This window comes from Rhizobium sp. SRI_017 (assembly GCF_057586295.1).
In genome coordinates, this window is the sequence record NZ_JBYCZP010000008.1 from 1 (window position 1) to 56021 (window position 56021).

Consider the following 56021-nt stretch of genomic DNA (forward strand, 5'->3'; position numbering starts at 1 on the left):
GCTGAAGATGGAGTCGATGAATTTGTGGCGAACTTCGAGCGTGATGGTACAGCGGTATTCAAACCGGCCTCAGCACTTGAAAATCCTGGCAGCAAAACGGCTATCACGCCGCGGAATAAGCGAGCTTCATGACCAACCTTCGGTACGTGGTCCAAAACGAAGGCACCCTCGGCATTGTGCTGAAAGCGGCCCCCAGTGGCTTGAGCCGCTCGCCAGAACAAGGACGGGTTTTCTTGATGCTCTGCGGGGGTGATGCTCGCAATGTGAAACGCACCTGCACGAAAGGAAGACTGTGAAGGATTCGCCTTGGCACGGTGTGTTCGTCGGCCTTCCTACCGGGCGCAGCTACGCGATCAGTTCCCTGGTCGCACCTCGCCATGCCGACCGGAATTGAATGTCACAACCGTGCCAGTCATCCTAACCGAGTTGAGTTGTTAGCTGTCGCTTGTGGGGGGGAGCCTTTCGACTGGTTCACAAACTTCTCGAAATCATTTCCCGACATGGGCTTGCCAAACCGGTAACCTTGGGCGGCAAGGCATCCATACTCGCGCAGTGCTGCCTCTTGCTCCGCGGTTTCTATACCTTCGGCAACTGTTAGAAGTCCGAGCTCGCCACTCATAGTGATCAGTGCCTTAGTGATCGCCGCGTCTTGCGGATGTGTAAAGATATCCCGGATGAAGCCCCGGTCGATCTTCAAAGTTGTAAGGGGGTATCGCTGAAGCGAACTGAGCGAAGCATACCCGGTCCCAAAGTCGTCAAATGCAATGCCGACGCCCATAGCGCGTAAGGCGCTAAGGGCTTCGAGCGATTTGTCGTTGTCATGCAGCGCCACACTCTCGGTGACTTCGAGTTCCAGATCGCTTGGGTCAATGCCGTGTTTTTCCATCCCGTCAGCGACCTTGCGGCATAAGTTCGGCGAACGCATCTGAGCCGGAAACAAGTTCACGCCCATTCTCAATCGATGCCCTACAGCATTGATTTGCGACAATTGGCGGCATGCTTCATCGAGCGTCCACCAACCAATATCCAGGGTGAGCGAGCTTTGATCCAATGCCGGCAGAAATGCCCCCGGAAGCAGCAAGCCCCGTTCAGGATGTTGCCATCTGATTAGAGCCTCGCAGCCGAATACCTCGCCTGTCGCAAGGTAGACTTGTGGCTGGTAGTACATGACCAGTTCCCCATGTCCGAGAGCTCTCCGGAGCTCATCTCGTAAGGATCTGCGTGCCACGCTTTCACTGCGCATAGAAGGTTCGAACATTCTGACGCTTCGCTTACCCGCGGCTCTTGCGCGATATAGCGCAAAATCAGCGCTAGCGACCAATTCCTCATCGTCATTGCCATGTGCGGGAGAAATGGCGTAGCCGATGCTCGCATCAAGCTCCAGAACATGTCCGCCTATGTCGAATGGCGCTGAAAACCCGTCCATGATCGCAGACACCTCTTGAGAAGCTACGATTGGATCGCCCAGGTTCGGGATGAGAATGGCGAATTCCTCGCCCCCGAAGCGCGCGACTTCGGCGCCAGCTTTGAGCATATAGGGAAGCCTGACGCCGACCGCCTGGAGTAGTGAGTCGCCTACTCCGTGGCCGTGTGTGTCGTTGACATCCTTGACCCCATCGAGGCCCATCAGGATTAAAGTGGCCGGCCGTTCCGAGGCGAGTTCAGCCTTCAATAGCTCGGTGAAGCGATGGCGGTTGTGCAGGCCGGTAAGTGTGTCCTGGCTCGCCAAGCGCAAAAGCTTGTTATCCCGCTCCCGGCGTTCGGAGATATCTTTAATTACCGCTCCAGCGTACATCCGGTCTTTGTCACGCCAAATGGAAAGCGTAATCTCGATTGGAAATTCAGTCCCGTCTTTACGGATCGCTGAGACTTCCACCGTCTTTCCGCCGAGATTTGGCTTTTCACCTGCGGCGACCCTCGTAAGTCCACTCGAATGAGCGCCTCGCATCCGTTCCGGAATGATGATGGTAATTGGCTTGCCGAGCATCTCGTCCTTGACATAGCCAAATAGCTTCAGGGCGGAACCGTTTACGAATTCTATATTGCCTTCGCCGCTGATCGAAATCAGTGCGAGATGGGTAGCGCGGGCGAAATTCGATGCGATCTCGTCGTCCGCCGATACAAGAGACATGAATCCCTCAAGTGGCTTCTGTGGATCCCCGGTTGTTTCGTCCGCCGACGCCCACCGCCCCCTTCCAGCGGCTTTAGCCCGGTAACACGCCTCGTCGGCCAGCGACATAAGCTTGGAAGCGCTCGGCTCGTCTCCCGTTATGCACTTCATACCGACGCTGACGCCAACGCGGAACACCTTATGCCCCGACTGGAACCCATATTTGCCAATGTCCTTCGTAATTGTGTCGCAAAAATCTTTAGCCGCGCGGCCATGGATATCGGCAAGTAGAATGCCAAATTCGTCTCCCCCAAGGCGCGCCACGACATTCGCATCGCCGCAGGACTTGACGAGACTTTCCGATATCCCCTGGAGAACCTTGTCCCCCGCCGAATGACCTGCGCCGTCATTGACAAGCTTGAAATGATCAAGATCCAGCATGCAAAGCGTGTGTTTGCGGCCCTCAAGGCGCGCCGTCGACACTGCCCGCTCGATCGCAGCCTCGAATATGATCCTGTTCGGCAGCCCTGTCAGAGGGTCATGCGTTGCAGCATGGTGGAGGCGGGCCTTATACTCATGCTCATCAGTGGTGTCGCGGATGACCGCTACGAAACCAGAGAGCGTCCCTCTTATCATCACAGGTGAGATCGAACAGTGGCCCCGCCTGCGCGACCCATTTCGCCGCACAACCTCTGCTTCCTCCAAAAATGTGGAACCATTCTCCAGCGCAGTGGCGTAGGTCACCGGGGAGTGAGCTATGGAAGTATCGACTGTGGATCGCAGATCCAAGACTTCGGACAAATGCCGCCCGACAGCATCTTCGGTTGACCAACCGGTAAGTTCACACGCTGAGCTGTTGAAACTAGTGATCAGTCCCTTAGAATCCAGGCAGACAATCCCCTCGCCGATCGATCTCAGGGTAACGAGGAGACGCTCCTTCTCTTCGGCCAGTGCGAGTTCGGCCTCTTTTAATGCGGAAATGTCTGTGTCCGTACCAAGTATCCTCGCGACCCGACCATCGGGCAGCCATGCAATCGGGCGGCCGCGGCTCAATATCCATATCCATTGTCCATTGCGATGCCGCTCCCGATATTCAAACGAATTAATCTGGAGTTCGCCCGCGTCCTGCCGCGCGGTGGTTTCATCTATGCGTTTCCTGTCCTCGGGATGAAGGCGGTCGATCCACGGACCGGCGATTTCGTCAACCTCATCGTCAGGCAAATAGCCCCGGAGCGTTTTCCAGGTTGCGGAGTAACGTACGGTGCCGGAAGCGAGGTCGTGGTCCCAAACCCCTTGCCCGGCTCCATGCAAGGCCGATTCCAGCCTTTCCACCTCTTCGCGCAGAGCGTCGACCTCCAGATGGGCTGCCTTCTCGCCATTCATTCTGATGTCTCCCAGCATAATATTCGCGCGCGCTAAAGCATGCCCGAAAGGGGTGAACTGAAGGTTACTTGCAACTGCTGGATTCAGCTCCGGAGATAGACATCGGGTAAGTGTTCGACGATCTCAAGTCGCGCAGGGACCAGTTCTAAGAGTGTTTCATCATTTGGCTTTGCCCGGTCGCTTCGGCGGCCGGGCTTTTTTCATTCTACCCGTAGGACGGATTTGAACGGTAAGGTGAAAAGCTTCCCGCCAAGTTCGTCATGAACCTCGAATTCGTTGCCGTCGACAATCTCGCCCTTCCTAACTTTCTCCGCAAGGATTTCTCGTGCGGCCTCTTGAGCCTCATCAAGCGCGGCCCTTGCGTTAGGCATTTCAACACCTTCCAAGTCGCGGACGAGATCCTCGTGATTTCGAATGTGGAAATAAAATCTTGGCATGAGATGCTCCTGCTGTTGACTTCTGGGTAACAGCCCCAACCCCATAAAGTTGCTCGTCGTCGGGCGGCGTCATGCTAGATCACATGGTCAGAGGAACCTTCAAGGTCGCGAGGCATTCTACAGGCTGTTCAGCCTTTAAATTCGACCCGGTCGCTGCGGCGGCCGGGCTTTTCTTCGTACGATAGCGTGCACAAGGCGAAACTAGCGGAGAGGAGGTCAGCAGCAGGTTGTCAGGAAAATGCGGCTAGTCCGCCAAAAACGCATCAGTTTGATCGAGGTCTTTTCATGTTGCTTGACGAGATTGCACGCGAAGACGACGATGTGCTGCATCTTGAGGATGTTTTGCGGGCAGCTGAAGTCGCACTGGAAACTGACGCCCATGGGAAGAGAGCGGCAAGGTCTACGGCTATCGAAAGCTGCACGACGATCTTCTCGACCAAGGCGAGATGTGCTGCCCGAACCGGGTCGCACGCCTGACACGCGTTGCTGGGATAAAGGCGCAGATTGGCTACAAACGCCGTCCCGGCATCTACGGCGGCAGGCCTTCCGTTGTCGTAGATAATTCGCTCGACCGGCAGTTCGACGCCGCGGCTCCAGACACGGCCTGAGTCACGGACATCACCTACATCCGAACCTGTGAGGGCTTCGCCTATCTCGCCGTCGTCATCGATCTTTATTCCCGTCGTGTCATCGGCTGGGCGATGCGAAACTCGGGGCTATTCAACAATTCTCATAAGGTTTGCCGTCGACGCCGGTCTCGCCCGCCATGATCTGACCCATTGATACTTCTTTTCCCAAGCCATCAGTGCAGGTGCTCGCCGCCGACTTCGCTATCACGATGTCCGTCTCGACATTCGCTTCAAAGCGCAGGACGTAGTTTTGGGCGAGGCTGATCACCGCGGCGCAGACTTCCTCCTGATGCCATCCGAGATCGCGGGCGCGATCCATGAGCGCGACGAGATGGGATTCCAGTCATTCTCGAGATCCAGGATACGATCGGGGTGATTTGCGGCGAGGCGAGGGGACTTCATTTCTTGATGAGCCATCGCCTGGCGTAGACTTCGACAGCTTTGCGGGCTTCCTCGATAGTTTCGTATTTGCCGGAAACGGTAACACAACGCTCGCCGTACGTGACATCAACTCGTTTGGTCATCACGTCGTACTGGACTTTCACGCTTTGGCTTGTTTCCATGGGCGTCTCTTTGTGCGAACAGAAGGGCAGGATGTGTTGTTAGCGATCCTTGACCGAAACGTCTGAATCTCGCAAGCAACTAATGTTTGTCGGCACCCATTGCGCTGGAGACTTTCTTGAAACATCAGGCCGACAAGACACCTGCATGAAGGTCTGGGAGTTGGGATGCGAATTATAGGCGGCGCGTTGTCTGTGATTATTGCCCTTGCCGGCTTTGCCGCACCGGTCGCGCAATCTACTTCCGGCACGTTCACTAACGGTCAAACGCTATTCGAAGAATGTCTCGTCTACGCAAAATTCAGCAATTCTGATATGCGACCGACATTGATACAGGCTGATTAGATTGCCAGTTGCCGTAGGGCAGTTACGATGGCCGCTGACACTGTCAGTGTGCTCGCCACAGTGGATGACATGCAGCCTCGCTTCTGTCTGCCAACTAACATCGTGATGGGCACGGCAGTCGACGTTGCAGTCAAGTGGATGGAAGACAATCCGGCGAAGCTCACCTTCCTGCAGCAGTTGTCATCACCTTAGCATTTCAAGAAGCATATCCGTGCAGTCAGTAGGAGGCCTTACGCTGCAAAATTCTTCCCACTCTCCCAAGATCTTTTGATTTTCGTCAAATTAGAGATGCTGCATGATGCCGACAACCTTGAGGAGCACTGCATGACAGCTAGTCGACAGCTCTATTACAATTTGCTCAAGAAAGACGCGCTGCTGATCATTGACGGCGTAGCATACACGCTCGACGGTCCCTTCCCGTCGCGCGAGGCGGCCGAGGCAGCGGCGAAATCGCTTATCGACGCGCTCGAGCAAGATTGCGACTTCGTCGGGCGTGCCCCTTGCTGATCACCGGTCTGGAAACTCGTCACGATTCTGGTTGAGGTTGACGCACGGCGGTAGGTTGCTGGGCGGCGGTCCTTCCTTGATCGGCCCGCGTCAATGTCGGCGTGTAAACATCTCTCGCGCCGCGTCCTCGCATTGGGCTAACAAGGCCGCCTCGCTCAGGCCGGCCATGCTGTACTGGCGGAGCACAAGTCTGGCGCACGCCTTCTCGTTTTCGTCGGTGCGATCAAACCATTCTAATTGAGCGAGTGATTTGAAAACCGAATTCACGACATTATAGTCACCGGGTGCAAGTGCATTGCGCATGGCGACCTCCTTCGGATGACCGAGAATAATTCCGCGCAGGACGTCCGGCAAGAGCGATCCGCGCGCCCTAGCGCACGTCGTCGCGAATTTGCGGGAGCCTTTCTCGAACGCTCCGGCCTATGATCACGCATCAATCACCGGCACACGATAGCTGACCCACCCGGAGAGGGCTGTTCGTCCGCAATGGCGCAAGAGCTCACCGGATTACAACACGAAGACCTCAAGTTCCATCAGTTAACGCTAAATTATCCACGAGATGCGAGCGTAGTTTAGACCCTCTGCGGTCAGCCAGGAACTCTATTGGAGACCCGCATGAAACGCCCCACCATTAAACAGGCGCTGATTATCAAGCTGTCGATCATCACCGCGTTTATCGCCGCCTTGTCCTATGAGGGGCTCAGCACAATCTCGACGCTCAGCGCCAACACTGAACAGATCGGGACGTTCTGGATGCAGCGGATGGTGACGGCGCGAGAGATCAAGGGCAATTTCCTAGGTCTAAGCTTGGTCTACTCCCAATACCTTCTCGAGGATACTGCGGAGGAGAGAACCATAGGGCAGCAAAAGATCGAAGCGGCAAGGGCCGCATTGGATAAGGTGGTCAGCGAATACGAGAATGGCGTTCGCACCGAGCGTGGAAGGGAGTTGATCAATAGGATAAAGCCGGAGCTGGCCAAATATCGCGAGCTGGCGGGTCAGATGATTGTCCTGCAGAATGCGGGCAAGGCATCCGACGCGCATACTTTCTACAAACAGGAGATGGAGCCTCAAGCTGAACGGGTGAACAAAGGGGTGGTTGAACTGGTCACTTTCATTCTCGACCAGGCTGAAGGCTTTGTTGCCGCAAGCGCTGCCTCGGCGAGCTCGGCTTTCGTGATGACGGCCGTCAGCGCAGGCCTTGCAGCGATCATCGCCATTGCTGGTATTTTCTTTGCGGTGTTTGGTATCGCCAATCCAATCAAAAGTATTGCCTCCGCCATGAAGCGCTTGTCGGACGGACATCTGAATAGCGATATTCCCTATTCTGGTCGCGCCGACGAAGTCGGTGACATGGCGGCCGCCGTTGAAGTCTTCCGGCAGAATGCTCTCAACGTTGTTCGGCTTGAGAAAGACGCTGCCGCATCCCGCCTCGAAACCGAAGCCGCCCGTGCAACCGCTCAACAGAAGGCCGAGCGCGAGGCCGAACAATTGCGCTTCGCCACGACGACATTGGGTGAAGGCCTCCGGCGGCTTGCGGCAGGTGACATTTCCTTCCAGCTGTCCGAGCAATTCGCGGCTGAGTATGAAGCGCTGCGCGAGGACTTCAATGCGTCGCTCCGGCAATTGGGAACGACGATTGGCTCTGTGCTGCAAACGGTGCACAGCATCGACAACGGAACCGGCGAGATCGCGTCCGCGGCCCAAGATCTCTCCAAGCGCACCGAGCAGCAAGCAGCGTCTCTCGAAGAAACTGCGGCGGCTCTGGAAGAGATCACCGCGAATGTTGCGACGGCGACGAAACGCACCGACGAGGCACGCAATGTGGCGAAAGAGGCCAATGCCAGCGCCCAGCGGTCGGCGACGGTCGTGTCAGAAGCGGAGCAGGCCATGCGACGCATCGAGGATAGCTCGCAGCAGATTTCGAACATCATCGGGGTCATCGACGAAATTGCCTTTCAGACGAACCTCCTGGCGCTGAATGCCGGCGTCGAGGCTGCCCGTGCGGGCGAGGCAGGCAAAGGTTTTGCGGTGGTTGCCCAGGAAGTCCGTGAGCTCGCCCAGCGTGCCGCGCAGGCGGCCAAGGAGATTAAAGGGCTGATCCAAAAGTCGTCGACGGAAGTGGAGAATGGGGTGAAACTGGTTCTTGAAACCGGTCTTTCGCTCAAGTCGATTGGCGAACATGTCGCGCAAATCAATCAGGGTATGGATGTAATCGCCACTTCGGCGCGCGAGCAGTCAACAGGGCTCGCCGAAATCAACACGGCCGTCAATTTGATGGATCAGGCGACCCAGCAGAACGCCGCAATGGTCGAGCAATCGACCGCGGCGGCGGCATCACTGTCTTCTGAAGCTGGCCGATTGAGAGAACTGGTGAATCAGTTTCAACTCGAAGCGACGAGCCGATCTGTGCAGAATCGTACCGAAGGGCGAGCCCCCGGAAGTGGCAGGCCGATTGATTTGGCGACCACACGTCGTGCCGGATAGAACATCATTAGTTCTCCGCGGAACAATTCGGCGACGACAAATGCCTGCCGCGCACCTGCCTGGGACAGTTGGTCTGTGAAGTGCGGAATCAAGGACCACGTTCTGGTAGGCACGGGTCGCTTCGAGCAGCGTCGCGCGCAACTCGTCCGCTAGACGGCATCAGCGGCCTTCAGTCCGCCGAACTATGTCCGGGATGCCGTCGGCCGGGCCCCGTCACGAACATTGCTGCGGGTAAAAAACGGGCTTTCGAATTCATCGTGACGGATGACGGGAAATGGGCTGTCGTTCAGCAGGGTATGAACGGAGACAATAAGCTAGCGCGCCGCTATCACTGGCTGTCCGAGGGGCTGACAAGCTTTCTTGATTCACCCCGTGCCGCCATCGAGGGAAAGGGCCAGGGCGAGATCATCAATCTCGCCGACCATCGTGCCGACCGGTCGCGCAAGGGACAGCTCGAGCTTCTCGCATCGTTGGGGCCAGACAAGATCGTTCGCGAGCTTGGCGCCCTTGAAGCGGAGATGATGCCGGCGAAGGTCACAGGTCACGACATGCAGCCCATGTTGCCGCATCTGATCATGCCTGCACATCATGATGTTCGCGAGACTGACGTGAACATTCGCCGCTTGCATGGAAACCTCGCTGCCGCCGCGGACCGTGGACCTGTCGATTTCGAAAGCTTGTTGCTCACGCCCGGCGTCGGAGCGAGAACCGTCAAGGCGTTGGCTATGGTGGCAGAAGTTGTGCATGGCGCGCCCTGTCGCTTCTCTGATCCAGCGCGGTTTTCGCTGGCGCATGGGGGCAAGGATCGTCATCCGTTTCCGGTGCCGCTGAAGGTGTATGACGAAACAATCAGTGTGATGAAGTCGGCGGTTAGAAATGGCCGCCTCGGTCGTGACGAAGAACTTCAGGCGCTAAGGCGGCTCGACGACCACTCCAGGCAGCTTGAACGGTATGCCACGGGACCTGATCTGAAGGAAATCGTTGCTGGGGAATTCGCCCGGTCGCCGCTTCTGGGCGGGCGAAGCGTATTCGGTTGGGAAGGTGCGCCTGCGGAGCCGGAGCCCGATTGGCAAAATATAAAGAAGAACCGGTGAACCGGCCGAATTTAGCTTTGCTGATTCCAAATTGCATCTCGCGTTTCAAGCATCGCTGTTGACTCATACATCCGGCTTTGCTTGATTATCTCCCTCGGGAGTGACGCTATGACTTATGATTGGGATGGCCGACGTACGCGGCGACTACAGGCGATAAGACTGGCGACTGCGATGGCTGTCGGCATGGTAATCCCACTCGCGGTCACGGCGTTTTCCTATGTCAGATGAGTCGTTGGTCTTTGAGATCCAGTATCATGGCAAGGGCTTGCTAATGCAGGCCGAAAGCTATTCGGGAACGCTGGCGAATGCTGAGGGCAAGGCACTCTTGGGCTTGATCAGACATCTTTATGCAGGAGTTGAGGAAGCAAGAATTTTCACTGCTGACGGTGGTCTGTCGAGTAGGATAGATGTGCCAACACGACGCCCTGAGCCTGACATTCTGGCGGCAGAGTAGTTGAGTTTCGGGAATTTGGCCGCTATGGCAGTCGATCAAACCAGAGTGCGTAGGGGCTGTTAGCCACCATGTGTCTGTTGAGGTCAGGTGTTCCATCATCCCACCAGACAGGGCCGCGCTCACCGAGTGCCGTCTTCGCTTCATCGACCCTTCGCCGGGCGTGGGCCGTTGCCAACCGATCGCCTTTCGCCTCCTTCACAGCCCGGCGGGCATTCATAAGTTCGTCGACAAGGCGTTGGCGCTCAGCTTCATCCAAGGCTGGGTTACTCGCTCTCCAAAGCCGCCCGCGGACGATAATGTAGCGACCGTCTGGCGTTCTTGGTGCGGCGATATCACGACCAGCCATTTTGCCTTCTCCGTTCGACCGCCCGTGCCGCTTTCCTCGCCTCGACAAGTTCCGGCTTCGTCGGCTGCCACCACCCCCGTGCCCTCTCTGCAGGTCGGGGCTCGGCGCGCGCGGGCCATGTCTTAACGAGTTCTTCCAGTGTCGCGGGCCGCCAGCTTGCCCAGATCAACTCACGGTCTGCTGCGACCTCGGCATAGAACTCAGCTGCGGTATCGCCGCTGACGAGTTCGCCATGGCTGCCGGTCATCGCGACGATTCCATAGGTCGGCGTCGAGACCGGGCGATCCAATGGCGGCAGGTCATTTTGAGGTACGGGATATCTGAATTTCCGGCGCTCGGCCGATCGCTTCTGGGACGCCAGAAAAGCTTCCGTACCTTTCGCCTCGGCGCGTCGGCGCTGGCGTGCTTCCGGTTCGTTCCGGCGGGCGGCGGCTTCGATGGTTGGCCAGCGTCGTCTGAGGTCGTCATACGATCGAAACGGTACGACCCACATGCGATCGGCGGCATCCCACCGTGCAAAGGGCACCTGTCGCAGCTCATCGACCACTGTCCTCGAATAAGGCGTGCGCACGACCAGATTGAGTCCGGCTTCGAGATAGGCGCTTTCGATTGGCTCGAACTGATATGCATCCCGCCCTTTGGCATCTGCGTGAATGTCGGCTTTGGCTTCTTCCAAGGCGTGCCAGCGGGCGATGCGGTGCTCTGCTGTCTTGCCTGGAACGAACCACGCCTTGCGCTGATCGTCCCAACGGGCACGAGGGAAGCTTTCGCGGAACCGTTGGACGGCTATGCGATCATGATCGAGTGCAATCGTTGCACCCTCGACTTCGTGATCCCTTTCGACTTTCATCGAGCCGGCGCCTGTACCTCATTCTTTGGGCTGAGCCAGCACCACAAGGTTCTCGTCGGGGTCTCTGATGCGGACAATGCTTGTGTAATTCGCTTCCTCAATCTCTCCGGTGAGTATGCCGGCGTCTAGAAGCCGCGCAGCTTCGCCAGCGAGATCATCGACGATGAGCGTCATCGTCCCGCTACCCGCGTTGTCGGCATTTTCATAAAGTTGGAAGCCGGACAATTGCGCATGATGCCACTCGGCGAGACCCGTCATGGGCCGCGCATCCGGCGAGCGATCGAACAAGTTCTCGTACCAGGGGAAGCTGGCATTGGGTTCGGAACAACAGAGATTGGCATAAATCTTGGTCATGGGCATGAGGCAGATCCTCTCCATATCGGGTGGGTCGTTTACGCGATCAGGCTCCGGAGCCGAGGGCGGTTGGGACGCCACGCATGTTTGTGTTGGACTCGGGTTGCGTCAGAACACTTCAACGCGTCTGATCGCCGAAAGATGCATGCCGAGCTTGCTGGTGCCGAGGCGCTCCCCGCTTAGTTCGGTTTGCTCACGATAAGCGCCTTCGCTGTTCCCGCGCCAGGCCAAGGAACCGGGAGGCCCACATAGAGGTTGAGGGGTCCGCAAGGATTTTCCGCGGTTCAACACCTATTGATCACTCGCGCAGTCGTGTGCAGCAGTGCGATGGCTTACCAAAAATCGCTTCGATGGTCTTGCAAGCAGGAGGAGTGAATGCGTCTGACGTGCTTAGTCGCCACGGTCATATTAGCAGTCGGCCACACGGGATATGCAATGGACAGCCTATCGAAGTACGAATGGAAGAACCGGGTCGTTGTCCTTTTCGGCGATCCTCAGGACGACAGGCTCGTCAGGCAGGTCGACATTCTGACCTCACGGCCTGACGAAATAAGCGATCGAGACATGGTCATTCTTCACGTCGATGGCGACGATGTTCGCTCGATATTTGGTGATGCAGCCCTCGTCAACGCGCGCCAGCTTCGCGAAGAGGCGGACATCAATGGCGACGAGTTCAAGGCCCTTCTGGTCGGCAAGGACGGTGGGATAAAACTTGCATCCGCCGAGGTCATCACGGACGAAAAGTGGTTCAGCTTAATAGACCAGATGCCAATGCGACGCTCGGAGCGCGGAGCGGATAAATGATCCGCTCGCGTCGGTCCATCGCTTTCCACTCAGAGGAAGCTCGCTAGGAGACAGCAATGAAGGCGCAGAAATTCGCAATCGCCGACGCAGAATTCGACGGTCGCCCGGTCAGGATGGCGAGGTGTTCACCGCAAAAATGGTCGATGAGCGACATGGAGGCCCCGTGACAATCGGCTACGGCCGATATGGCGCCAACCAAAGCTTAACCGCGACTATGGCGGTCGACGACACTATGATCGTTATCCAGGGTAGCCTGACGGTCAAGTCGGCGAACGGTTTGGTCACTGCCGGGCCCGGGGAGATCGTCTACATGCCGAAGGGTGAAAGAGTGACAATCCTGTCTCATGCGGAGGGAACGGTCACCGCATATGTGACATATCCCCATTGGCGTACGGCACGCGAATAACTGCGCGCATGCGGCTCTCGTAGCGATCCTGAAATCCGCGACACGGCGCGTTTTGCGAAGGCGCATTCCGACCGGTCGTTCTGCGCCCTTTATTTGATTTCGGCGAACGCCCTCTCAGTCCATGCGCGCTCTAACGTGCCTGATCGGGATCGTCCGACGAGTGGGGCAGCCGACCGTGGACATAAGACTGATATTTCGCGACGTTCAGGATCGCAGTGATCGCCTCTTCCTCGGAATAGCCGGCGTCGGCTGCCTTAGCGAGCAACTCGGTGATGTCGATGTCCATGTGCTCTTCGAGTTCGAGCGCTCTGTCAGGGTTACTTTCGGATTTGCGTGCGAGTTTCATTCGGATTCTCCTTCGTGAATCAACGCGTTGGAGATTCACGCGGTTCCACGAAACGAAAAGAGGCCGCGGTGGAGATCGCGGCCTAATCCGAGGGGATATCTCAACGCAGGGAACGCTGAGACAATCGCTGATTAAAAGCCCGATGTAACAGGCCAGCGACGAATAGCGGAGATGGAGGCGGATACGTCTAAGCGGTTTGCGGCTGAACGACGTCAATTTTCGAGAACCGAGTGCGAGCCACGCTAAGGCTTTCGACAAATATCAATTCTTCGTCGGCAATCCCGCGCTGGAAAAAGCCGATGACAATACGGGCAAGATCCCGTTCATTCTGATCGTTGCGGTCAAACCATTCCTCGCGGAGGATCGTCTTATAAACCCTCTGCAACATTTCCATCTCTTCCGGCTGCCAAGCCGGATTCGCACTTATCAAGGCTTTTTACTCCCCTGGTTAGAAGCCTATGTGGTGCGCGGTTGATTTTAGACATCTATCATTTTTGGTCCATCAGAAATTATCTCGAAACCTATTTCGCTCTGTGAGCGATTCTTGTGCTTGTGTCCGTCAGGAGGAAACATGAAGCTGTCCCAGCCGAGCCATTTTAGAGACGCCTATTTGATCCATGATCCAGTCCGGAAGGACGCCCTTGTCGTCGATTACGATCAACTGGTCACCCTGACAGGACCCTTTAACGACTACAACGATGCGCACAATGCGATGACAAAGATGTTTGAACGAAGGACGTCGCTACGTCACCACCGCCCTTGAGTTGCCTCCTCGTGCCCGCAACACGGATGCCCTGATTGCGGTATCGCGGCCTCGATCGCGGCGTGCCTCCTCAGGATCTCGTTGTTCGGGTTGGTTCCTGGTACCTCTCTCCTTCGGTGAAGATGCAATGTGCAACGACTATGAGCAACACATCCGCTATGCGGAATACCGCAAGATTATGGAGGATCTCGCGCTGGATATTCCTTCACACCAGGACGAGGCTGACCTGCCGCAGGCCGACGATATTAAAATCGGCGACCTTGGGCCGATTGTTCGGGCAATCGGCAACGGGGTTGAGCTGATCCAATTGAGGTTTGGCTTTCCTCCAAAAGGCCGAGGCGGACCAGTCTTCAACTTCCGCTCGGAAGGCCGGGATTTTGCAGATAGCAAACGGTGTTTGGTCCTCGCGAGCGCGTTCTTCGAATTCACGGGCAAGAAGTATCCCAAGGCGAAGCATCGCTTCACGCTCGCTGATCATCCGATGATGGCGATCGCGGGGTTGTGGCGGGAGACCGAGGGCAACCAACCGCCGGCCTTCACAATGTTGACTACCGCACCGGGACCAGATGTCGCGCCGATCCACGGCCGCCAAATTGTTGTTCTGAAACCGGAGAGGTGGGCGGACTGGATCTATCTCAGCAAAACAGAAGAAGAGCTGACTCGTCCCTCTTCCGGGCGGTAGCCTCCACGTCGAACAGGTCCGGCCCGGCAGTGACTGAATGATCTACTTTACTAGCGACACACATTTCGGCGACACAAGGGTTCTGCGTATTGACCGGCGCCCCTTTCCCAACATGATCGAGCACGATGCTGCGGTGATCGCGAACTGGAACCGCAGGATTGGCCCGGAAGACGAGGTTTGGCATCTGGGCGATTTCGCTGCAAGGAAGCCCGACTTCGCCGAGCGACTTCTGTCACAGTTCAATGGCAGGAAGCATCTCGTCATTGGTAACAACGACCCGATCGAAACAACGAGTGCGAATAGTTGGGCTAGCGTTCAGCATGACGCCGAATTACGGCTGGATGGGCACCACCTTATCCTTTGCCACTATCCGTTTCGAACCTGGAATCAGATGGGCAAGAGGTCGATCAATCTGCATGGACATTCCCACGGCCGTTTGAAGCCAATGCCACGTCAGTTCGATGTCGGCGTCGACCCTCGCGGCCTGCTGCCGACAACATTGGCTGAGTTGCTACCCAAATCGAAGTCACAGTTCGCCCAAGGCGATGCGCCAGCCGCATAGCTGCCTTGCGCCGTTATTGCTGGGAAGTCAGCTCGGAGTCGCTATAAGCCGCTTGCCGAAGTGTTGCCGTTCCAATGGCATCCTTTGATCAGACGACTCACTCCTCCCGAGTGTCGTCTGGCAAACAGCGACATTACCCCTCCCGGTCGCTGTGTTTTCCCAACAAGCCTGCCGCACCTCCTCCCGCGGCAGGCTTCGGGACGGCACCTTTCAGAGACCGAGATCAAGCTGCGTCTTGTCTGTACTTTCACTTGCGTTATTCAGCGACGACAACGTCACGCCGAGCAGGCGAACGGAGCGTCTGAACGGATAGACCGAGGCTAGTAAGCTTTCTGCGATCTCAACGACTTCGGCGACGCTTGAAAGCACGCCCACTGTGGTCCTGCTTCGCGTTGCCTGGGTGAAGTCGGAATACTTAATCTTCACAGTGACGGTCTTGCCGCTGATGTCGTTCCTGTCGCAATAGCTCCAGACCTTCTCTGCAAGATGATTCAGTTCTGCAACGGCGAGCTGGAGATCGGCAATATCCTCGACAAACGTATCCTCCGCTCCGACGGATTTTCGAATTCGGTCAGGCCTGACCCGGCGCTCATCGATCCCACGCGCGATGCCGTAGAAATAGGGACCGGATTTGCCGAAGTGCTCCTGCAGGAATGCGAGCGATTTTGACTTCAGATCGAGGCCAGTCTCAATGCCGTACTTCCGCATGCGCTCGGCGGTGGCAGGACCGACGCCGTGGAACTTCTTGACTGGAAGGGCTTCCACGAATGCTGGCCCATTCTTCGGCGTGATCACCGCCTGGCCGTTCGGCTTGTTGAGATCGCTCGCCATCTTGGCCAGAAACTTGTTGTAGGAGATCCCCGCCGACGCATTGAGGCCGGTGACCTGCTTGATCCTGGCGCGGATTTCCTGGGCAATCTCGGTGGCGACGGCCATCCCTTTCAGGTTTTCCGTGACATCAAGATAGGCCTCATCGAGGGACAGGGGCTCGATCAGTGGCGTGTATTCGGCGAAGATCTCGCGGATCTGCTGGGACACGACTTTGTAAACGTCGAAGCGCGGTGCGACAAATATCAGGTCCGGACATTTCCGTCTTGCCGTCACCGACGGCATCGCCGAATGAACACCGAACGTTCGCGCCTCATAACTGGCGGCGGCGACCACGCCGCGAGCGGCCGAGCCACCGACGGCGACGGGCTTGCCCCGAAGCTCGGGATTGTCCCGCTGCTCGACGGAGGCATAGAACGCATCCATATCGACATGGATGATCTTGCGCTGCGGCGCTCGGTCCTCATCAGCCTCAATGCTCTGCCGTGTACGCGCCAAAGACATTGCGATCACGCCACTGCTAAGTCGTCGGCGATCGGGACGATCTTGAGCTTGTCATCGGGAAGCGGACGCTGCAGGCCCTTGGCTTCTTCCCACGGTGCCGTAAGCCAGGTTTCGACCTCGTCCTTCGTGGTCAGGATGACCGGCATCGCCTTGTCATGGATCAGCCCGACCACGCCATTCGCATCCGTGGTCAGAAAGGCATAGAGGTCCGTTGTGATCATTCCTTCCTTGATCTTGCGCACGCTCGTCCAGGCCGGAACCCAGGCGCCGGCAAAGAACATCAGCGGATCGTCGCCGGTGCCTTCGAACCAGGCATTCGGCACTCTGATACCGTCGACCTTGCTGGCGTGATCGGGTTCGGCAAATCGCGTGACGGGCACGACGCAACGGTTTTCGACTCCGAGCCAACGGGTCCAGTGTTTACTGTCGGTCTTGCGGATATTGGTGGTGCCGCCATCGGGCTCGTTTCCCAGTAACTCGTCGAAGTCGACCTCCTTGCCCTTGGCACGCAGTTTGTCCGCCCGCTTTTTGGCATTGATGAACAAGGCTTGCTTTGACAATGGCATCCCCCACCGAACCATCGCGAGCTGCCCGCCGCCATCGATATTGCGGACAATCGGTCCCATGCGGTCGGGCCAGACATCGAAGGACGGCTCCATGTTGCCGATAATGTCATGCGTGATCGAGACGACCTGGCGGATCGCCCGCTGGTTCGTGGTGACGTTATAGAGATTGCACATACTTCATCCTCGGGAGGCTGGATCTGGCGACATACTCACATGGGGATTTTTTCTCATCCATGATTCTTTGCAGTTGATGGCCATCGATTTGAATCCGTTCGCTGAATCCTGACGGCAACATCATTGCCGACAACACGTCAGATTCTTGGCAGTTGACTCTCGAATGTTGTCAGAACAAAAGATGAACATAGACCATTTCCTTGACCATGACCAGAGCTTGACCCAAACGCCTGATGCCTCATGCCAACCCAGTGATTTCAGAACTGCGAGACCGCATTCAGCGCCTCGAAGGCGGCAGGTCGCGCAAAGCAAAGGTGCTGGCATTCGGTATCGCTGAGATCGACGAACGGTTGCCGGGCGGTGGCCTGGCTTTTGGCGCCCTGCATGAGGTAGCCGGCGGCGGTGCGGATGCCGTCCATGGGGCTGCTGCAGCTCTCTTCGTTGCAGGCATCGTTGCCCGGACCAAGGGCGACATCCTCTGGTGCCTCAAGCGGCCTGACCTGTTTGCCCCGGCATTGGCACAAGCTGGTCTCCACCATGATCGGGTCATCTATGTCGAAGCCGATCGGGAAGAGGACGTGCTTGTCAATTTCGAGGAAGGGCTTCGTTTTGGTGGTCTCGGAGCGGTGGTGGCTGAACTGGTGCGGCTGCCGATGACAGCATCGCGACGGCTGCAACTGGCAGCCGAGGCCTCGGGCACGATCGGCATTGCGCTCAGACGATGGCGGCGGCCGATCGAGGCTGCGGATTTCGGCCAACCCACGGCGGCGACGACGCGATGGCGGATCAGCGTCTTGCCGTCGGAGCCGCTGCCAGTTCCAGGCATCGGGCGGGCCAGGTGGTTGGCGGAACTGATCAGGACGAGGGCGGGAGAAGCTGCGGAATTCGAAATAGGTGCCTGCGATGCCACGGGTCGTATCAATCTTTCTCCCAACGCTGGCCACCGACAGGATCAGGCGGGCCGATCCCGGCATAGCGCCTGAGACGCCGATCGTGGTCGTTGCTCGCAGCGGCTCGAAACGCACGATCGCCGCAATCGACGTGACCGCGGCGAAGGCAGGTTTGCGTGTCGGCATGCCGGCGGCGAAGGCGCAGGCAATGATCTCTGGACTGCATATGATCGATGCCGATCCCGAGGGTGATGCGGCCGCCATTGAGCGCCTGGCACTGTGGATGCTGCGGCAATACACGCCCATCGTCGCCATGGATCTTCCCGACGGATTGATCATGGACACCGAAGGCGCCGATCATCTGCGCGGTGGCGAGCCGATGATGCTGACCGAGATCATCAACACGTTCCAAGGCCGAGGTCTGCAAGCGCGCGGCGCGATCGCCGATAGCTGGGGTGCGGCCCATGCGCTTGCCCGTGCGATCCGGCGCGACACTGTCATCGTGCCGATCGGCGAGACAGCAAAGGCAGTCGCCAAAGTCTCTATCGCCAGACTGCGCTTGCCAGCCGATATCGTCAGTGGGCTCGCAGTGTTGGGGTTTCGAACAGTGGGCGAACTGGCTGCGACGCCCCGAGCGCCGCTCGCGCTCAGGTTCGGCCCTGAGGTCGGCCGCCGGCTCGACCAGATTTTCGGCCGCGTCTTGGAACCCATCCAACCGATCCGGACCGCCGAACTGATCGAAGTCGGTCGATCCTTTCCTGAGCCGATAGGCGCGCCCGAGACCATCGCCCGGTATATCGGCAAGCTCGTCGTTCAACTCTGCGCATCGCTCGAGACCAAAGGCCTGGGTCTGCGCCGAGCCGACCTGATCGTCCATCGGGTCGACAACACGCTGCAAGCGTTGCGCGCCGGCACCGCCAAGCCGGTCCGCGATGTCGCCCGGCTGACCAAGCTGCTATGTGCCGGCATCGAGACCATCGATCCCGGCTTTGGAATCGAGAAGCTGACACTGGCTGCGACCTTCGTCGAGCCGTTCGAGGAGAAGCAGACGATATCCTCGCTGGTCGAGGAGACCGTCGTCGATGTCACGCCACTGCTCGATATTCTCGGCAATCGCGGTCAGCGCCTCTATCGCCTCGCACCCGTGCAAAGCGATGTGCCCGAGCGCAATGTCCAGCGGATATCGCCGGTGGCCCAGAAGACCGGAGTATCCTGGCCGACCAAATGGCCGCGCCCCAGCCGGATGCTCGAACGCCCAGAGCAGATCGATGTCATCGCGCTGACCCCTGACCATCCACCGGCATCGATCACCTGGCGCGGCAAGCGCCGCCGCATCAAACGCGGCGATGGCCCTGAGCGGGTCTATGGCGAATGGTGGGTGCGGGATGCCGAGATGGAGGCGGTGCGCGACTATTATTCCGTCGAGGATGAGGCGGGCAATCGCTTTTGGATCTATCGCTCCGGTGACGGTGTCGACCCCGAGACCGGATCGGCCAAGTGGTTCCTGCATGGGATCTACGGCTGATGCGGTACGCCGAGCTCCAGGTCACCAGCCACTTCTCGTTTCTGCGCGGGGCTTCCGGCAACGACGAGCTCTTCGCCACCGCCAGGGCGCTCGGCATCGAAGCGCTTGGCATTGTCGATCGCAACAGTCTTGCCGGCATCGTGCGTGCCTGGGAGGCAGCCAAGGAAACCGGTGTGCGGCTCGTCGTCGGCTGCCGGCTCGATCTGGCGGATGGCATGTCGATCCTCGTCTATCCCACCGATCGCCCCGCCTATACCCGGCTCTGTCGCCTGCTCACGATCGGCAAGGAGCGCGGCGGGAAGGGGAAGTGTATTCTGCACCTCGGTGATGTCGCGCTCTACGCCGAGGGATTGTTGGCGATCCTGGTGCCCGACGAGGCCGATGAGGATTGCGCCCTCCAGCTCCGCAAGCTCAAGGACATCTTTGCCGACCGAAGCTACATGGCGCTGACGCTCCGCCGCCGGCCGAACGATCAACTGCGCCTGCATGAACTCAACAATCTCGCCACCCGCCACAAGGTCAGGGCGGTCGTCACCAATGACGTGCTGTTCCACGAGCCTGGCCGGCGACAATTGCAGGACGTCGTCACCTGCATCCGGCATGGCACCACCATCGACCAGGCGGGCTTCCTCCGCGAGCGCCATGCCGACCGCTATCTCAAGCCGCCTGAGGAGATGCACCGGTTGTTTGGCCGATATCCGGATGCGCTCGCTGCCACCCGTGAGATCGTCGATCGCTGTCGTTTCGATATGAGCGAACTGACCTATCAATATCCTCAGGAAGCGATCGTCCCAGGCATGACAGCGCAGCAGTCGCTGGAGAAGTTCACTTTTGAAGGCATCGCCGATCGCTATCCCGAGGGCGTGCCCAACGATGTGGTCAAGACAATCCATCACGAGCTCGATCTGATCCGCAAGCTCGACTACGCGCCGTATTTCCTGACCGTGTTCAGCATCGTTCGCTTCGCCAGGTCACAGGGCATTCTCTGCCAGGGTAGGGGAAGTGCTGCCAACTCTGCCGTCTGCTATGTCCTCGGCATCACCGCCATCGACCCCTCGGTCAATGACCTTCTATTCGAGCGCTTCATCTCGGAAGAGCGCAACGAGCCGCCCGACATCGACGTCGATTTCGAGCACGAGCGGCGTGAGGAAGTGATCCAGTGGATCTACGAAACCTATGGCCGTCAGAAGTCGGCACTCTGCGCGACCGTCACCCGCTACCGCGCCAAGGGCGCGCTTCGTGATGTCGGCAAGGCGCTCGGTTTACCCGAGGACATGATCACGGCTTTGTCTGCCGGCGTCTGGGGTTGGAGCAAGGAGGGTGTTGGAGCCAAGCAGGTCAATGAGCTCAACCTCAACATGACCGATCGGCGGCTGCGGCTGACGCTGGAACTGGCACAGCAGCTGATGGGCGCCCCACGCCATCTCGGTCAGCACCCTGGCGGCTTTGTCCTCACCCACGATCGTCTCGACGAACTCGTGCCGATCGAGCAGGCGCGGATGGCCGACCGCCAGACCATCGAATGGGACAAGGACGATATCGAAGCGCTCAAGTTCATGAAGGTCGACGTGCTGGCACTTGGCATGCTGACTTGCATGGCCAAGGGCTTTGCCATGCTCGAACAACACAAGGGTATCACGCTCGATCTCGCCAGGATAGAGCAGGAGGATCCCGCCACCTATGCCATGATCCGCAAGGCCGACACACTCGGCACCTTCCAGATCGAAAGCCGTGCGCAGATGTCGATGCTGCCGAGGCTCAAGCCGCAGACCTACTATGATCTGGTCATCCAGGTCGCAATCGTCCGGCCCGGCCCGATCCAGGGCGATATGGTCCATCCCTATCTCCGGCGCCGAGAGGGCAAGGAAGCCGTCGTCTATCCGAAGCCTGAGCTGGAGGCGGTGCTCGGCAAGACGCTCGGCGTGCCGCTCTTCCAGGAGAGTGCCATGAAGGTGGCGATCGTCTGCGCCGGCTTCACCGCCGGTGAGGCCGATCAGTTGCGGCGCTCCATGGCGACCTTCAAGTTCACCGGTGGCGTCAGTAAGTTCAAGGATAAGCTCGTCCGGGGCATGGTCGCCAACGGCTATACCGAAGAGTTCGCCGAGAAGACGTTCTCGCAGCTCGAGGGATTTGGCAGCTACGGTTTTCCGGAAAGCCATGCAGCCAGCTTTGCGCTGATCGCTTATGCGTCAGCCTTCCTGAAGTGCCACTACCCGGATGTCTTCTGTGCGGCTCTACTCAATTCCCAGCCAATGGGATTCTACGCTCCTGCCCAGATCGTGTCGGATGCCAGGGCGCATGGTATCGAGGTCAGGCCGATCTGCATCAACCGATCGCGTTGGGACTGTACGCTCGAGCCAAGCGACGACGGCAACAGCCATGCGGTTCGACTTGGCATGCGGATGGTGAAGGGGTTGGCCATCAATGACGCGGCAAAGATCGTCGTTGCCCGCGGCGATCAGCCGTTCGTTTCCATCGATGATATGTGGCGCCGCTCTGGCGTGCCGTCGGCGTCCCTGGTTGAACTGGCTGAAGCGGACGCCTTCCGGCCCTCGCTTTCACTGCAGCGTCGTGACGTGTTATGGGCGATCAAGGCATTGCGCGACGAGCCGCTGCCGTTGTTCGCAGCCGCCGCGGACAGGGAGCAGGCTGTCATCGCCGAGCAGCGCGAGCCAGACGTGTCACTGCGTCAGATGACCGAGGGCAGCAATGTCGTCGAGGACTATGGCCATACCGGTCTCACCCTGCGCGCCCATCCCATAAGCTTCCTGCGGGACGATCTCACCAAGCGCCAGATTGTCACCTGTGCGGAAGCGGCGTCGGCACGTGATGGGCACTGGCTGATGGCGGCGGGCCTGGTCCTCGTGCGGCAGAAGCCGGGCAGCGCCAAGGGCGTGATGTTCATGACGATTGAGGACGAGACCGGCGTTGCCAATGTCGTCGTCTGGCCGAGCCTGTTTGACAAGCAGCGCCGCGTCGTCCTGGGCTCCGGCATGATGGCGATCAATGGCAAGATCCAGCGGGAAGGCGGCGTCGTGCATCTGGTGGCACAGCGGCTGTTTGATCTGTCGGCCGATCTCTCAAGCCTTGGTGAGCGGGAAGGCGGGTTTGCAATACCGCATGGTCGTGGGGACGAATTTGCGCATGGGTCGGCGGGGAGCCCGGATTCGAGGGATCGGGCGCCGATGGGTTTGAAGCCGCGGGATATCTATACTCCGGATCTGCATATCGACACTCTGAAGGTGAAGGCACGGAATTTTCAGTAAGATGCAGGCCGCAATTGGGCTGGGATCGCCGGCGATCCATATATCAACTTTAAGGGATCAGATATTCATGCTTACGATGTTCGAACGGCATGTCTTGCGTTTTCGATCCCCGCGCCTTTGGGCGCACAACGGCCATGAAAACTCGGCTGATCTTGCCCCGAATCCGACATTCTTCTGTCGAAGAGCTTCGGCTGCTTTGCGCCTTCATATCAGACATGAGTTGCGTCTTGGGGCGACACAAAAGCGGACAGACCCCTCGATACCACCGCCGCCCACGGCACGAGAGGGGATGGAGTTGGCAGAGATTTCCAGAGCAATTGAGGCCTCTACCCAATCGACGACCGGCACTTTAGCGCCTATCGCAAGTCTTAGACGGATCAGACTGGCTATTGACAGCGCTACCACATTCCTTTCATTTGTGTTGTCAGACATCTTACATATTTAGATGCTTGCGTAAACGAAAAAGGAGGAATTCGATGAGGAGACTTTTGACATGGCTTGCACTTGGCGCGGCCACGATGACGCTGTCGACGCAGGCTCATGCCGGGGCAACGCTCGATCGCGTTATGGAGAAGAAGGCAATGGTCGTTGCCACGAACAGCGGTTGGCCACCGCAGAGCTATCTCGACGACAACAATGAAATGGTCGGCTTCGATATTGATGTTTCGCGCGAGATCGCCAAGCGCCTTGGCGTCGAGGTGAGCTTCGAAACGCCGGATTGGGCGACGCTGACCGGTGGCCGCTGGCAGGGCCGCTACGACCTCGGCGTTGGCTCGGTAACCCCCACCAAACCGCGTGCGCAGGTGATCGATTTCGTGGGCGTCTACTACTACAGCCCCTATGTCTATGTCGTGCACAATGACAACACGGCCAAGACCGTCACCGACCTCAACGGCAAGGTGATTGGCGTCGAGACCGCGACGACCTCAGAGGATTTCATCAATCGCCGCCTGGAGATAGATGCACCGGGCATTCCACCGATCGAGTACAAACTCGAGCCCGGTGAAGTGCGCACATTCGCCGATTCGATGCTGCCGTTCGACGACCTTCGCCTCGGTGATGGCGTTCGTCTCTCCGCCGTTATCGCGCCAGAGCAGACAGCCAAGAACGCGATCAAGAACGGCTATCCTGTCCGCATTATCGAAGGCGAATATGCCTTCCGCGAGCCGCTCGTCGTGATCGCTGAGAAAGTCGATCCGGACTGGACCGTAAAGGTCGGCGGAATCGTCGCCGAGATGAAGAAGGACGGCACGCTCGCCACCTTAACCACCAAGTGGTACGGCAAGGACTATAGCGCCGATTGATTTGCGGCGTCGCACGGGCGGCTTTGCCGCCCGTGCTTTTCATTTCGAAGAGCATGCCATGTCCTATCCCGATACTTATTACAAACTGACCATGACTGAGGATCGGTCACGGTCTTCCCTAGCTTGGCCTGAAGATTGCGATACGGTTGTGATCGGCGCTGGGCTCGCTGGTCTGACAACTGCGCTGCAACTCGCCCGCGCCGGCCAGAGAGTGGTCGTGCTGGAAGCCGAGGTCGTGGGCTTTGGCGGCTCTGGCCGCAATGGTGGTTTTGTAGCCCCCGGCTTTGCCACGGGCAGCGATGATATCGCGCGCATGGCTGGCAAGGATGCCGCCAAAATGCTCTTTCATCTCTCCTCGGAGGGCGTCGAATTTATCCGCGACACAATCCGCGATCTCAAAATCGAAAGCGCCGCACCGCAGCCTGGCATCATCAGTGTGCTGCGCTATGACGACGGCGCTTCGCTCAAGGCCTATCGCGAACAGCTTCTCAAAGACTACGACTACGAGCTCGATTATCTCGACACCGAGCAGTTGCGGGCGGTGCTCAAGTCGCAGCGATATTTCCAGGCACTGCGCAATCCCAAAGCCTTTCACATGCATCCGCTGAACTATCTTCGCGCTATTGCGGCCGAGATCGAGCGGCTCGGCGGCAAAATCTATGAAGATTCAGCAGCAACCTCGACCAGCCTTTCGGACGCGGAGAAACGCGTCCGCACCGCCAATGGCGAGGTTCGCGCCCGGCATGTAGTCTTCACAACGGGCGGCTACACCGGTAACCTGGAGCCGCGTTTGCAACGCGCTTTCCTGCCGATCGCGACATATGTGATGGTCAGCGAGGAGGCGCCCGATCTCATCGCCACCGCGATCGCGACTAGCGATGCGATCGGTGATAACCGCCGCGCTGGCGATTACTACCGTCTGGTAGACAATGGAAAACGCATCCTGTGGGGCGGCCGGATCACCACGCGCGCAGCGTCCACGGCAGGCGTTGTCACAGAACTCCGCCTCGAGATGACCGGCACCTATCCGCAACTCGCGGGGCTCAAGACGGAACTCGCCTGGTCAGGCTTGATGTCCTATGCCCGCCACCTCATGCCACAGATCGGCGAGGTCGAGCCCGGCGTCTGGCACTGCACGGCCTTCGGCGGCCACGGGCTCAACACGACGGCGATCGGCGGCAAGCTCGTGGCGGAGGCGATCCTCGGCCAAAGCGAGCGCTACAAACTCTTCCGACCGTTCGGGCTGGTCTGGGCCGGCGGTGTCGCAGGTCTCGCCGTGGCGCAGCTCACCTATTGGAAGCTTCAAGCACAGGACTGGTGGCGCGAACGCACTGCCTGAACCAAGGGACACAGCGCATGCTGGCTCGACTCATCCTCACCTATCCTGATACCATGAGGCGCCTGGGAGTGGGGCTAATTATCCTGGCGATTACGCTTGGGCTCTTCCAGCTTGGTATAAGTTCGAGCTGGCTCGGCTACTTGATGCCACCGAGCGCGCCATGGATAACCGAAAATCCTATTTTCAGCCGCCTCGCTTCCTCGCTGTTGATCGCTCTGATTCTGGCGGCCAACTGGACGCTGCTGCGGCTGCTGCCGCGCCGCGGGCAGATCATCGGCGTCTGGATCGAGCTCTTCGTCCTGCTGATGCTGTTCTTCTATTCGTTCAATCTGTCCTTCACCTTCATTGCGAAGAAGATCGGCTTCCTCATCACTCAAGGCGTCACGACAACGCTGTTCATTTCGGCAATCTCGATTGCGGTTGCGACCGTCATCGCTCTGGCCGGCGCCATTGCCAAGCTTTCGCGTAATGGCGTGATCTATGGGCTTGCGACGTTCTACACGTCGCTCTTTCGCGGCCTGCCGCTGCTCATGCAGATCTATATCATCTATCTCGGTCTGCCGCAGGTGGGCTATGTCATAGGCGCAATACCGGCGGGCATTCTCGCGCTTTCGCTCTGCTATGGCGCCTATATGACTGAGATTTTTCGCGCCGGCATCGAGAGCATCGACAGAGGCCAGTCGGAAGCAGCAACCGCGCTCGGCCTCAAGCCCGGCCAGACCATGGCCTTGGTGGTCCTGCCTCAAGCCATGAGGATCATCATCCCGCCGACCGGCAACCAGTTCATCGCCATGTTGAAGGACTCCTCGCTTGTGTCGGTCGTTGGCGTATGGGAGATCATGTATCTCGCTCGCACCCAAGGACAGACAGAGTTCCGCCATATCGAAATGCTTATCACCGCTTCCATGATCTATTGGCTGCTTTCTATCGGGCTGGAATACACTCAGTCTCGCATCGAAGAGCGGTTCGGGCGTTTCAATGTCCGCTGAGACCTCGCCGGAACTCGCGGCTACTCCGGCATCGGGACGCTCCAACACGCGAGCCGCTGGTATCGCGGTTCTTGCCTTTGCAGTATTTTCCGGTGCCGATGCGCTCATCAAGCTGCTCGCGATCGATCTGCCGGCTCCGCAGATCACGCTTATCACCACCATCGTCGGGCTGGCGCTTCTGTTTGCCTATGCCGCCGCGAGGGGACGATTGCGCAACCTCATGCCGCGCTATCCCAGCCTTGCCGTGACGCGCGCGCTGTTGCTCGGCGCCGACGCGATCCTCATTCACTATGCCTTCAAGATGCTGCCGCTCTCGGAAGCCTATACCATCGCTTTCCTCACGCCAATCCTGGTGGCGGTGCTAAGCTTCCTTCTGCTGCGCGAGAGGTTATCGCGGCTCGCTTGGTTCGGCGTCGTGCTCGGTTTTGTCGGCGTCACGGTTGCCGTGCGACCCGGTACGGTCGAACTCAATCTCGGCCATGCCGCTGCCTTCGCCTCCACGGTCTTATTCGCATTGTCGCTCCTGTTGCTGCGACGCGCCAAGGCTGCAGAAAGCGATGAAGCACTGATCGCGACCTTGCTGGTGGTCATGACACCCTTGACGCTCGTGACAGCGTTTAGCAGCACCGGCCTCTCGGCCATGGATTTCAACCATACGGTCATTGCGGTGATCGCCGGCGTTTTGGGTCTTGCAGGCCATGCGCTTCTGGTGCGGGCCTTCCGCGTTGGCGAGGCCTCTGTCGTAGCACCGTTTCAATATAGCCAGATCATATGGGGCTGCCTGTATGGTGCGTTGCTTTTCGCGGCACCGGTCGATCCGTACACGATTGCGGGTGCGGTGATCATCATCCTGTCCGGCTGGCTGGTGCTAAAATAGGCCTTAGAGGGCCGTGGCCTTCTGCGGAAAACCGCCGATATGGCTACAGGCGAGCGCCGCCCGGTCACGCCCCGCCTCGACCGCTTCTTGAAGCGATCCTCCGCCGATGTGTAAGGAGAGAAGCCCTGCGATGAAGCTGTCGCCAGCACCGGTAGTGTCTACTATATCGACCGGCCTGATGCCTGTTTCGGCCCGATTTTCCAGCGTCGCCGCGACCGACCCCTTCGCGCCCCGCGTCACCACGGCAACCCCAACGCCGGCGGACAGAAAGCGGTCGATCATCGCTTCGACTGCTGCATCGTCCTCTCCCGCCGAGCCGAAGGCGATCGCCAGTCCTTCGATTCCGAGATTGGCGGGTTCGGCGTTGACCGAGATATCCTGCGATACGCTGACACCGGCTGCAACGAGCGTGCGTCTCAGCGCACCGCTATCATCGAGCCAACCTATATGAACATGGTCCATGGTCTTCAGCACCGCAACATCTTCTTCGGACGGCCGATAGCCAGCGCAGACGCCGAAGTCCTCGAAGTGGAAGACGCGCTCGCCGGATGGCAGAACTTCGATATCGGTATGGGCCGTCTTGCCCGAGCGCTCCGACATATGCGCGACGTCAACGCCGTTTTCGACCAAGGCTGTTCTCGTACGCGCTCCATCGGCATCCCCCCCGACGGCTCCGAAGTAGAATGCATTATGCCCAAGTCTAGCCAGCTGTACCGCGACATTCACCGCATTGCCCCCGACAACCGCCTCGCTGATCGGCGGCCGGAACTTGTCGATGCAATTGTCGCCAACCGCTGCAATGCGAAGTCTTTTCATATAGTTCATCCCATCGATGACAATGCCGCGTCGGCCTCTAGAAGCATCCGCGGCGTGCCGTCAAACTGCGCATCAATAGCTGACCCGCTTATAGTAGCGGCGCGTTGTCAGGGGATGGTTGCGCATGACTTCGAGATGGGCGCTGATGCGCTCCAGCACCGTGGCGAGCAGAATGGGCGATACCAGGCCTCGGACTTCCGGTGAAACCCCGGGCAGTGCGAAGTCCGCCGTATCGAGCACGGTCAGCTGGTCGGTATAATCGGGCGCGAAATTCTCCACTCGGTCGGCAAGCGGGCGAAGCGCATCCTCACCCTTGAACAGGATGACCGACACGCCCTTTTCGACCAATTCCAGCGTGCCGTGGAAGAAATCGGACGCATGGACCGGCCGCGTACGGATCCACTGCATCTCCTCAAGAATGCACATGCCGTAATAGAAGGCTTGCGGCCACACATTCCCGGCACCAGTGACGATGTGATAGTCGGCCCCGGCCAGCACCCTGGCGCAGGCCTCGGCCTTCGGTTCATAAACCCGCTTCACTTCAAGCAACAAGGCTGGCAGCCTGTCGAGATCGCCTGCGACCTGATCGTAATTCGCCATCTCCCCCCGATGGCGCAGGATCGAGAGCGCGATGAACAGCGATTGCAGATAGAAGGACTCGCAGGACGTGTCATCCTCGGCGAAATTCACAAAGACATGATCGCCACCCTCGCCGAGCGGCGTTTCCTCATGGCCGACCAGCGTGACCACTGTCGCGCTTGCCTCTCTCGCCTTGGCGAGAAGCGCCACGCTTTCCTTTGTCGTGCCCGAGAGCGACGGAATGACGACGATCGATTTGCCATTCAAGTTTGCCGATCCGGTCAGCACGAGTTCGGCCGGCATGTCGATGAAGACGGGAAAACGTGATCGGCGCTGCAACAATTGCGCAGCCGGCTGCATCAGGATTGCCGCGCCGCCTGTTCCAAGGAAATGGATGTTTTCAGCACCGGCAGCCAGGCAATCGGCGATCACCCGGTCAAGTCGCTCGCGCAGAGCCACCGCGCCGGACTGGATGCGGATGAACCTCTGTTCGTCAAAATTCAGCATGCAAGACTCCTAGGGAGTAGAGCCAGTAAATGAGCTGGCGATGTTGTAAGACAACTGACATCTAGATCTGAAAGTGTCAATAACGCCACCATGAATTTGCACTGGCTTTGGCAATGCCTTGGTCGATGCAGCGCTGACGAGACGCCAGAAATCCGTTGACCGCGTCGCCAATGTCAGACAAGCACATCAGGACCGTTGAGAGGATTACAGCCTTGGACGAGCCCCTGCGTGACAAACAGACCCTTGTGATCAAGCTGCGCGACCGGATCCTGGACCTCATCCGCAACACCAGCCTCAAACCTGGTGACAAGCTACCCACTGAAGCCGAACTTACGCAGCGCTTCAAGATTTCTCGTCCGGTTGTCCGCGAGGCACTGAAACTCCTTGAGCAGGATAACCTGATCTATGCCGAGCACGGTAAAGGCCGCTTCGTTTCACCGATGTCCGCCGTGCAGGTCGACCGTCCGATCACGATCTTCGAGAGCGTGACCGACATGGCCCGGCAATGCGGTTATGAGATGGTCAACAAGGTGCTTTCCATCGCCGAGGAAGCGCCCGACGATCTGGTTGCCGCCCAATTGCAAATGAGGCCCACGGACCGCGTAATCCGCATCGAGCGCCTGCGGCTCCAACGCGACGAGCCGATCATGTACTGCGTCGACTACGTGCCGCGCAGCCTCATTTCCGCCCGTCTTTACGATATTGACTGGAGCGGTTCGCTGCTTTCGCTGCTTGAGGAACACAAGAATAAGCCTCGCATGTCTGCGGCGAGCGTATCCGCAGTTATGCTGCCGAACGACGTCGTCGAGCGCAACGATCTAAGGGATTTCGGCCCGGCTCTCCTGATTACTGAGACGTGCTTCAATGCCGCCGGCATACCGGTGGTCTATGCGATTGATTATCACCGCGGCAGCCATTTTTCGTTCAGCCTCGCGAGAAAATAAGCATCAACGGAAGTGCCCACTTTCTCGTTGCGTAGCTGGCGGACAGTCGGCTCAAGGCCCTGGAACAGCCTGGCCGCAATGCGCCCTCATGCGGCCGTTCTGCCTTTGAGGGCCCTTCGCGAAAGCAGCCATACATCGAACCGTACCTGACGACACCGATGAGGCGTATGCAGTCGTGCGCGTAATATGCGAGGATCGGCTGCTCGCGGGCTCGTAGTTCGATAGCAGCGCATCAACAGATGCCCACATTGCACCTGCGCGATCTGAGCCTGGGCACGTTGAGAGAGGATTTCCGCGGTCAATATCGTTCCGGCCGTCGCAACCACTACGCAGAGCCCAAGCCAGATAAGTACTATCTTGGCTCCTTTGGACACCTCAGGACAAGATGCGCTTGGGGTAGCCACGCACAATGTTTGATGTGTCTCCGACATGACATTCTACCTTCCTCTGTTCGCAATTGCTTCATATTAGCAACGACTGAATGAAGCGGGTTAGGAGACAAATCGATTTTCATACATCGCTAGCAGCTCCAAGTCCTCAACGGCGAGCCACGGGAACTCCTTGCTCAGCACGGCGTCTCCATGGAATGGAAAATCTTTTGCTGGCTATATTACCACGGCGGCAGACCTCGATTTTGGTAAGGTACGGCATCACCACCGCGATCGTGTGTTGCGCCGGGCTGCTGAGGCTCGCACTTGACGAGTCGCTTCGTGGCTATCCGCTCCTGCATTTCGTCCCGGCTGTGTTCTTGTCAGCACTGCTCTTTGACCGCGGATCAGGGTTCTTTGCAACGGGGTTAAGCGCGGCTATTGCCGCTGGATACTTCATCGAGCCGCGCGGCAGTGAGCTGGTGGAAGCACGTCATTGGTTCCCGATTTTCATATTCGTGTTGGTCGGCTTCACCATCGCCGCCGTCACCGAGGCTTTGCGCAAAGCGGTCCGCAAACTGGAGCGCTTGGAGAGCGCTAGGGCAGTCCAACTTGAGGAACTTGGGCATCGCATCAAAAACGACCTTGCGACGGTTGGTTCGCTTCTCAGACTCCAGGCGCGTTCGGTGAGTGATGGCGCTGCAAAGGATGCGCTTGAGTCTGCGACCGTACGCTTGAACGTGATTGCTCAGGTTCATCAGCGACTACGTCAAACCGAAGACGACCTGGCCACCGTCGAGATAGCCACCTATCTGGAGGACCTAGCCCGCGGTCTGGGGGACCTGTTGCGCGACATCAGGCCAATCGCCCTGCGCGTCTCTTGCGATCCGATTCTCCTGCCATCCAATCAAGCGGTGTCCGTGGGGCTCATCGTCAATGAACTCGCTACAAACGCGTTCAAGTACGCTTTTCCCCACGGAGAAGGAGGCACGGTCGACATCGTGTTGCGCGGCGATGCGGATAACCTCCTGATCGTGGTCGAAGACAACGGTGTGGGATGCCCTCCCACTGTCGGCGAAGGTGTCGGGTCACGTCTAATCAAACTGATGGCCGCTCAGTTCAACGGATCGGTTTCAAGAGAACCTGCAGCACAAGGATGCCGAACTGAGGTCCGGCTAAACTTGCGTAGCTTGAAGGAAGCCAACTTCTAAACCGGATCGATCGAGCGCAGTTCGGGAAGGACGAGACGTAGCCATACGGCGCAGACCTTGCAAGATTTCAGGGACACGATGGACAAAGCGCGGTTTTCCTGGAGTAAGGCCTCCCTCGCGCATTTCCGACGTTGGTCGCGCCTCTTTCCCTTCTGTTGCTTCGACGCCTCCAAGTCTCAAATATGTTTCAACACGTTGCCATACCAAGCTGGCGAATTCCACAACATCAATCATCCGAAAGTTGTTCTCTCTAAACTTCGTGTCAGAAACGGTATGAGTTTTGGCTTGCCTTAATTCCACTCCAGGTTCGCACCCTTATGAAGTGTCCGATCTATTGTTGCATGTTCTACGAATTTCGGAACTAAATCGATCGCACACCGTTTGTACGACTGGCCGCAGGCTGGGGGAGTTCATGGCGTGGCAAAGCTCGACGTGGTCGGTCGTTCGCACATCGCATTCGCGGAAGCCGAACGTAACTCTTGTAAGCGTGATCTGGGAGGAGCTGATTGAACATTCATCCTGACAATCAGCTGCGACTGTCAACAGATTCTATCGGCACGTTTGATTTAGCGGTCGCGCTTCTCATCGATCGCGAGTGGACTTTTGTTGACAATGCGTTTGACGCGCTCAAATGCCTCCGACACCATTTTCCCGACATCCATGCGCCGAGTTTTGTTCGCGCAGTAGCCACATGTGACGCATGTCTGTCAGGCGACCTGGTCGGCGATTCAGCAAGAGCGGCGGTGGTTGTGGCAGCCATGGAAGCCGGATTCCGCTTTGAGGTTATCAGTGACCCGATGCAGGCATGGGAACGCCGAATTGACCTCGAAGCCGAAGCGGGACTCCGCGCAATCTTTTCGGAGAACTAATGAAAGGTGATCTGAAACTCGAACTCGCGCTGAGGGCGGCCTCCATCGGCATATGGGATTGGGAACTTCGAACCAATACATTCGAATATTCGGACAGGGCACGGGCAATCTTCGGCTTCGGGCCTACCGAAGAGATAACCTATGGGATGGTGCGCGATGTTACCCATCCTGACGATCTACCTCACACCTCCGCGCAGGCCAAACGAGCCATAGACCCCGCCCTTCGGGAGGGGAGACATCGAGACTCTTAATATGATCGAAAGAGATTGCCTCGTCGGGCGCTAAACATTACCGGGCTATAAGAATGGTGCAGATAATGAGCCCGCAGAACTCAGGCTCGTCAGGGGCCAGCTGGCCGACATTAGGCGTGGCCGCCAAACCCATGCATACGGCTGGCCCACTGGAATCCAATCACGCCGCCTTTGATTGGTTGGATCGTGCCCAGTGCCAGGATGACAGTCATGGGCGTCCATATGGCGAGATGAACCCAGTTCGACCAGGCGACCAATTGGTCTGTAGCCATGAAGCCGCCCACTGCGATGTGGCCGACGATCACTATGGATAGATAGGCGGGAAGGTCGTCGGCTCGGTGATGGGTGTAATCCTCACCGCAGACGGCACATTTGTCGACGGGCTTGAGAAACGCCCGAAACAGTTTTCCTTCGCCGCACCTCGGACACCTGCAAAGGAAGCCACGTTTGATGGCAGTTCTCATGTCTCGCTTCCCGTCCTGATAGACATCGCTCATTTTCTTGATCCTCTCTTGGGCCAACGGTATTTCGGTGTAGATCGTTCCCCGGGAAATTCAGAGGTTCGTCATACATTGAGAAATCCGCAGATGAGAGGGCCACCGCCCCAGCAGGAGTTTGCCAAGGAAGTCACCTCCTCGAAAACTAGGACGCCGCTCGCGAGTTCTACGGACGGGCGTGGCTTGATCTGAAGCCCAGACGACATGCGCGGCGGGCATGCGCTTTATCAAGTTCCTGTTTTTCCTGATAAAGCGGTAGACAGGTGCTTTAACGTATAGCTAACCAAATGAGATCTCCTGATATGAGCAGGCGCATTGAAGCCAGCGCTGTTCACATACTCGGGACACTCATGAAAACATACCTATCATCGGCAAGTTCTTGGTCATCATGGCCACATTCGGGATTTTTTCGATCGCAGTCGCTCTGTACGCGGGCTATCAAATCTCAACGATCGACCAAACTTACAGCAACCTTATCGCCGGCCCAAGCGCAGCGGCGACCAATGCTGTGCGGGCCAACCGTTCACTACAAGCTTCCCGCGCCGCGATGGGTGAGCTGGGCCTATGCTCGTGACGACAGCCATGGCAGGGAGCCGATCCGCCCGGCGTCGTCCATGTCTATGCGCCTGACCGCAAGGGCGAACGGCCGATGGCCCATCTCAGCGGCTTCGTCGGTGTGCTACAGGTAGATGGATATTCCGGCTATCGCGCGATCGCCGCTGGCAACAGTGTGTCTTTGGCACTCTGCTGGAGCCATGTGCGCAGGCGGTTCTATGAGCTCGCCGCCGCGGGCCTGCGCCTATTGCCAGCGAAGCGCTCAGGCGCACCGCTGAACTCTACAGGATCGAAGACGACATCCGCGGTGGAACCCACGAGGAGCGCCGCACTGTGCGGCAGGGAAAGAGCCGACCGATCGCCGATAGCCTTGCACCATGGCTGACCGAGCAACTCACCCTTATCAGCCAGAAGACCAAGGTTGCCGAAGCCATCCGCTACACGCTGTCGCGCTGGGATGGATTGACCCGCTTCATCCACGACGGCCGCATCGAAATCGACTCCAATACCGTCGAGCGTTCCATCAGGCCGATCGCTCTGAATCGGAAGAACGCACTCTTCGCGGGTTCCGATGCGGGTGCTGAACATTGGGCGACCATCGCCTCGCTCATCGAAACGGCCAAGCTCAACGACGTTGAACCAATGGCCTATCTGGCAGATGTCATCACCAGGATTGTCAGCGGCCATCCGAACAGCGAGATCGACGAGCTGTTGCCGTGGTCCTACCGCCCGGATAAAAGGGCTTGGGTACGTCCAAGAGAAGGTATCTCATGACTGAGAAAAGCACCATTTGGGAACAGGATGGAATTGATTCCGGCTGGTTCTTCGCCAAGGACATTGGATCGGTTCGCAGCAACGCCAGCTACCGCCCCGGCGGATGGTGGTTCTTGGCGAAATGGTTGCCCGATACCGAAGAGCATGATATCGGGCCATTCAAAACCAAAGCCGTGGCGATGGCTGAAGCGGAGCGCCTTGCTGCCCTGCGGTGACCAGGGAATCGGTCAAGCCCTGAACACCGTGCTGTCAGAACAGCGCTTACGTTGAACCAGTGCCGGCGGCCATTGAGAAATCCCTTTGTAGACGCGAAGCGCACCACGAATAGTCACCCCGCAGTGACGCCGTCTAGCCGGTGTGGACTTCCACTGAGCATTGATGGCCGGCGCTGGAATCATCAGCGCCGGCCATGCCCCCAGCCCGACAGTCGAAACGAAGGTCAATTTATCAACCGACCCTCACCGCAACTCAGAACCGACGCCACGGGCTGCTGAATTCGTTATGTTCCGGATTTGTGGCTAACTATGCGATGCCGCGTGCCCCCTCGATATTTGTCAGCGTCAGCGTCAGCGTAGTGGCTTCACTGCGTTATTCTCACCATCGCGAGATACTGCTCGAAGAGCGATGAAAGACCGTCCTCAATTTCATCGGGATCCGAGGCTGAGAGGAAAAGGTCTGGTTTGGACGCGCACGCCTTTAGGGCCAGCGGAATAAAGTCGCGTCGATCGATGTTCTTGTCCTTCCCGGACGGCATCTCGCCTTTCCAGACGCTCGTGTAATCGCTGGATTTCATCGTTTCGCCGACCGTGCGCTCATAGCCCCAGTCACCTTTAATGGGAAGGTATTCGGTGTAGAGGACGCCGATCTCTGCGCCTGCTTTCTTGACATCGTCACACCAGTCCGGATTGAGCGGTGTGACTCGGTCAGGGTCATTATGCACCCAGTCGCGGGCCGATTGGACACCGTCGGTCAACAGAAGAACCAATTTCAGGGGTTTGAGCGTAGAACTGCCATCGCCCGCCGGTCCAACGAATGTGGCTAACTGCGGGAGTGCGACATGAAAGTAAGTGCTAGAAAAGGAGGTGGCACTCGTCAGGCCCTTGACGTCATTCTTGAGAGTAAGGCGAGCTGACGAAATTGAATTGGTTGGTGCCATGACCTCGAAGGCGCTCGTTCCCATCGAATAGAAGCCAACCTTGATACGAGTTTGGTTCGGATCCTTCTCTGCAATGACATCAAGCACCTTTTCCACGGCGCTTACCGAAACGTCTGCTCTAAGCTGGATACCGATCGCTTTGGCAAGATCATAGTTGTTGGAGTAGGTCTGACCGTTATATGTATGGTTGCCTTCAGGCGTGTGGCAGGCGAAAGTGCAGCCACCCGAGTATTGCTTCAGTGCGCTCTGATCGGCCTTTGTCGCCGCCAGCATCATGGATGCCGATTTGTCCAGCATGACGTAAACGTTGAGATAGGAAGCTCCCGGAGCGGCCACCGAGGTTTTCACGCGAACATCCACCTTATTGATGTTGACGACGCGAAGAAGCGAGGTTGGCACGTTGCCGCTCGCAACCGCATTGATCGTCCGGGTGGTCTTGTCGATGTTAATGGCAGTGTCTGCGAGTGTGTAGCTCGACGTCTTCATTTCGCTTTGTGCGGCGAACCATAATTTCACTTTTTCGCGGAGCTTCTGCTCGCTGAGCGCGTTAATTTCATTCACAGCAGCGAGGACGGCGGCGTCGAGATCGACCTGCATATCCCGACGTGCGTTATAAGCCTGGACAAAATCGAAACTCACACCCACTGCAACTATCAAGGGCATGGCGACAAGGGCGAAAACCATCCCAAAGTTTCCGTTCCGATCTCGCCATAGCAACTTGAATCGCGACATGCAGCATCTCCCTACCGCTGCATTATCCGAACAATACTCTTTATAGGTGCTTAAGCGCCGGGGTTGGTACGAAACCGTTCGCAGGATAGGTTCACACTCTATTGCATCGCTACGGTTTGCAGGTCGGCGTCAACCACCTGAGCCGATCGTCGTGTGTCTGGTCGGATAGAGCTTTTCGCCAATCACGCCGCCAGAGGTTCGCAAGCCGATCGTCAGGCAACGACGCCGAAGCGACTTTGCTTCTGGCCGCGGATCGTGCCTCAAACACGGTCATGTCAACCGTGTGAAGGAATTGTCGGTTTGCCGAACCGCTCCGAGGCCGTATCCACGCACTTCGCATGCAATTCGTCGACGGTCAGCCCTCCTTGGTCGGACAATACTGACACGAGTTCAGCGCAAGCTATTTCATTTTTTTCATTGCGGTCAAACCAGTCACTCAGTGTGAGTGATCTGATCACGGTTTGAATGAAGGTGGACACCAAGGTGGTGATAGTTCCATGCGTGGCTTTGCGTCGATGGACGATGATAAGCAGAAGGAGATCGCCAGCAAGGGCAGTTAGGCGTCGGTAGCAATTCCAAAAATGGACCCGGAACGCACTTCGGACGCCGCCAAGTGGGGCGATGAGAACGCAAACGAGGGCAACTGCTGATTTCTGCAGTCGTGGCCACGGAGGTACTGGCACGATTTGAAGCGCCGAGTACCGCTCGCCCGCGAGGTGAAGGTAGTGCCGCTGCCGGTACGCTTGATGACACTGCGAAGAAACATACGAGGGCTGCGGCTACAGCGGATATGCGATTCATCTGGTGAGAACTCTGAATTACGTTCCAAAATCCAACAGGAAAGGCAGAGTGAATTATTCGTGGAACTCTGACATCGGCCCCTTCGTTCCTCTTCTGGCGCATGTTCATGGATTGCGGGAGTAGTCGGTTTGCCAATCGTCGCGACCGCAGCTTGGTCTATTCCGAGGAATGCAGCTAACCGCTTTGCAGTGGGAGGCATTGGGTTGACCCGGTATGCGTCTGTGTTCAACGGCGTGGAGATCAATTCGACCTTCTACCGTCGGCACAAGACGTCGACCTTCGCGCGTTGGGCGGAGTCCGTCCCAGATAGCTTTCGGTTCTCGGTAAAGATTCCCAAAGAGATCACCCACACCCGAGCGATGAAAGACATCGGCGACTCCTTCAACACATTCCTAGATGATATCGTATCGCTCGGAGAAAAACGCGGGCCGTTGCTGTGCCAATTACCGCCGTCGCTGGAATTCAATTATGGCGGAATGAAAACCGCATTCAACACGCTAAGAAATGCCGACCAAGGGCACATCGTCATTGAGGTCCGGCACAAGAGCTGGGCGTCAGCCGAGGCGCTTGAGTTGTTGAAGAGTTACGCGATAGACCGGGTTCTTGCGGACCCGGCGCCCGTGTGGCCAGCGGAGGATTTTTCTGATCCGCCGCGGTACGTTCGCCTGCACGGCAAGCCGAAGATCTACTACTCGAGTTACTCCGTCGAACAGATAAGAGCGTTCTCGAAACTTTTGGCGCCGGATAGCTGGTGCGTCTTCGATAATACAGCCTCCGGGGCTGCGACCGAGAACGCGCTGACGATGCTCGCAGTTCGGTGAAGCTAGGTCCAAGGGGATCAAAGCCGCGCCCTCCCTGCAGCAGCGTCTCGTTGCCAGCCGACGCATGGCCGATCGGCGCAAGACGACAGTCCGGCACTTGTCAGCAATCATCGCACGGGCGAACCTCGATGCCCATTCATAGCGGCGGTCGGCTCGCGAACGGAGTTTTCAGCGAAGCCCAGGCAAACGCCAGCGCCTCAGTCTCATAGCATCCCACTCAACTTACGTCGGTAAAGGAGCTGATTCAACAGGCCGGATTGGAACTCGAGTCAGAGGCGATTTGGTGACGATCCCATCGCCGATGGAAAGCACACTACTAAAAAACTCTTCGCTTTTGACCGACTTCGGAGTGGCGGTGCCGTGCATGACGCTTATTACCGTGACGTCTGGGCAGATATCCCTTATCGCCTCATGAAAAGCTATGACGGCTTGGTGGTCGAGGGCACTGGTTGATTCGTCCAGCAACAATAGCCCCGGCCGCATCAGCAGGATGCGCGCCAGGATAAGTTTTTGCTTTTGCCCCCCGGAGAGCAGAAGATCCCAGCTTTGGTGGGCCTTTCCTTCTGCGGCTAAGTCGATGGCAAATTCAGCGAGATCGGCTTCTGCAAGAGCTGCAATGACCTCAGTATCGGTGTAGCCTTCGGCGCGTTCCGGCAAACACACAAGTTCCTTCAGCGAAAGCGGCGGCAATTTTACGTCCTGCGCCGCATAATAGACACGCATCTCTTGGGACAGCAAAACAGTGCCGCAGCCATGCGGCCAGAGCCCGTTGATTGCCTTAAGCATAGACGATTTGCCACTGCCTGAGGCGCCGACGAGGAGCGCCCATTCACCGCGGCCGAAGTTTAGATGACCTGTTTCGATAAATGCTTCACCACCACCGGGATGCATCAGCTGCAGGTTTCTGATGGTCAGACCGAGTCGCGAGTCCTGATGTTCATAACGAAGCTCCGAGGGTCCGCTGCGCGCGTAGAAATCGCGAGGACACTGCACGTCCTCAATTGAAGTGGCAAGGCCAGTCAGACGAAGTGCGTTCGCCCGCAATTGGGCGATATCCGGCATGACATGGATGAACCAGGAAGAATCGTTGATGATTGCGTTGGCGAGTTCAGCACCGGTGACATATTCCTGAAGATTGATGCTGCCATGGATATAGGGCAGAAAACCGGGCGCATAGGCGATGATGCGTGCGCCGAGGAAACTGTAGACAAGTTCGAAGGCCATATAACTCGCGCTTAGGATGTTGAGCCCGGCCCAGGTGCGATCGATATCGACATACAGCCGCTGGTGAATTTGTCTTTGTGCGCGCTCTCCGTTCATGGCGGCCAGATGGAAACTGCGATGGAACAGCGTGGTCAACGCACGCCGGTAGCTCCCCTCAGCCCACTGCATCCTGATATTCAGGTCCTGCAGCACCGCGCCAAGTTTGACAGCCAGCAAGGTATTGAGAGGGACAAAGAGGATAACAGCCGCAATCGTGAGGCATGCGGTGCCGTAATTTCCAAGATGGTCCAGTCCGCTGACTGGCGTCGATGTTGCTACGATTTTTCCACCGACGAAGAACAGAGAAAGTATGACGCCTGCGATTCCCATCGCAAGTCCGATCGCGCCGCCGGCCATTCCTTTAATAGATTCCTGGATGCGCTGGTCGACGTTGTCAGGCGACGCAGTGGTGGCGGCTTCTACTGCTCCGTGTTGCAAATGGAAATGGGTGTGATTACGGTCAAGCAGAGCGTCGTTGAAACGTCGGTCAAGCCATGCGCGCCATTTGCGGTGCAGCGTTGCAGCGAAGAAGTGACGGAGCGCCGTGAATCCGATTTCTTTCGTGACGACGATCGCTGCCAGTGTCGCTGCCGCAGTTAGAATGGTTGCGGGTGTGGTCGGATGCGCTGGATTTTGAAGCGAGGCAATTGCGCCGACAAGTTGTCCGGATGCTTCAGCGAACCAGACGCTGGCGACCGATGAAAGGGCGGTGAGGAGGATGATGACCGCCGTCAATCCCCAGGCCTCCCATCGGCTGCTGAAACGCCAGTACGCGCACAGCAACCCGTCAAAAGTCTGCATTGATGAAACGGGGGTCGGCTTTGACCGGCCGTTTCCTTGAAGACTTTCCGGAAACAAATGCCTCTTATATGCGCCTGCCTTCATCGATTTTCCTCTGCCGGCACAACCCTCCGACAGTCAAATATCGGTCCATTGATGACGCGTATTGCGAGTTGCAAAGCGACGTGAGGCTCGATCACGCAATTCGACGTGGCTGCTCTTCACATCAAAGGTGTCCGATACCGTGCGAGCTAGCATTACGGTGAGTTAGCATTTCTTGCTATAGTCTTTTGAGCTTACCCCTGGCTGACATTGTGTACCGCCAGGAAGAGGCCGAGCCCGTCCTGAGGACGGCGCCGCCAAAATTCGTTCACAACCGCGGTGAACTTGACACTCCGTTCGACAGGGGACCCGTGTCGCGCGGGTCCGCGACACAGGGAAGCCGCTTCGACGCTCGCGACGGTTTGAAGTGCGTTGCTGACGGATTTCAGGCACAACCCGTAACATACACTTTCGTCCTGAAGGGTTGCTCTGAGGGCGCGTTCGAAAAGGAGCCCTTACGAGCTACGCAAACTCTCATGCCGCCGCAAAATCGTTGCCCGAGCGACACGCCTATGCGTCATGAAGACGTGATCTTGCTCAGGCTGCGATGCCGGAGGCTTCCAGCAGACGTGAGAATTGACCGCTGGAGCGTTGTAATGCCTGATAGCTACCACACTCAACGATCCGACCCGCATTGAGCACGAGGACAAGATCCGCGTCACGAACAGTGGACAAGCGGTGCGCGATAATGAAGGTCGTCCGGTCATATGTCATGTGATCCAGTGCCTCTTTGACCAGCGTCTCAGTCTCGACGTCGAGCGCCGAGGTCGCCTCGTCCAGGACCAGAATGGGTGCCGCTTTGAGGATGGCGCGTGCGATCGCGATGCGCTGGCGTTCGCCGCCCGACAGTCTGCCGCCGCCGTTGCCGACGGCCGCGTCATAGCCTTCCGGACGCCGGCAGATGAAGTCATGCGCGGCAGCCGCGGCGGCGGCAACCCGCACTTCATCCGGAGAAGCGTCCTCGCGTCCGAGGCGAATGTTTTGCGAGATCGATCGATTGAGCAAACCGGTGTCCTGCATGACGACTGCGACGTGATCGCGGATCGAGGCGCGCGAGACTGTGGCAATGTCGACGTCGTCGATTAGTATCAAGCCCGCAACGGGATCGTAGATGCGCTGTAGGAGGTTGACGATCGTCGTCTTGCCGGCGCCGGTCGGACCGACGATCGCTACCTTCTGGCCGGGCTCGATCACAAACGAAAGATTTCTGGCTGCCCAGGTGCCGTCGTCGTAGTGGAAAGATACGTCGCGAAACTCAACCCGGCCCCGTACTCGATGAATGGCCGGCGAATGGTCGGCCCTGCGCGCCGCCTCGGCTTCATACTGAAGGCCAATAAACTCTTCGAGCTTCGAACTCGCCTCGAACGTCTGCGCCGCGAAGGCCCTAACTTGATCCAGGCGGGCGATCATCATCGTCGCGAAGCCGATGAAGGTAACGATATCGCCCACGGAAAGTTCTCCACTGCGCACAAGTCCGAGACCTGTGATCAAGATGGCCGTCATTGAGATGGTTGCCGCCATCCGATTGAAGACCGAGGCAATGGCCCACCAGTCGAGTACAGGAAACTGCGCATCGAGAAGCGCGCCAATGTATCCGCGGAGAATATTGGACTCGATCTCGATACGGTTGAAGGCATGAAGAACCGTGACATTGTTGATGGTGTCGCTCATATGCATGAAGACATTGTGGTAATGTCGTTCCACGGCCCTCTGGCCATCCTTGGTGCGCGCCATGACCGTCTTGCCGATCCACCAATAGGCCAAACCCAAAGCGATGAGTATCAGGCCTAGCAGCAGGTTCGTCGCTAGTGCAGTTGGTATCAGGAGCATAAGCGCGACGAATGTCGCCAGATGTGAACGCATGAATTCCAGCCAGATATTGAACAGCGACTCGCAGGCACGGACCAGCGTCTGGAAGACATTTGATGAGCCGCGCCGGTTATGCCAGGCGATCGGCATCGCGACCATGTTTTCGAACGAGACTGCAAGGATTTCGGCCTGGCACTTGTGCGCGAGCCTATCAGCCCACCGAGCGGTAAGTACGGAGAATCCGGTGCTGACAACAGCAAAGGAAAGCCATAGCAAGAGCGGAGTCAGTTCATGGCCGCGCCGCGACATCGAATCGATGATGTTGCCGAACAGTATGGGCTCGAGCACTGCGCCTCCTGCAAGAAGGAGGTTGGTAAGCACGATCATGGTCAGGTGGATCTTATGGCGACCGAGGGGTCGAAGCGAATTTAGATAGATCTGCGTGAGCGGCACCGACCTAGCCTCATGCTCGATAGGAAAAGCCGCAGTGCAACGGCCCGGGAGGGCAAATGTTCCTTGTTTAGGCATGATTGAGAGACTCATGGGCGTCGAGCTGCCATTGCAGCGCCATCGACCAGGCTTTCGGCATGAATCGCGACGTTGTCGAGATGCAGAGCGCAGTTAGACTTGCTGCCCCTTGACCTTGCTTTTGCCAACACCGTTTCACTTAGACTCCTCTCGGCGACGGGAGGAAGGAGCTTAACCCGTTGACCACTACTTGGCGCCCTGACGCGACTCGAACGCGCATCATCCATTACCATTATCGGGCTAGAAGTCCCGAGGGGTACGGGGCAATAAGTTACGACGACGCGGCGATCCGTTCGCGCAGCCAAACCTCGGACAATACGAAGATCTCCATCTTTAGCTTGTCCAGGCTCTCTCTTAGCGCATCGGCTGCTGCGTAGAATTTCGGTGCGTTGATCGTGTCGCCGTCCGCCTCGAGGCCTTCAGCCGCCAGAGCTATAAGACCGGCGAAGTCGGCGAGACGGCCCGCTTGGAAAGATGCAGTCTCGAGTTCCATCGGGCCGCTTATATGGCACCTACAATCGTGCCAATTCCGCAGAACTGTTCAGCCAGGTCAGGATCGCCGTCACGATGAGCGCAATGCAGAGCAAAATGGCGCGTGCTGCGGTTGGGTGGGGCGTCAGGGACTTCGCGCGCGAGGCCGGGGTAGCGGTCGACACAATCTCAAGATTGGAGCGGGGCGAAGAAATCATGCCTCGAACACTCGCCGCCATCCGAGCTGCGCTGGAGGCCGCCGGCGTCGAGTTCATCCCGGCAAATGGTGGTGGCCCGGGCGTTCGGCTGCGGGAGTGTCCCTGACCGCGCGCTGCCGCCGGCAATGATATTTGACGAAAGCGCCGCCTGGCGCGCGTGGCGAGGTAGGCAAGGCGGGGAAGAAGCCGGCAAAATAGTGCCGGAGGAAGGTTCGGAATGGCAATTTGGCGTTAGCCGACCTGCCGCGCGATTGCAGCGTGCCCTATCGGCTGAGCATCTCATACTCATCGATTATTTCGGCGCACCGCTCAAACTCGCGCTCAAGACGTACGGGGTCCTTCGGCTTAGAAAATCCAGCGGCATAACTTGTGTATTCATCGACGACGCTGATGCAAAGGCTTACCATGATTCGCTTCCTCTCCATGCTCACATCGGACATTGCGTCGCCGTGGGATGCGGAGGCCATAACCAATAAAATCATCATAAATAGACGTAAACGCACTCATTTCGCTCCACCCGTTTGTATTTGTACAACCGTACAACTAAGGTGTCTATTTTTATGGATGTCAATAAGAATCGTGTGAATAGGGAAGGGTGGGCTTAGGGGCACCTACGCGGGTGACAACTGGCGGCAGGGCCGCGCGTTCGGCTGCGGAAGTAGCGGAACGAAGCTGCCGACGTGGACGGGCCACGCCGAGCAGCCTTCAGGTACGCTACGACTATCAACGATGATGTACCGGCCAGGTTCCGGGTAATGCGCATTACCGTACCCTTCAGCAACACCCAAAGTTTTATATATCTTAGCCGGAACTAATTTGACATATTGCAACCACATCAGTCCTCGGGGTTGAGCATGTTCGAGCATTCCGGCGTAATGAGTGGCGCAGAGTTAGAAGAAGTCCAGCGGGTTTTTGACCGGGTGCGATCGCAGTCATGGTTCCTACGCGACGAGACACGCGAGCTAGACCTTGGCTCCTACCTGCTTCACCTATATTCCTACGGCATCAGGGACGCGAACCTGCTTTACGAGACGTGCGCGCGCTCCGCTTTTGAGCGGATCAGCGCGAAGGCGGCCTAACCGACCGAACGCTTTCGTACCGTCACCATCGGACCACAATTCCTTAGATATAAGTGAAATACGAGATCGCCCGCTGCGCCAAGGTCCGCCGGCGCAGCCCTTAACGATCTCGAACAGGTGAGCGGATCCGCCCCGCTCGCGAACTGCAGCAGCGCCGCAATGGCTGCGCGCAAAGCTCCGCACCGAACTGGGAGGATCGGCCGGGGCTTTTTCTTTGTCTGGCAGGGCAGTCTCGCTGGCGCGGTTCTTGGGTCCACATCGGCCGCGGCTTTGCCGAGGGCCAAAGCAACAATCCGCCATAATAGATAGTGTAGGTTACGAGCAAAGTCGGTTTGCCGATGCCGACGGCCAGCAAATTCGCAATCGTGCTGAACCCGAGGATCCAGAAGAAAGCCTCTGCCTTGGTCGCAATGCCGACGTCGAGGAGGCGGCGGATACTGAACACAAAGCTATAGATCATACGGCGCACTCAGGCTGTCGGGCATGACCGCGCCCTTCGTCTACGACGGCGCGATGAACGGCAATGTGTTTCTTGCCTAAGTCAAACAGGTGCTGGTTCCCACGGTCGAACCAGGCGACATTGTCATCATGGACAATTTGCCTGCGCACAAGGCCGCCGGTGTCCGAGATGCCATCGAGGCGGTCGGAGCATCGCTGCTCTTCCTCCCGCCCTATAGTCCAGACTTCAACCCCATTGAAAACGCATTCGCCGAGCTCAAGGCGATGATGCGAGCAAGGGCGGAAAGAACCATTGCCGCTCTCTGGAACGCTATCGGCCTGGTGGTCGAACTCTTCACACCAGCCGAATGCGCAAACTTCTTCAGGGCAGCAGGATATGAACCGAATTAAATCGGATGCGCTCTAGCTCAACTTTGAAGCTCGTTATCGAGCCCTCGATCAACACCTCGCATTGGTGTATCGTGCATAGTCAACACCCTCAAAGGTAGGGCAAGCCGTAGCCGCGAATGGTATTAATAGCAACTATGCCCACCAATTGTTGTCGAAAAGAGTGACTGGTCTCGCCTATCGGCGATCGGTGACGGGGGCTCGCCGCGCGTCGCGCCATTACCCCTCGCGGTCGCCCAGCATGCACCGAAAGACGTGGCATCAGGACAAATGGCGCTGACAATCCTGATGCGAGCCTCTCGCCGCCAGTTCGCCGAAACTAACGGCGCGTCGGTCAGAACTTCGGACAGACGGCACCTGTCTTGGCCCAGGCCGCGAAGATCTTGCCGAATTCATCCTGCGTGCCCGGCACCGGCTCGCGCCCGTCACCCGGCTTCCAGCCCCAGCCGACCAGGTCGTCATGCGCCATGTGCTCGATGAGCTGGTCCATGGCCATGTTGCCGTTACGGGCCTTATCCTTGATCTGCTCGCAGATCTGCCGGAGCGTCTTGCCTTCCCACGCCATCTCGATCGGGGCGAGATGCCAGTTGGGATTGCCAGGAATGCTCTTCAGGGTATCGGCTTGGCCAACGACCTTGATGTTGTCAGCACCGTGGCAGGTGTTGCACTGCATGCCGAGCAGCCCCATGCCGCCATCGCCGCGGAAGACAGGCGGCTGGTGGGGATGCATCGACATACCCTGCAGCGGCCGGTCAGTGGCCGGGTGACAGTTGACGCAGCGAGGGTGCTGGATGACCTTGCCTGCCTCTTCGAACAGCGCGATCGAGCGCGCCTCCTGGTCGGCGATCGAATCGAAGGATTCGACGCTACGCAGCTTTTTGGCATTCTGAGCGATCGAGACTGTGGCGACGGGCAGGCCAGCAGCCACCGCCAGACAGAGCGCAGCGGCGCCCGTGAACAGGAGCTTGGAAATCATCGGATGTGACCTTTCAGGACGACATGAGATTGACGACGGGAAGCTGGCGCACCGGCGCGCCGGTTAGCTTCCGCCAAGCATTGGCGACCGCCGGCCCCGCAGGGGGCACGCCGGGCTCGCCGACGCCGGTCGGTTTCTCCGTCGATTTGATGATCTCTACCGCGATATCGGGCATCTCGTTTATGCGGATCGAGCGATAGTCGTGGAAATTGGACTGCATGATCCGTCCGCCTTCGCCCAAAGTCACGGCGTCAAACAACACGGCGCCAAGTCCATAACCGATGCCGCCCTCCATCTGCGCTTTGATGACATTGGGATTGACCGCGATGCCGCAATCGACCGCGCACCAGACTTTGTGGACGCGCGGTGCGCCATCGGCGCCGACCGAGACTTCCGCGACCTGGGCCACGAAACTGCCGAAGCTTTCGACGACCGCGACGCCACGCGAATGGCCCTGCGGCAGTTTCGCACCCCAGTCCGCCATCTCGGCGGCCTTGCGCAGCACGCCAGCATGGCGGGAGTCTTTTTCGAGCAAAGCCAGCCGGCCCTCGACAGGGTCACGGCCGACGCGGGTCAGCAGTTCATCGACGAAGGTCTCGACGGCAAAGCCGGTATGGGTATGCCCGACCGATCGCCACCAGAGCGGCGGGATCGGCAGCTTGATATTGTGCGAGGTCACCTTCAGGTTCGGGATCTTGTAGGGAAGGTTCGATGCGCCCTCCACTGAGGTCGAGTCGAGATCGGCCTTGGCCATGATAGACTGGCCGACGATCACCTGGTCCCAGGCGACAATCTCGCCTTTGGCGTTGATGGCGCCCCGCATCTTGTGCGCATACATCGGCCGATAGAAACCGCCCTGGATATCGTCTTCGCGGGTCCACATATGCTTGAGGGGACGATCGCCGCCACTCAGGGCGTATACTGTCGCGGCCTCTTGCATATAGGGCGAACCGAACTGCGCCTTGCGTCCGAAGCTGCCGCCAGCAAGCTGGGTGTTGACCCGGACCTTAGACTCGTCGAGCTTTAGGATCTGGGCCGCCACCTGCTGGTCGAAGCCGGGGAACTGGGCGCCGTTATAGATATCGACCGAACCGTCTGCAGCTTTGATGAAGACGGCGTCGAGCGGCTCCATCGGCGCATGGGCGAGGAAGGGGAAGACGATTTCAGCCTCGATGGTCTCGAGGCCGTCCTGCTTGAAGGCCTTGTCGACGTCACCGTTGTTGGTCGCTTCCAGGCCAGGCTCGTTGAAGTGCCTGGCATATTCGGCAGCCAGCTGTGACGAGGAGCGAGTCTCGGCCTGGCTCACGTCCCATTCGATTTTCAGCGCGTCGCGGCCCTTGAGCGCGGCAAACGTGTTATCGGCATAGACGGTGACACCCTGCGGGATCTGCTTGACATCGACCACGCCCTGGACCTTGCGGGCTTCGCTGTCATCGACCGATTTGACGGTGGCGCCAAAGAACTTGGCATGGGCGACCACCGCGATCAGCAGATTGTCGGGGGTGATATCAAGAGTGAAAATCGCCGTGCCATTGATCTTGCCCCTAGTGTCGAGCTTCGGCAGTTCAGTGCCAATGAGCACGAAATCCTTGGGGTCCTTTAGCTTGGTATTGTCCGGTGGCGTCTGCTTCGCTGCGGCATCCGCAAAGGCGCCGAAACCGCTTTCCTTGGACGACGCGGCATGCTTGATGCGGCCCTTTTCCACGGTGATCTCGGAGGCCGGGACCTTCCACGCCTCGGCTGCCGCCGCGACCAACATGGCGCGGGCGGTCGCGCCCGCCTGCCGCATCTGTTCGTAGGCATTGGCGATCGAGCTCGATCCGCCCGTGCCCTGCAGTCCGAAGAGAAGGTTGGCGTAAATTTTGTTGTCGGTCGGCGAATGGACCGCCCGCATCTGGCTCCAGTCGGCGTCCAGTTCTTCGGCCAACAAGGTCGCGAGACCTGTGAATGGCCCCTGTCCGAATTCGATATGCTTGGAGAGAATTGTGACAGTATCGTCCGTCGCTATCTTCACGAACGCGTTGAGCGGGAGTAGCTCCGGCCCGCCGCCGGCGGGCACTCCTGTGGGCGCTGCAGAGAGGAATTTCGGCGCGATCGAAACGCCGATGACCAGGCCGGCGCCGGCGAGAAAGCCACGGCGGGTGGCAGTGATGTCATGGATTGTCATGGCTCAGCCCTCCATCGAGTTGGCAGCATTATGGATAGCCGCACGGATACGATGATAGGTGGCGCATCGACAGATATTGCCGGCCATTGCGCCGTCAATCTCCGCATCTGTCGGCTTCGGCACCATCTGCAGAAGCGCAACCGCCGACATGATCTGCCCGGATTGACAGTAGCCGCATTGCGGCACGTCGATCGCAGCCCACGCGGTCTGGATCGCTTCGGCCTCTTTGCCCTCGATGCCTTCGATCGTTACGATCTCGGAGCCGTCGACCATCGAGATCGGGGTGACGCAGGAGCGGCGAGTCATGCCGTCTAGGTGAACCGTGCAGGCGCCACATTGGGCGACACCGCAGCCATATTTCGTCCCGGTCAGTTTCTCGAAATCCCTGATGACCCAGAGCAGAGGCGTCTCGGGATCGCCGTCGAACGTGCGTTCTTTTCCATTGAGAGTGAATGTCACCATGTCCAGGCTTCCTTGCGAAGGAGCCGGCCATGGGTCGGCTCGAAAATCTCGGTTGGGTGGCGCCAGGCTGGCGATGACACAGCCTGGGGAGAGGTGGTTCGAGAAGGGAGTTACAACGGCGGCCATCAGGCAATTCAAAAAAATGTAACGAGAGGGATGGCGGCGTTCGGAATTTCTTTTTCTCCCAGGAAAATTTGAAATGGATCTTCTTGTCAGTTTGTTCCCAAGGCTGAGCAAAATTGTCCGTCGTTCGCAGCGGCTACGCTGACTTCGTCATCTGCGTCATCAGTTGAAGACGATCGCATTCAGCGTAGACCTGAATTTTAGGACTTGTTCATGTGCGGTTCATGGCAAGTAAAGGCCGACCTATGGGTTAGGACGGACTGTGCGCGGCCCGGATTCGGTAAAAGGACCTGGCGGGATTGCCAGGTCCATCCCTCATCTGAATGTTAGCACTCATTCATGCACGGTTCATCACCCCGATATTAGACGGGTGCATCAACGAACGCGGAGAGCATTATGAGAAAGATAATTGTGGGCGCGGTTGCTGCACTGATCGCAACCACGTCCTTGACCACAGCTGCCGAAGCCGGACAACGCTGGAAGCGCGGCTGGCACAAGGGGCACCATCACGCATGGCACCATAAGCGCGCGTGGAAGCGTCACGCTGGCTGGAACCACGGCCGTTGGCACCATCGCCACACCGGCTGGCGCGCTGGTATCTGGATTGGCGGTCCTAAGGTCGTCATTGGTAGCGGCTGCTTCGTCAAAAAGAAGATCAACCGCCACGGCGTCGTTGTTAAGAAGCGCTTTTGCTGATCGATTGAAAGAAGCCCGGCGGAACTGCCGGGCTTTTTTATGGGCTGGCTGGTTACGGTAACTTAGCGCGGCTCGTTTAGGGTGCCTTTCTGGCCAGCAGGCGGCGCTTTCGCTTTGTGAGCGTTCTCGACGATCAATATGCACGCGCCTGTAAAACGGAGCAGGCAGGCTAAGATCTTGGCCTTCAGGCAGATACCAAACGTTGGCGTTTGAGTAATTTCCCGAACCCCGACGCGTGAGCTGGCGGTCCCTTTGGGCAGCTGGACGCCGAGCCGCTTCAGTGATCCGCGCCGACGTGACGCCGCAAAGCGCTTCGGCGTTCTCTATCTGGGCGAAACACTTAAGGTCTGTTTCCTCGAGGCGGCCCTGCGTGATCGCCGGCACGGCCTTATCGGCGATCTTTCGATTGAGCAAAGAGAAATCTATGCGCGGCGCTACACGATTGCCGAACTCAGCCTTGTTGACCTGCGTGACGATCATGCCATCAGGATGGGCGTGCCGACTGACGTGGCGAAATCCTCGCGGCAGAGCCTCGCACGCTCCTGGCTCGACTAAATCTTTGGCCGCCAATGGATGATCTCGGTCAGTGAGATCACACATTCCATCTGGAAACCATAAATTTACGGTTTCGTATCTAAAGGCGTCGGCAGTTGGTTCGCATTGGATGTCTTATAGTGGTGATGGAACCCTCTAATCCCATGTCCCACGCTGGCTGTCGACCTCCGCATATTTCAGGTCAGGTCATCTCACGGAGTAATTGCACCTCAGGCGGTCAGAACAGTCAGCGTTATGAACGTGGCAAAGAGAATAAAGTGGGTCATACCTTCAATGGCGTTCGTCTCTCCGTCGTTGAGATTGATTGCTGCAGCAATGAGCGTGAGTGCGACCATGACGGTCTGAAGCGGGGTCATCGCCATGATGAGAGGTTGACCCTCATAAAGGGCCAGCGCTTGCATTGCCGGTACGGTGAGGATAACGGTGGATAGCGAGGCGCCCATTGCGATGTTGATGACCGCCTGCATGCGATTGCGAAGCGCGGCTTTCAGGGCGGTCAGGATCTCAGGCGCAGCCGAGATCGCGGCTACGACAACCGCGACTAATCCCGGTGAGACACCAGTTGCCTTGATGCCGGCGCTAAGGAATGCGGACATGATCTCTGCCAGGAAGCCGATCAGCGCTACGCCGAGGATGATTATTGCGATCGAAAAAGCCAACGGCGGCGCGGAGCTTTGGCCATCCGTTCCGGCTTCCTGCATGGCGGCGGAATAGCTGTAGCGAAAGAAGCCAGAATGCTGTCCAATCTGCATGCGCAGAAACAGCGCGTAAAGCGTGATCATCGCGAAGATCGTGAAGATCGAATAGAGGTGCCACTTTGCCGGCGGCACGAATTCCGGCACGATCATGGAAATGCCGATCGCCGTCAGGATCATCACACCATATGTGCGGCCTGAATTGTCGTTATAGGACTGTTCCCCGTGTTTCAAACCGCCAATAAGGGCCGCGAGCCCGATGATCCCGTTGATATCGAGCATCACCGCCGAATAGATGGTGTCGCGAACGAGTGTCGGTGAGCTCTCGGAACTCATGATGATCGCAAGGATCACAACCTCGATGAGGACCGCCGATAACGTGAGTATCATCGTGCCATAGGGATCACCAATTCTCTTGGCAAGCGCCTCCGCATGGCGCGCGACGCGGACGGAAACCGCGACAATGGCGACGAGCAAGATTGCGAAGACGGTGAATGAGGTGCCGGGTCCACCGCCGAGGAGCGCGTCTTCGGCGAAGAGGATCGCCAAGCCCACGATGAGTGCAAGAACCAATCGGCTCTCCCGCCACAGCACCTGCGAGAGCGACATCATAGCACCATGGCGGTGACGGTGAGGATTGCAATTAGGATCGCCGAACTGACGATCGCCATTTTCTTCAAGCGGGTCATCGTCGCCTCCCAAAAAACTTCTGGTGCTATCAAGGCTTGTCGGACCTTCTGTCGCGAGTATGCGTATGGAACGCGCTGTCAAGCAAATTGGGTCCCACCGGGACAATTTCGGCGTGGATGGTCAAGCGAACAGACTGTCAGTCCCTCCTGCTTTTAGCATGGTGCCGGTTGAGAAGGCGCTCTGGCCGGCTAATGCGGCCGTGATGGCTCCTCGGGAGGAAATGCCACTTTTACCTTTGAGAGAAAACGTGGATTATGTATGGGCGTGTCGCGCATCTGGTGGACCCGTAATTCTCGCCTGAACGGGATATATTTCACGCTTTATTACCCTTATGAGGCCCGAAGAGTCACGCAAGCAGGTCGTTCTGGTCGTTGACAGTCTAATCGCTGGAAAAGCCGAAGCCTTTCCTCAGCCAGAGCATCGCCTCGAAACCCGCGATGGCTCGCCGCGCCGTGTTGAAGGATTGGAAGCCGCCGATCTTCGGCACGGTCTCTTCACGCGGAAATGGTCGCTTTCGATGCCCTGCTGGAGATGATTGGTGACATAGTGGAGGGGATCCGGACGCAGGCCGCCGCCAACCGACGTTTTGATTGTGGTCGGAATGTGTTGGTGCCATCCGTGCCGATATCCCCCGGCGACATCAGAGGCTAGTCCTTCAGCACTTTGCGGAAGAAGCGCTTGGCGGCATCAAGGTCGCTTCGCAGTCAGAAGGAAAGCCACCGGGTTTCCGTGTTTGTCGATGGCCCGTTATAGGTGTCGCCATTTGCCGCGGATCTTGGCTTAGGTCTCATCGATCCGGAGCGAGCCGCAATGCGGTCGCCGAAACTGGCGCAACCGCCTCTCGATCATCGGCGCGTAGGTCAGGACCCAGCGACCGATCGTGATGTGGTTGACCTCGAAGCCACGTTTCCGGGACATTTCTTCCAAATCGCGATAGCTGAGCGGAGAGCGCAGATACCAGGCCACTGCCTGCACTATGAGCCGTGTCTCAAAATGCCTGCCTTTGAAATCATCCTTTGACTAACGCTTCAGTATTTCGACAAGGGCATTCAGAATCATGGGCTCGCTCCGCGACTTTCGGAGCGGCAGATTCTCTGCCGATGGTCAACATCGGTGAACCAGGAAAATTTCCGACAAGCCCTGATCAAGTCTTCAACGGCGCGACCTGTGCGGACGATCGGCAGCACGACTAGGAGTCACGCCGGGAAGCGTCAAACCGGCGGCGAGCTTCCGCCTTTACATCCTCCATCGAGGCGTGTGAACTCGGCCCCTGTCGATGCAATCCTTCACCAACTCGCGCAGCTTCTCGACGGTGTAGCCGAGCAGATCGCGCCGCTCTTTCCATTCGCGCACCGCGTCACGGATTGCCTCGCTGGTTGAGGCATACTCATCTGCACCGACGGCGTTGCGCACGAAGTCCGCCATCTATGGCGTCAGTGCGGTCGTTATTTTCTCGAGATTTGCCATAAGTGTACCTCTTCTTGACTTGTTCCCAAAGTTTGCGTTTAGGATACCGCATGCAAGGATAAATAGTGGAGAAAAATGCTGTTCTGCTGCTACAACGTGCTACGTCGCGAATGTGAATCGCCGTCCTCCGGAGCCGAGGGATGATGAGCTACCTAGCAAAATCGGACCAAAACCAACCGGCTCATATGGCTTAGCTATCCCACTGTTGACCGCAGCATCCGTTGCATTTCGTTGATGGCGCTGCGCAAAGTGTATGGCATCGAATCTCATTGAGATCCGTATCCCGGAGGACGGCTTGGACAGCGAAATAGCGATCCCAACTACGCGCGAGTTTTTGATCAGCGTCGGCCGCGCCTTCGCCGGGGCACTTCTTTTTGCGCTTCCAATCCTGATGACGATGGAAATGTGGGAGCTGGGCGTGACGTTGCACCCCTGGCGTATCGCTCTCTTGCTCACTACGGTCCTGCCGCTCCTTCTTGGCCTCTCCCACTTCAGCGGCATCCGCTACACCGCCCATTGGCGCGATGAGATCGCCGACGTTCTCGTCGCCATCCTGGTCTCCAGTCTGACCGCGCTGATAGTGCTTTGGACTTTCGGCGTCATATCGATCGGCATGCCGATCTCCGAGATCATTTCGAAGCTGGCGATGCAATTCATCCCGTGCAGCATCGGCGCAATGCTTGCACGCAGCCAGCTTGGCGGTTCATCTGTAGGCAACGGCGAAGAGCGAGAGCCGTCCTATGCGGGCGAGCTGTTCCTTATGATGGCAGGGGCGCTCTTTTTGTCGTTGAGCGTCGCTCCAACAGAGGAAACGATCTTGATCGCGTTCAAGATGACGACAGGCCAGGAAATCCTGCTCGTATTAAGTTCGCTCCTGGTGATGCAGCTGTTCGTCTATGCAGCGCATTTCCGTGGCGGGCATACCTTCGAAGGGATGTCGATCGCCAGCGAGTTTGCGCGCTTTACGGTGGTCGGCTACGTAGTCGTCATGGCCGTCAGCTTCTGCCTGCTTTGGCTCTTGGGACAGATTGACGGGACATCCTGGCGAGAAATCCTGAGCATCTGTGTTGTCCTCAGCTTTCCCGGCGCGATCGGCGCCGCAGCGGCGCGGCTGATCCTATGAGTGGCCAAAGCGAAAAGAATACGGAGGCTAAGACCACGAAACAGGGGACGTCAGGTCTGGAATGGGGCGTGGCGGCGATCGCCGGAGTGCTCTTCGTCGTCATGGTGGGATACATGGTGGTGGAGGGCTTCGCCACCGCCGAAAACCGCGTAGAGATCCAGATCATAGCATCACCTGCCGTCCGCCAAGGCAACGCATTCGCCGTCAGGTTCGATGCACGTAACATCGGCAATCAAACCGCTTCGAGCCTTGTTGTCCGGGCTACGCTGTCCGAAGGCGATCGTGAGGTGGAGACAGCAGAGGTAACGATCGACTACCTGCCAGGTCGGTCGAGCGCTTTTGGAGGATTTTGGTTTTCGAACGACCCGTCGCGGCTCAAGGTTGATATCCGGGCCGTCAGCTACCTTGACCCATGAGAAAGGTCTGGTGGCGAGAGTTGCCGCCCGCTCGCTGTATCATGAGGAGACAATCACCCCAAACTCTAGGAAAGGAGATCTGACCATAGCCAGTATCGCGCTCGGCGCCCACTACGAGAAGTTCCTGAAAGAGCTCGTTGACGAAGGGCGACATAACAGCGACAGCGAAGTGGTGCGGGCAGGCCTGCGCATGCTCGAGGACCATGAGGCCGGTCGTGCGCGTTGGATTCGGGAAGAACTTCCCGGCCGTCTGGCCGCCCATCTGGCCGATCCGAGCACCGGAATCCCGGCCGAGGAGGTGCATGCCGAACTGCGGACCTTGCACGAAAGGCGTAAGTCGGGAAAGCGCTAGGGCATGGCCCATCGCATCATCTACCGTCCCGAAGCCCCGGCAGGAGCTCCGCGACCTCTATCAGTACATCGCCGAAGCCGCGTTCCGGTAGCGGGCTCGTAGCTGGACCGCCTTGTGCCCCCCTGGTCGAAGGCCTCCAGATGTTCCCCAGCGTGGCACCGAACGCGCGGACATGTGCCCGGACTGCGGATCATCGGCTACAAGCGCAGTGCCAGTATCGCCTTCGTAATCCAGCGCGGCGAGGTTGTAATCCTGTGCGTGGTCTACGGCGGGCGAAACATCACCGCCGACCTGCTCGACGAGCGTCTGTGAGCCCTGGCGGCGCCGGCAGTGTGGAGAAGGGCGGTGATCCTTTGCCCCGTTGGTGCAAAATCGAGAAGGCCAACAAGGGGAACACAGGCCAGTGGTGACCGACAACGGCTACCACGAAAGCGCGCTCCACGCGGACGAAAGCGCTCTGTCGGGACATGAAGCGCAGCTTTGCCGGCCAAAAGACCACCAAGCATTCGGCTGGCGAATATGTCCGTCACGAAGGCGATGCGGTCCAGTTCTACGCCCTTGCTCTCGTTCTGCATGATGACAACTCCTCACTCAACCAACGCGACCCCATTGGGGATCAAATGGAGTCGTTCCGCGGCTCTGGAACATTCCGCGCTGCTCGCAATTGAATCCGTCACGAAAGGAGGCCGTCATGGAACATTGGGACGTGGTTTCAGTCGGATTTCTGAGCGCAGCATTCTTGTTTTGCATCGGCATATTGGTGCTGAGAACTTGAGGAGAGGATCTTGATGAACCTGGCACAGCGGTCGCTCGGCGATCCGCAGCGACTTGTGGTGCTGGAACAGCAACTCGAGGCACACATAGGTGAAATTTTGTCCGAGGCAGCCGACGCCGGCTATTCGACTGCCGAAGTGCTGATGGCGTTCAGAGTAGTGTGCGAT

Annotated in this window: 53 protein-coding genes and 7 pseudogenes (1 of these 60 running past the window's edge); 36 read left to right on the forward strand and 24 right to left on the reverse strand. The window is 58.0% G+C overall.

Annotation, left to right across the window (positions count from 1 at the left end; genetic code table 11):
- Window positions 1–412: 412 nt before the first annotated feature.
- Window positions 413–3493, reverse strand: a complete 3081-nt coding sequence (locus tag AC2YI2_RS17915; protein ID WP_487387862.1) for a diguanylate cyclase domain-containing protein — start codon at window positions 3491–3493, stop codon at window positions 413–415.
- Between the two features lie 200 nt (window positions 3494–3693).
- The gene (locus AC2YI2_RS17920; protein ID WP_487387863.1) at window positions 3694–3930 is read right to left on the reverse strand and encodes a DUF6894 family protein; all 237 of its coding nucleotides are present in this window, start codon (window positions 3928–3930) and stop codon (window positions 3694–3696) included.
- A 380-nt stretch (window positions 3931–4310) separates the two neighbouring features.
- On the opposite strand from AC2YI2_RS17920, the pseudogene AC2YI2_RS17925 reads away from it, so the two are divergent.
- Window positions 4311–4640, forward strand: a pseudogene (locus AC2YI2_RS17925) (IS3 family transposase); the annotation flags it as partial.
- 10 nt (window positions 4641–4650) lie between these two features.
- On the opposite strand, the gene AC2YI2_RS17930 reads toward AC2YI2_RS17925, so the two are convergent.
- A complete protein-coding gene (locus AC2YI2_RS17930) occupies window positions 4651–4878 on the reverse strand; it encodes a hypothetical protein (RefSeq protein WP_487387864.1) in 228 nt (75 codons plus the stop codon).
- A gap of 79 nt (window positions 4879–4957) precedes the next feature.
- On the reverse strand, window positions 4958–5122 hold the full coding sequence (locus AC2YI2_RS17935) for a hypothetical protein (protein ID WP_487387865.1): 165 nt from the start codon (window positions 5120–5122) through the stop codon (window positions 4958–4960).
- A gap of 369 nt (window positions 5123–5491) precedes the next feature.
- On the opposite strand from AC2YI2_RS17935, the gene AC2YI2_RS17940 reads away from it, so the two are divergent.
- Window positions 5492–5656, forward strand: a complete 165-nt coding sequence (locus tag AC2YI2_RS17940; protein ID WP_487387866.1) for a hypothetical protein — start codon at window positions 5492–5494, stop codon at window positions 5654–5656.
- A 132-nt stretch (window positions 5657–5788) separates the two neighbouring features.
- Entirely contained in the window at window positions 5789–5971 is a 183-nt protein-coding gene (locus tag AC2YI2_RS17945) for a hypothetical protein (protein WP_487387867.1), read from the forward strand.
- Window positions 5972–6061: 90 nt separating this feature from the next.
- On the opposite strand, the gene AC2YI2_RS17950 is transcribed toward AC2YI2_RS17945, so the two are convergent.
- A complete protein-coding gene (locus tag AC2YI2_RS17950) occupies window positions 6062–6274 on the reverse strand; it encodes a hypothetical protein (protein ID WP_487387868.1) in 213 nt (70 codons plus the stop codon).
- Between the two features lie 312 nt (window positions 6275–6586).
- Between AC2YI2_RS17950 and AC2YI2_RS17955 the strand changes: the two genes are divergently transcribed.
- Together AC2YI2_RS17955 and AC2YI2_RS17960 are read left to right on the forward strand one after the other, a co-directional pair.
- Complete coding sequence (locus AC2YI2_RS17955) at window positions 6587–8458, forward strand: HAMP domain-containing methyl-accepting chemotaxis protein (RefSeq protein ID WP_487387869.1); 1872 nt, start codon at window positions 6587–6589, stop codon at window positions 8456–8458.
- 251 nt (window positions 8459–8709) lie between these two features.
- Window positions 8710–9552 (forward strand): annotated as a pseudogene (locus tag AC2YI2_RS17960) (DUF763 domain-containing protein); the annotation flags it as partial.
- Window positions 9553–10028: 476 nt separating this feature from the next.
- Here the strand turns inward: AC2YI2_RS17960 and AC2YI2_RS17965 are convergent.
- From AC2YI2_RS17965 to AC2YI2_RS17975, 3 genes are read right to left on the reverse strand one after another with little or no spacing between them, the layout of a single operon-like run.
- Window positions 10029–10352, reverse strand: coding sequence for a hypothetical protein (locus tag AC2YI2_RS17965; protein ID WP_487387870.1), 324 nt, complete (start codon window positions 10350–10352; stop codon window positions 10029–10031).
- Window positions 10339–11202 carry a hypothetical protein gene (locus AC2YI2_RS17970; RefSeq protein WP_487387871.1) on the reverse strand — a complete coding sequence of 288 codons (864 nt, stop codon included), beginning with the start codon at window positions 11200–11202 and terminating at the stop codon, window positions 10339–10341. Before AC2YI2_RS17970 ends, AC2YI2_RS17965 begins: the two co-directional genes overlap by 14 nt.
- Window positions 11203–11220: 18 nt before the next feature.
- Window positions 11221–11562 (reverse strand): VOC family protein, encoded by a 342-nt coding sequence (locus AC2YI2_RS17975; RefSeq protein WP_487387872.1) that lies wholly within the window; start codon window positions 11560–11562, stop codon window positions 11221–11223.
- 429 nt (window positions 11563–11991) lie between these two features.
- On the opposite strand from AC2YI2_RS17975, the gene AC2YI2_RS17980 reads away from it, so the two are divergent.
- Window positions 11992–12360 carry a DUF4174 domain-containing protein gene (locus AC2YI2_RS17980; RefSeq protein ID WP_487387873.1) on the forward strand — a complete coding sequence of 123 codons (369 nt, stop codon included), beginning with the start codon at window positions 11992–11994 and terminating at the stop codon, window positions 12358–12360.
- A gap of 56 nt (window positions 12361–12416) precedes the next feature.
- Window positions 12417–12766 (forward strand): annotated as a pseudogene (locus tag AC2YI2_RS17985) (ethanolamine utilization protein).
- Between the two features lie 130 nt (window positions 12767–12896).
- On the opposite strand, the gene AC2YI2_RS17990 reads toward AC2YI2_RS17985, so the two are convergent.
- Window positions 12897–13112 carry a hypothetical protein gene (locus AC2YI2_RS17990; protein ID WP_487387874.1) on the reverse strand — a complete coding sequence of 72 codons (216 nt, stop codon included), beginning with the start codon at window positions 13110–13112 and terminating at the stop codon, window positions 12897–12899.
- Between the two features lie 196 nt (window positions 13113–13308).
- On the opposite strand from AC2YI2_RS17990, the gene AC2YI2_RS17995 reads away from it, so the two are divergent.
- From AC2YI2_RS17995 to AC2YI2_RS18010, 4 genes and pseudogenes are all read left to right on the forward strand, one after another.
- Window positions 13309–13587, forward strand: a complete 279-nt coding sequence (locus AC2YI2_RS17995) for a hypothetical protein (protein ID WP_487387875.1) — start codon at window positions 13309–13311, stop codon at window positions 13585–13587.
- 96 nt (window positions 13588–13683) lie between these two features.
- On the forward strand, window positions 13684–13875 hold the full coding sequence (locus tag AC2YI2_RS18000; RefSeq protein WP_487387876.1) for a hypothetical protein: 192 nt from the start codon (window positions 13684–13686) through the stop codon (window positions 13873–13875).
- A 127-nt stretch (window positions 13876–14002) separates the two neighbouring features.
- Window positions 14003–14594, forward strand: a pseudogene (locus tag AC2YI2_RS18005) (SOS response-associated peptidase).
- Window positions 14595–15119, forward strand: a complete 525-nt coding sequence (locus AC2YI2_RS18010) for a metallophosphoesterase family protein (protein WP_487387877.1) — start codon at window positions 14595–14597, stop codon at window positions 15117–15119.
- 210 nt (window positions 15120–15329) lie between these two features.
- On the opposite strand, the gene dinB is transcribed toward AC2YI2_RS18010, so the two are convergent.
- Complete coding sequence (gene dinB / locus AC2YI2_RS18015) at window positions 15330–16451, reverse strand: DNA polymerase IV (protein ID WP_487387878.1); 1122 nt, start codon at window positions 16449–16451, stop codon at window positions 15330–15332.
- 5 nt (window positions 16452–16456) lie between these two features.
- Window positions 16457–17191 (reverse strand): SOS response-associated peptidase, encoded by a 735-nt coding sequence (locus tag AC2YI2_RS18020; RefSeq protein ID WP_487387879.1) that lies wholly within the window; start codon window positions 17189–17191, stop codon window positions 16457–16459.
- A gap of 233 nt (window positions 17192–17424) precedes the next feature.
- On the opposite strand from AC2YI2_RS18020, the gene AC2YI2_RS18025 reads away from it, so the two are divergent.
- The 7 genes from AC2YI2_RS18025 (at window position 17425) to AC2YI2_RS18055 (ending at window position 27381) form a co-directional block, all read left to right on the forward strand.
- A complete protein-coding gene (locus AC2YI2_RS18025; protein ID WP_487387880.1) occupies window positions 17425–18174 on the forward strand; it encodes an ImuA family protein in 750 nt (249 codons plus the stop codon).
- Window positions 18095–19606, forward strand: coding sequence for a Y-family DNA polymerase (locus tag AC2YI2_RS18030; RefSeq protein ID WP_487387881.1), 1512 nt, complete (start codon window positions 18095–18097; stop codon window positions 19604–19606). Before AC2YI2_RS18025 ends, AC2YI2_RS18030 begins: the two co-directional genes overlap by 80 nt.
- A complete protein-coding gene (locus AC2YI2_RS18035) occupies window positions 19606–22872 on the forward strand; it encodes an error-prone DNA polymerase (protein WP_487387882.1) in 3267 nt (1088 codons plus the stop codon). The genes AC2YI2_RS18030 and AC2YI2_RS18035 overlap by 1 nt, the downstream gene beginning before the upstream one ends.
- Before the next feature lie 476 nt (window positions 22873–23348).
- On the forward strand, window positions 23349–24176 hold the full coding sequence (locus AC2YI2_RS18040; protein ID WP_487387883.1) for a transporter substrate-binding domain-containing protein: 828 nt from the start codon (window positions 23349–23351) through the stop codon (window positions 24174–24176).
- A gap of 58 nt (window positions 24177–24234) precedes the next feature.
- Window positions 24235–25515, forward strand: coding sequence for an NAD(P)/FAD-dependent oxidoreductase (locus AC2YI2_RS18045; RefSeq protein WP_487387884.1), 1281 nt, complete (start codon window positions 24235–24237; stop codon window positions 25513–25515).
- Window positions 25516–25532: 17 nt separating this feature from the next.
- Window positions 25533–26504 carry an amino acid ABC transporter permease gene (locus tag AC2YI2_RS18050; protein WP_487387885.1) on the forward strand — a complete coding sequence of 324 codons (972 nt, stop codon included), beginning with the start codon at window positions 25533–25535 and terminating at the stop codon, window positions 26502–26504.
- Window positions 26494–27381, forward strand: coding sequence for a DMT family transporter (locus AC2YI2_RS18055; RefSeq protein ID WP_487387886.1), 888 nt, complete (start codon window positions 26494–26496; stop codon window positions 27379–27381). Before AC2YI2_RS18050 ends, AC2YI2_RS18055 begins: the two co-directional genes overlap by 11 nt.
- A 3-nt stretch (window positions 27382–27384) precedes the next feature.
- Here AC2YI2_RS18055 and AC2YI2_RS18060 read toward each other — a convergent pair whose 3' ends face one another.
- Window positions 27385–28197: a PfkB family carbohydrate kinase gene (locus AC2YI2_RS18060; RefSeq protein ID WP_487387887.1), complete on the reverse strand. Its 813-nt coding sequence runs from the start codon at window positions 28195–28197 to the stop codon at window positions 27385–27387.
- Between the two features lie 72 nt (window positions 28198–28269).
- A complete protein-coding gene (locus AC2YI2_RS18065) occupies window positions 28270–29283 on the reverse strand; it encodes an SIS domain-containing protein (protein ID WP_487387888.1) in 1014 nt (337 codons plus the stop codon).
- 212 nt (window positions 29284–29495) lie between these two features.
- Between AC2YI2_RS18065 and AC2YI2_RS18070 the strand changes: the two genes are divergently transcribed.
- From AC2YI2_RS18070 to AC2YI2_RS18080, 3 genes are all read left to right on the forward strand, one after another.
- Entirely contained in the window at window positions 29496–30227 is a 732-nt protein-coding gene (locus tag AC2YI2_RS18070) for a GntR family transcriptional regulator (RefSeq protein ID WP_487387889.1), read from the forward strand.
- A gap of 586 nt (window positions 30228–30813) precedes the next feature.
- Entirely contained in the window at window positions 30814–31806 is a 993-nt protein-coding gene (locus tag AC2YI2_RS18075) for a sensor histidine kinase (protein ID WP_487387890.1), read from the forward strand.
- A gap of 506 nt (window positions 31807–32312) precedes the next feature.
- Window positions 32313–32675 (forward strand): DUF982 domain-containing protein, encoded by a 363-nt coding sequence (locus tag AC2YI2_RS18080; protein ID WP_487387891.1) that lies wholly within the window; start codon window positions 32313–32315, stop codon window positions 32673–32675.
- A 361-nt stretch (window positions 32676–33036) separates the two neighbouring features.
- On the opposite strand, the gene AC2YI2_RS18085 is transcribed toward AC2YI2_RS18080, so the two are convergent.
- Window positions 33037–33432: a DUF983 domain-containing protein gene (locus tag AC2YI2_RS18085; RefSeq protein WP_487388154.1), complete on the reverse strand. Its 396-nt coding sequence runs from the start codon at window positions 33430–33432 to the stop codon at window positions 33037–33039.
- 548 nt (window positions 33433–33980) lie between these two features.
- On the opposite strand from AC2YI2_RS18085, the pseudogene tnpC reads away from it, so the two are divergent.
- Both tnpC and AC2YI2_RS18095 read left to right on the forward strand, forming a co-directional pair.
- Window positions 33981–34752: pseudogene (tnpC, locus tag AC2YI2_RS18090) on the forward strand (IS66 family transposase); the annotation flags it as partial.
- Window positions 34749–34967 carry a hypothetical protein gene (locus AC2YI2_RS18095; protein ID WP_487387892.1) on the forward strand — a complete coding sequence of 73 codons (219 nt, stop codon included), beginning with the start codon at window positions 34749–34751 and terminating at the stop codon, window positions 34965–34967. The pseudogene tnpC and the gene AC2YI2_RS18095, both read left to right, overlap by 4 nt.
- Before the next feature lie 365 nt (window positions 34968–35332).
- Here the strand turns inward: AC2YI2_RS18095 and AC2YI2_RS18100 are convergent, their stop codons facing one another.
- The gene (locus tag AC2YI2_RS18100; RefSeq protein ID WP_487387893.1) at window positions 35333–36640 is read right to left on the reverse strand and encodes a TadE/TadG family type IV pilus assembly protein; all 1308 of its coding nucleotides are present in this window, start codon (window positions 36638–36640) and stop codon (window positions 35333–35335) included.
- A 497-nt stretch (window positions 36641–37137) separates the two neighbouring features.
- Here AC2YI2_RS18100 and AC2YI2_RS18105 point away from each other — a divergent pair, with 497 nt between their 5' ends.
- Together AC2YI2_RS18105 and AC2YI2_RS18110 are read left to right on the forward strand one after the other, a co-directional pair.
- Window positions 37138–37200 carry a KGG domain-containing protein gene (locus AC2YI2_RS18105; RefSeq protein ID WP_487388155.1) on the forward strand — a complete coding sequence of 21 codons (63 nt, stop codon included), beginning with the start codon at window positions 37138–37140 and terminating at the stop codon, window positions 37198–37200.
- Window positions 37201–37569: 369 nt separating this feature from the next.
- On the forward strand, window positions 37570–38262 hold the full coding sequence (locus AC2YI2_RS18110; RefSeq protein ID WP_487387894.1) for a DUF72 domain-containing protein: 693 nt from the start codon (window positions 37570–37572) through the stop codon (window positions 38260–38262).
- Between the two features lie 222 nt (window positions 38263–38484).
- On the opposite strand, the gene AC2YI2_RS18115 is transcribed toward AC2YI2_RS18110, so the two are convergent.
- The 3 genes from AC2YI2_RS18115 to AC2YI2_RS18125 all read right to left on the reverse strand — a co-directional run bounded on the left by AC2YI2_RS18115 (window position 38485) and on the right by AC2YI2_RS18125 (window position 43237).
- On the reverse strand, window positions 38485–40410 hold the full coding sequence (locus AC2YI2_RS18115; RefSeq protein ID WP_487387895.1) for an ATP-binding cassette domain-containing protein: 1926 nt from the start codon (window positions 40408–40410) through the stop codon (window positions 38485–38487).
- Between the two features lie 534 nt (window positions 40411–40944).
- The gene (locus AC2YI2_RS18120) at window positions 40945–42669 is read right to left on the reverse strand and encodes a glucan ABC transporter ATP-binding protein/ permease (RefSeq protein ID WP_487387896.1); all 1725 of its coding nucleotides are present in this window, start codon (window positions 42667–42669) and stop codon (window positions 40945–40947) included.
- A 346-nt stretch (window positions 42670–43015) separates the two neighbouring features.
- Entirely contained in the window at window positions 43016–43237 is a 222-nt protein-coding gene (locus AC2YI2_RS18125; RefSeq protein WP_487387897.1) for a hypothetical protein, read from the reverse strand.
- Window positions 43238–43332: 95 nt separating this feature from the next.
- Between AC2YI2_RS18125 and AC2YI2_RS18130 the strand changes: the two genes are divergently transcribed.
- The 3 genes and pseudogenes from AC2YI2_RS18130 to AC2YI2_RS18140 all read left to right on the forward strand — a co-directional run.
- Window positions 43333–43539 (forward strand): helix-turn-helix domain-containing protein, encoded by a 207-nt coding sequence (locus AC2YI2_RS18130; protein WP_487388156.1) that lies wholly within the window; start codon window positions 43333–43335, stop codon window positions 43537–43539.
- Between the two features lie 748 nt (window positions 43540–44287).
- Window positions 44288–44512 (forward strand): hypothetical protein, encoded by a 225-nt coding sequence (locus AC2YI2_RS18135; RefSeq protein ID WP_487387898.1) that lies wholly within the window; start codon window positions 44288–44290, stop codon window positions 44510–44512.
- A 462-nt stretch (window positions 44513–44974) separates the two neighbouring features.
- Window positions 44975–45361: pseudogene (locus tag AC2YI2_RS18140) on the forward strand (transposase); the annotation flags it as partial.
- Between the two features lie 331 nt (window positions 45362–45692).
- Here the strand turns inward: AC2YI2_RS18140 and AC2YI2_RS18145 are convergent.
- Genes AC2YI2_RS18145 through AC2YI2_RS18155 form a run of 3 tightly spaced genes read right to left on the reverse strand, consistent with a single transcriptional unit; the run spans window position 45693 to window position 48963 of the window.
- A complete protein-coding gene (locus tag AC2YI2_RS18145; protein ID WP_487387899.1) occupies window positions 45693–46334 on the reverse strand; it encodes a multiheme c-type cytochrome in 642 nt (213 codons plus the stop codon).
- 13 nt (window positions 46335–46347) lie between these two features.
- The gene (locus tag AC2YI2_RS18150; RefSeq protein WP_487387900.1) at window positions 46348–48501 is read right to left on the reverse strand and encodes a xanthine dehydrogenase family protein molybdopterin-binding subunit; all 2154 of its coding nucleotides are present in this window, start codon (window positions 48499–48501) and stop codon (window positions 46348–46350) included.
- A gap of 3 nt (window positions 48502–48504) precedes the next feature.
- The gene (locus tag AC2YI2_RS18155; protein WP_487387901.1) at window positions 48505–48963 is read right to left on the reverse strand and encodes a (2Fe-2S)-binding protein; all 459 of its coding nucleotides are present in this window, start codon (window positions 48961–48963) and stop codon (window positions 48505–48507) included.
- A 519-nt stretch (window positions 48964–49482) separates the two neighbouring features.
- On the opposite strand from AC2YI2_RS18155, the gene AC2YI2_RS18160 reads away from it, so the two are divergent.
- Window positions 49483–49782, forward strand: a complete 300-nt coding sequence (locus AC2YI2_RS18160) for a hypothetical protein (protein ID WP_487387902.1) — start codon at window positions 49483–49485, stop codon at window positions 49780–49782.
- A gap of 252 nt (window positions 49783–50034) precedes the next feature.
- On the forward strand, window positions 50035–50337 hold the full coding sequence (locus tag AC2YI2_RS18165) for an RES domain-containing protein (protein WP_487387903.1): 303 nt from the start codon (window positions 50035–50037) through the stop codon (window positions 50335–50337).
- A gap of 209 nt (window positions 50338–50546) precedes the next feature.
- On the opposite strand, the gene AC2YI2_RS18170 is transcribed toward AC2YI2_RS18165, so the two are convergent.
- From AC2YI2_RS18170 to AC2YI2_RS18180, 3 genes and pseudogenes are all read right to left on the reverse strand, one after another.
- Window positions 50547–51641, reverse strand: coding sequence for a calcium:cation antiporter (locus AC2YI2_RS18170; protein WP_487387904.1), 1095 nt, complete (start codon window positions 51639–51641; stop codon window positions 50547–50549).
- A gap of 427 nt (window positions 51642–52068) precedes the next feature.
- Window positions 52069–52781, reverse strand: a pseudogene (locus AC2YI2_RS18175) (IS6 family transposase).
- A gap of 177 nt (window positions 52782–52958) precedes the next feature.
- The gene (locus AC2YI2_RS18180) at window positions 52959–53147 is read right to left on the reverse strand and encodes a ribbon-helix-helix domain-containing protein (protein WP_487387905.1); all 189 of its coding nucleotides are present in this window, start codon (window positions 53145–53147) and stop codon (window positions 52959–52961) included.
- Window positions 53148–53442: 295 nt separating this feature from the next.
- On the opposite strand from AC2YI2_RS18180, the gene AC2YI2_RS18185 reads away from it, so the two are divergent.
- The 6 genes from AC2YI2_RS18185 to AC2YI2_RS18210 all read left to right on the forward strand — a co-directional run.
- A complete protein-coding gene (locus AC2YI2_RS18185; RefSeq protein ID WP_487387906.1) occupies window positions 53443–54312 on the forward strand; it encodes a TIGR02587 family membrane protein in 870 nt (289 codons plus the stop codon).
- A gap of 68 nt (window positions 54313–54380) precedes the next feature.
- Window positions 54381–54728, forward strand: coding sequence for a hypothetical protein (locus AC2YI2_RS18190; protein WP_487387907.1), 348 nt, complete (start codon window positions 54381–54383; stop codon window positions 54726–54728).
- On the forward strand, window positions 54718–55080 hold the full coding sequence (locus AC2YI2_RS18195) for a type II toxin-antitoxin system ParD family antitoxin (RefSeq protein WP_487387908.1): 363 nt from the start codon (window positions 54718–54720) through the stop codon (window positions 55078–55080). Before AC2YI2_RS18190 ends, AC2YI2_RS18195 begins: the two co-directional genes overlap by 11 nt.
- 174 nt (window positions 55081–55254) lie before the next feature.
- Window positions 55255–55392, forward strand: coding sequence for a hypothetical protein (locus tag AC2YI2_RS18200; protein WP_487387909.1), 138 nt, complete (start codon window positions 55255–55257; stop codon window positions 55390–55392).
- 155 nt (window positions 55393–55547) lie between these two features.
- The gene (locus tag AC2YI2_RS18205) at window positions 55548–55748 is read left to right on the forward strand and encodes a hypothetical protein (RefSeq protein ID WP_487387910.1); all 201 of its coding nucleotides are present in this window, start codon (window positions 55548–55550) and stop codon (window positions 55746–55748) included.
- Window positions 55749–55868: 120 nt separating this feature from the next.
- Window positions 55869–56021: the 5' portion of a hypothetical protein gene (locus AC2YI2_RS18210; RefSeq protein ID WP_487387911.1), read on the forward strand. Its footprint extends 42 nt past the window's final position; only the first 153 of its 195 coding nucleotides appear in the window; its start codon is at window positions 55869–55871; the stop codon falls past the right edge of the window.

What these genes read in the sequence shown, in the direction of transcription:
- AC2YI2_RS17915 (WP_487387862.1), bottom strand. Translation starts at nt 3,493, where the DNA reads ATGAATGGCGAGAAGGCAGCCCATCTGGAGGTCGACGCTCTGCGCGAA.
- AC2YI2_RS17920 (WP_487387863.1), bottom strand. Translation starts at nt 3,930, where the DNA reads ATGCCAAGATTTTATTTCCACATTCGAAATCACGAGGATCTCGTCCGC.
- AC2YI2_RS17930 (WP_487387864.1), bottom strand. Translation starts at nt 4,878, where the DNA reads ATGGATCGCGCCCGCGATCTCGGATGGCATCAGGAGGAAGTCTGCGCC.
- AC2YI2_RS17935 (WP_487387865.1), bottom strand. Translation starts at nt 5,122, where the DNA reads ATGGAAACAAGCCAAAGCGTGAAAGTCCAGTACGACGTGATGACCAAA.
- AC2YI2_RS17940 (WP_487387866.1), top strand. Translation starts at nt 5,492, where the DNA reads ATGGCCGCTGACACTGTCAGTGTGCTCGCCACAGTGGATGACATGCAG.
- AC2YI2_RS17945 (WP_487387867.1), top strand. Translation starts at nt 5,789, where the DNA reads ATGACAGCTAGTCGACAGCTCTATTACAATTTGCTCAAGAAAGACGCG.
- AC2YI2_RS17950 (WP_487387868.1), bottom strand. Translation starts at nt 6,274, where the DNA reads ATGCGCAATGCACTTGCACCCGGTGACTATAATGTCGTGAATTCGGTT.
- AC2YI2_RS17955 (WP_487387869.1), top strand. Translation starts at nt 6,587, where the DNA reads ATGAAACGCCCCACCATTAAACAGGCGCTGATTATCAAGCTGTCGATC.
- AC2YI2_RS17965 (WP_487387870.1), bottom strand. Translation starts at nt 10,352, where the DNA reads ATGGCTGGTCGTGATATCGCCGCACCAAGAACGCCAGACGGTCGCTAC.
- AC2YI2_RS17970 (WP_487387871.1), bottom strand. Translation starts at nt 11,202, where the DNA reads ATGAAAGTCGAAAGGGATCACGAAGTCGAGGGTGCAACGATTGCACTC.
- AC2YI2_RS17975 (WP_487387872.1), bottom strand. Translation starts at nt 11,562, where the DNA reads ATGCCCATGACCAAGATTTATGCCAATCTCTGTTGTTCCGAACCCAAT.
- AC2YI2_RS17980 (WP_487387873.1), top strand. Translation starts at nt 11,992, where the DNA reads ATGGACAGCCTATCGAAGTACGAATGGAAGAACCGGGTCGTTGTCCTT.
- AC2YI2_RS17990 (WP_487387874.1), bottom strand. Translation starts at nt 13,112, where the DNA reads ATGAAACTCGCACGCAAATCCGAAAGTAACCCTGACAGAGCGCTCGAA.
- AC2YI2_RS18000 (WP_487387876.1), top strand. Translation starts at nt 13,684, where the DNA reads ATGAAGCTGTCCCAGCCGAGCCATTTTAGAGACGCCTATTTGATCCAT.
- AC2YI2_RS18010 (WP_487387877.1), top strand. Translation starts at nt 14,595, where the DNA reads ATGATCTACTTTACTAGCGACACACATTTCGGCGACACAAGGGTTCTG.
- dinB (WP_487387878.1), bottom strand. Translation starts at nt 16,451, where the DNA reads ATGTCTTTGGCGCGTACACGGCAGAGCATTGAGGCTGATGAGGACCGA.
- AC2YI2_RS18020 (WP_487387879.1), bottom strand. Translation starts at nt 17,191, where the DNA reads ATGTGCAATCTCTATAACGTCACCACGAACCAGCGGGCGATCCGCCAG.
- AC2YI2_RS18025 (WP_487387880.1), top strand. Translation starts at nt 17,425, where the DNA reads ATGCCTCATGCCAACCCAGTGATTTCAGAACTGCGAGACCGCATTCAG.
- AC2YI2_RS18030 (WP_487387881.1), top strand. Translation starts at nt 18,095, where the DNA reads ATGCCACGGGTCGTATCAATCTTTCTCCCAACGCTGGCCACCGACAGG.
- AC2YI2_RS18035 (WP_487387882.1), top strand. Translation starts at nt 19,606, where the DNA reads ATGCGGTACGCCGAGCTCCAGGTCACCAGCCACTTCTCGTTTCTGCGC.
- AC2YI2_RS18040 (WP_487387883.1), top strand. Translation starts at nt 23,349, where the DNA reads ATGAGGAGACTTTTGACATGGCTTGCACTTGGCGCGGCCACGATGACG.
- AC2YI2_RS18045 (WP_487387884.1), top strand. Translation starts at nt 24,235, where the DNA reads ATGTCCTATCCCGATACTTATTACAAACTGACCATGACTGAGGATCGG.
- AC2YI2_RS18050 (WP_487387885.1), top strand. Translation starts at nt 25,533, where the DNA reads ATGCTGGCTCGACTCATCCTCACCTATCCTGATACCATGAGGCGCCTG.
- AC2YI2_RS18055 (WP_487387886.1), top strand. Translation starts at nt 26,494, where the DNA reads ATGTCCGCTGAGACCTCGCCGGAACTCGCGGCTACTCCGGCATCGGGA.
- AC2YI2_RS18060 (WP_487387887.1), bottom strand. Translation starts at nt 28,197, where the DNA reads ATGAAAAGACTTCGCATTGCAGCGGTTGGCGACAATTGCATCGACAAG.
- AC2YI2_RS18065 (WP_487387888.1), bottom strand. Translation starts at nt 29,283, where the DNA reads ATGCTGAATTTTGACGAACAGAGGTTCATCCGCATCCAGTCCGGCGCG.
- AC2YI2_RS18075 (WP_487387890.1), top strand. Translation starts at nt 30,814, where the DNA reads ATGGAAAATCTTTTGCTGGCTATATTACCACGGCGGCAGACCTCGATT.
- AC2YI2_RS18095 (WP_487387892.1), top strand. Translation starts at nt 34,749, where the DNA reads ATGACTGAGAAAAGCACCATTTGGGAACAGGATGGAATTGATTCCGGC.
- AC2YI2_RS18100 (WP_487387893.1), bottom strand. Translation starts at nt 36,640, where the DNA reads ATGTCGCGATTCAAGTTGCTATGGCGAGATCGGAACGGAAACTTTGGG.
- AC2YI2_RS18115 (WP_487387895.1), bottom strand. Translation starts at nt 40,410, where the DNA reads ATGAAGGCAGGCGCATATAAGAGGCATTTGTTTCCGGAAAGTCTTCAA.
- AC2YI2_RS18125 (WP_487387897.1), bottom strand. Translation starts at nt 43,237, where the DNA reads ATGGAACTCGAGACTGCATCTTTCCAAGCGGGCCGTCTCGCCGACTTC.
- AC2YI2_RS18130 (WP_487388156.1), top strand. Translation starts at nt 43,333, where the DNA reads ATGGCGCGTGCTGCGGTTGGGTGGGGCGTCAGGGACTTCGCGCGCGAG.
- AC2YI2_RS18135 (WP_487387898.1), top strand. Translation starts at nt 44,288, where the DNA reads ATGTTCGAGCATTCCGGCGTAATGAGTGGCGCAGAGTTAGAAGAAGTC.
- AC2YI2_RS18145 (WP_487387899.1), bottom strand. Translation starts at nt 46,334, where the DNA reads ATGATTTCCAAGCTCCTGTTCACGGGCGCCGCTGCGCTCTGTCTGGCG.
- AC2YI2_RS18150 (WP_487387900.1), bottom strand. Translation starts at nt 48,501, where the DNA reads ATGACAATCCATGACATCACTGCCACCCGCCGTGGCTTTCTCGCCGGC.
- AC2YI2_RS18155 (WP_487387901.1), bottom strand. Translation starts at nt 48,963, where the DNA reads ATGGTGACATTCACTCTCAATGGAAAAGAACGCACGTTCGACGGCGAT.
- AC2YI2_RS18160 (WP_487387902.1), top strand. Translation starts at nt 49,483, where the DNA reads ATGAGAAAGATAATTGTGGGCGCGGTTGCTGCACTGATCGCAACCACG.
- AC2YI2_RS18170 (WP_487387904.1), bottom strand. Translation starts at nt 51,641, where the DNA reads ATGTCGCTCTCGCAGGTGCTGTGGCGGGAGAGCCGATTGGTTCTTGCA.
- AC2YI2_RS18180 (WP_487387905.1), bottom strand. Translation starts at nt 53,147, where the DNA reads ATGGCGGACTTCGTGCGCAACGCCGTCGGTGCAGATGAGTATGCCTCA.
- AC2YI2_RS18185 (WP_487387906.1), top strand. Translation starts at nt 53,443, where the DNA reads ATGGCATCGAATCTCATTGAGATCCGTATCCCGGAGGACGGCTTGGAC.
- AC2YI2_RS18205 (WP_487387910.1), top strand. Translation starts at nt 55,548, where the DNA reads ATGAAGCGCAGCTTTGCCGGCCAAAAGACCACCAAGCATTCGGCTGGC.